The organism is Nonomuraea sp. NPDC049480, assembly GCF_044465905.1.
In the GTDB taxonomy this organism is placed as follows: domain Bacteria; phylum Actinomycetota; class Actinomycetes; order Streptosporangiales; family Streptosporangiaceae; genus Nonomuraea.
In genome coordinates this window covers 1-53,471 of sequence record NZ_JBITMD010000032.1, presented here as the reverse complement: position 1 = coordinate 53,471, position 53,471 = coordinate 1, and the positions used below count along the sequence as shown (strand labels likewise).

Below are 53,471 nucleotides of genomic sequence, written 5' to 3'. Positions count from 1 at the left end.
CATGATCCGGCAGCTGCAGGACCGGCACGACGAGGCCCGCGCGCTGCTGCGAACGGCACTCGGCGGCCTCCGCCACCGCCATCGGGGCATCGCGTCGACCACGCTGGCGTTCCTGTCGAGCAGTGCACTGGCGTGCGGCCGCTTGGCCGAGTCCCGTCGCCTCGCCGAGCAGTCGCTCGAACTCGCCGAGCCGCTCGGCGACTACCTGCGCGTCGGCATGGCACGCAGCGCCCTGGTGGCCGCGCACACCGTGTCCGGGGACGTGGACTCCGCGCTCGAGGCCATGCGGCCACTTCTGCCGCTCATGGAGAACGCCGAAACAGCGGTCTTCGTACCGGGCATGGCGTTGGCACTCGCTCAACTGGAGGCGGCGCGTGGCGATCTGGACGGGGCGCTGCGCTGGTTCGAACGCGAGGTGCGGCAAGCCCATCACGCTGCGCCGACCTACCTCGCGGCGCAGGCGTACGCCGGCTATGGAGAGGCGCTGCGGCGCGCCGGCCGGTACGACGACGCCCGCCGTGAGCTCGACCGGGCGGCGGCCGTGGCACGCGAGCTGGGCATGCCACGGGTCCTGGCCGACACGCTGCAGCAACGGGCCCACCTCACCGGCGACCCCGACCTCCACCACGAGGCGCTGGCCATGCGCGTCGCCCACGGGCTACGCACGTTCTGGGTGGACAGCCTGGACGCCATCGCCGCGTCGCTGGCCCCGCCGAACGCGGTGCGGACGCTCGCCGCGAGCACCACGGCACGCGCCGCCATGGGATGTCCCCGGCGCGCCACTGAGCGACGCGAGTACGACGAGCTGGTTGCCCAACTCAGGCAGACGCTCGGTGACGAGTTCGCGACGGCATGGGCAGCGGGGACCGAGCTGTCCCTCGACGACGCGGTCGCGTACGTCCGCCGCAGCCGGGGCGCCCGCGGCCGGCCTGCCGCCGGCTGGGACAGCCTCACGCCGACCGAGCTGAGTGTGGTCCAGCTGGCCTCGGCGGGCCTCAACAACCCGCAGATCGGGGCCCGGCTCTTCATGAGCCGAAGCACCGTCAAGACCCATCTCGCCCATGTCTACGCCAAGCTCGGCGTCGCCAACCGCGCCGAGCTCGCCGCGCTCGCCACGGCCTTGTCCGCTGACAGCGCGAACCGGGCGCCGCGGTGACCGGCCCCATCATGGGGTGCCCACCGTGTCCGGAGTTCGGATGGTCCAATCCATACACGCCGTCCTGCGGAACGCTCCGGAGAACACCGTCCGGGAAGAGGTCATCACACGCGACGTCGCGAGCCCGTCAAGATCTCGCCACCCAAGGACAAGGTCAACCGAGGCCTCACCGTCGCGGAGCGAAAGCGATCATCAAGGCGCCCGAGGATCGCCGCCTCAGCACGCTGCCGACCTTCGCTTTTCAGGCCGAGCTGTCACCCTGCTCAGTTGATTGAGACCGTGGTCAGGAATGTGTGGAGGGTGGCCGCGGTGAGCCCGCGTGTCGATCGCCCAGACCATCTACGGTGAGCACCGAAGTCAGGGATCGTCACGGCATCGGCCCATGCCGTGATCTTTCACAGGCGGCACCCACTTAGGACAGCGGGACGGTTCGGCTTGCCTGTGGGCGGACCGGCGCTCAGATGCCTGCTTACGGGCATTCCTTTTTGATGGGACATGCCCGCACCTCTGCGACCCAAACAGCCCGAATATTCCCTCTTTTTAGACGCTGCCTCAGTCCATAGGGCGAGACGTCCACAATGATTCCATAGATCAGTCCATCCGCTGCGGCCCGTTGGAGATCGGCCAAATTCAATGCGAATCTACCCAGTATGCGACCATCCGCCGCCGTTAATTGTGACACCCAGCTACGAAACTGACTGACCGACGAATAGTCAATGCATGGATCAGGTAAGCCGTTGCTTGAACATCCTGCTTGACTCGACCAATATATCGGCCTGGCTCCTGGCCGCTGACGTGACAAGAACACGTCTTCCGACGGCCCGTCCTCAAGGCCGAGGCTCTTCTCTGTCTCGGGCTTATCGAATTCGATCAAGGCCGTTGCCATCGTCCCCCGTTCAAATTCGCGCGGGAGGTTCTCCGGGCGAACATTCCGTACGCCCGATCCGAACTCGGCGATAGCAGGGGACAGGCTGGTCGAGCGAAGTTTGGAGACATTCCGCACATCACCGGACATGGTAATCAGCGCTGTGAATGGTGATTCAAAAGAGACAGGCTGTCCATCGTTGGGCTTCGGCGCTGTCCCAACGAACCGGAACTCGTAGCCCCCGGGGGCAGGCTCAAGCTCATCACCCATAAGGAATCGATACTCCGGATTCGCTACCATGGCCGAGTTGCCGACCACCGTCCAAAGATGTTTTGGAGACACCACTACCGTCTCGTCAGGATGGCGCGGCTTCACCTCGGCCACACAGGACACCAGAGGCAGTAAGCAGACCACAATTCCTGCAATGAAAGATCGCTTCATGAGTCCCCTCATACTGTTATCGATCAGACAGTCTGAACGACGTTCAGGGCGCGGTCCATACCCTAGCCATCAAGGCTGGGCGAATGTCATGATTCTGTGATCTGAATTTATCAGCCGAACGAAAGACCGTGCCCGTATCCGCACCAGCATTGATGGCGAACCAGGAAGGACGGCAGCGATCGATGAGCCGTGCAGTTGATTCGCTGGGCAATATAGGGGAAGGCCATGGCTACTCTTCATTCGCTTTCACTATCCACCTGGCGCCCGCGCGTGGGCGGCGCCGACTGCGACCGGCCGAAGAGCCGCAGCACGGTCAGCGACCGCCCGACGCGCGCAGGCCGCCGATGCCGATCCGTCAAGCATCAACTGAAGGTTGACGCTCCGAGGCCTTGGAGTCGCCAGCCGGGCATGCAGCCCTGCCGCCCGGCGGCAGTTCCGCCGCCCCGTCATACCGAGCCCCCGTCTGATCTCATCAAAGCCAGCTGCGGCAGCCATGGCGTTCGACAGACCTGCCATGAACACGTCAAGGAGCCGTACGTTGCCTGGCCGCCGATCTCTACGACGACGCGCACGACCTCCCAAACGTTCATCCTGACAGCTGATTGTTTGCATGAACCAGGTCTTCACAAGATCTTTCGGACAGCCGCGGCCCTTCTTCTACGCACCTGTCGTCAGCGCTGTCGTCAGAACAACGAAAACGCCCCGGAGCGGACTTCGCTTCGGGGCATCTTGGCTGTTCAAAGCTGGTGGTCAGGGGCAGGGTCGAACTGCCGACCTTCCGCTTTCCAGGTGTAGCAATCAGCCTGTTGGCAGGCCGCGACCAGGAGGTGGGGGCCGCCTGTGGTGCCTTCCGTGTAGGACTGGTGGCTGACGTTGCCGTCAGCGTTGCCGTCGACATTCAGCGGGGGACCACCTGAGCACGGACGCCTGGAAGATCATCGAATGCGGCCGAGGCGTCCATCGTGATCACTGTTCTCGCGGTGGCCGCGGCCGTCGCCGCAATCAGGAGATCGTACGCGCCACGAGACTTACCTTCTCGTCGAACATGCGCCATAAGACGAGCATGGACTCTGGCGACGTCTGTCGTGTATTCCTCGACTGGAATCAACGCCAGGACTTCATCGACGAAGGCCTGCCGATTGGGCCGGCGAGCCGCATCGGCCATTTCCACACCGACGAGCAGCTCCGCCACAGTGATCGCCGCGATCGCCACATCATCGGGGTCTTCGATCACCGCGTCCACGGACGCCTTGCCCCGCTCGGCCGCGATGAGCACACCCGTGTCCAGGATCAGGCGTCGGGCCACGTGCCCCTCATCTCGTCGTCGATTGCCTCACGGGCCGCCGCGACATCAGCCTCGAAATCCGCGTCCAGCGTCCCCGCCCTTCTGGCCAGAAACGCCTTGACCATACGCCCTGGCGCAGTGGGCGCAGGGCCGATCACGGCGATTTGCTTCCCGCCACGAGTCACCACAATGGTCTCCCCGCGCTCCGCCTCGTCCAGGACGGTGGCGAAGCTCCGAGACGCTTCAGTGGCAGTCATCACCTTCATAGAATCAGATTATCTGATGATGTCGGCTCCTGTTCAGCGAGTCGAAGCGTGCCCTTGCTCTCGTGAAGTCACTGACCTCAGCCAAGAAGGGATCAAGCCGTCACATGGCGATGCATAGGCGCGACAGCCGTAGCGATCTGCCAGCCGTTCATCCGGTGCTCACACCCCGACTGCAGATGACCGTCCGCTTCGTTTGTTGCCTTCAGCGGACACAAAAACGCCCCGGAGCGATCTTCGCTTCGGGGCATCTTAGCTGTTCAAAGCTGGTGGTCAGGGGCAGGGCCGAACTGCCGACCTTTCGCTTTTCAGGCGGGACAACCGCCCTGCTCAGCTGACCGAGGCCATGGTCAGGCGCATGTGGACGGTGACGCAGATGTGCTGGCGTGTGGACACGTTGCTGTCAGGGTTGCTGTCCCCTCAGCGCAGGTCACCCGACGCCGGGCCCTCCGTCGGGCCCCGGCGTCGACCGCCCTGGCCACAGCCGATGAGTAGCACGCGTCTCCCGCAAGAGGGGCGCCACAGGCGGCGCCAAGCCCCGCTTCCCTCTCTGAACCGAGGCGGGATGCTGGGGTTCGTCGGCCGGACGGGCGCTACTTCTCATAGTGATAGCGACAGGCGGCGATCATGATGGTGTCGTCGTTGACGCGGTAGACAAGACGGTGTTCTGAGGTAATGCGCCGGGACCAGTAGCCGGACCATTCGTACTTCAGCGGCTCTGGTTTGCCGATGCCTTCGTTCTCGTTTCGGGCTATGTCGGCGATCAGCTGGTTGATCCTTTTGAGGATGCGTCGATCTTCCCGCTGCCAGTAGCAGTAGTCCTCCCAGGCAAGTTCGTCGAAGAGAATCTTCACGAGGTGGTGTCCTCATCGGCCAGTTCGCGGACGGTGCCGCCTCCAGCCTCCAGACGGGCGACCGCCTCCGACAGCCGTCTGCGGTTGGCGGGCGAGGCCATGAGGTAAAGCATCTCGCGCATCGATTCGTATTCGCGTTGCGACACCATGACGACGCCTTCCCCGCCGGGGCGGGTGATGAGGACTTCTTCCTGGTCATCAATGACAGCGTCGAGAGTGGCGGCGTAGTTGGCCCGCGATTCGGACATGGTCATCACCTTCATATCGCCAGTGTACATGATGATGTACATCAAGAGTACCGGCGGTGATCCGTACACGGGTACGCGCAGAGATCAAGCCGCCACATAAATGCGAACGGCTGCAGACGTTAGCTGCCCTGGGTTGATCTACCGAGGTGCGGGCCAGTGCTCCCGCCTTCAGAGTCCTGGGACTGGGCCCCCTTCTACGGCCTCTCCATCGGAATCGAGGTGCTACTCCTGGCCTTCATCCTGCGCTCCGCCTGGACATGGCCTCGAACCCCCGCCGTCCCAGCCGGTCCCGCGACGACCGACCTTCGACAGGACCTTCGACAGTAGGTGTCCGTGTAAAGCCCTACGGCGTGAAGCCCGCCGCCGCGGACACCGGGCCGACCGTGACCAGCTCAGTCGCGGTATACGCAGAGAACCTGCTCACGAGCGGTCCGGTGTCCGCGCCAGCCGCGCCCGTAGGCCGAACGGCGGCTGACCGACCAGCAGACCTCATCCAACCAACCGCAACGACGAATGGGGCATTAGCTCGCTTAACGCACTCTGAGACCTCTCCCTTCGACCGTCACACGATGGCTCACTTTATGCCAGAGATCCGTCACCGATCGTCACGATTTACACCACTCCATGGGACGCCATCTCACGGCGTTGATCACTTCGATGCGAACTGTGGGCGGGCCCACGACGACAGCCCTGCCGTGCAGATCGAACGTGCGCCGCCGTGCGACGAAGGTTGGCGCTGTATGACGCTGTTGCTGTACGAACTGCTGTACAGCACCTGACCCCGGAGGCGCCGGAAGCGGTGCGGCAGCGACCTTCCGCTTGCAGCGGTACCAACCTCGCTGTCAACACAGCCATCTGCTGATGGCTGGAGAATCACCGAGGTGCGCTACCTGCTCCGCCGCCAGGTCATCGCCCACGCTTTCTGGCCCTCCGTGCCCAGCCGCCCGATCCTATGAAAATCACAGACTACGAGCTGGCCTGGGCTTATGCGATAACGGCCAACCTCCAGCCAGTACACCAGAGTCGGGGCCACCCCCCGTCACCTTGAGGTCAGTCCAATGCGAGAGTGCACCGCCTCAAGCCAGTCAGCGGCCATGTCTGTTTCCGTTATGCGGCCGATCAACGCCAGGGCCGAGCTGATGCTCTCGTCCTCTTCCACGGGGTTGTCATCGCCACTGACCTGAAAGCGCAGCCCATCCATCAGGTGATCGAGCGCGTGCGGGTCGCTGCCTTGCTTGGAGTCGGGCCAGGTGGGCCGGAAAGAGACGATGGTGTCCCCGTCTCGGATGTACTTGAACCTGTCATGGCCGTTGATGTCCATGCTGAAGCTGAGGGCCTGACGGCCTCCTTCGGTCAGCGGCAGCAGGAAAGCGTCGTCTGAACGTGCCGGCAGGATGCCCGTCCAACCTCCGGCCTCGGCTACCCAGAGAGAACCGTCGTCGCCGTTGTGGTCGAGGATTTCGCTCGAGTGGCTCGGGACGCGGGTGGAAAGGTCCAAGGAGAAGGCTTGGGCGAGGGTGTCGAGGTCCGCTCCCTTGATCCAAAGGGCGCTGAATCCCAGCGTCCAAAGGTCCATGTCGTGATCAAGTTCATCGTTGAAGAGAGTCGAGACCAGAAGGTCGTGGAGGTACGTCGGCGACCGCATGATCACCACTCGATTGTAGGTGCGCCAGGAGGGGGCATCCCGGAGACGCCCCCTCCTGACTGTGGAGTTATGACTGTGGCGCGCCCGCGCGGATTCTGACCCAGAAGGCATTGGACGGCCAGTTGCCCGCGCCGCCTTCACGGGAGCTCGAAGTCAAGACGCGATAGCGGGAGTAGAAAGCCCCCAGATCGCGACCGGCGGCTCCGTTGTGCGCCGCGCTCACCATGCGAAGTGAGGCGTTGAACGTAGGCGTCCAGACATTGTTGACCATTTTGCCCTCGACGCCGAGCGCTTGGAAGGTGGAGCGGAACGGATATTCATCGCACTGCTTGCCCGGGCCGTTCCCGCTGAGGTTCGGACAGTACCAGGTCATCTGGGTGCGGTTCTTCCCGTTTCACTCTCATCCCGATCGCCAGGGCTTGACGCGTCGCGGCCCAGGCATCGCGCACCCGTTTCCCGAATTCAGGACCCTCGTCGGGCTACACGTACTCAGACACGTTCGGATCTTAGAAGTCGCAGACTACGGAAAGACCCGAACGTCGACGTTGCCGTCAGGGTTGCCGTCAACACAACGAAAAGCGCCCCGGAGCGATGATCGCTTCGGGGCGTTCTTACTGTTCAAAGCTGGTGGTCAGGGGCAGGGTCGAACTGCCGACCTTCCGCTTTTCAGGCGGACGCTCGTACCAACTGAGCTACCTGACCCAGAGCGGTCCTGACGGGACTTGAACCCGCGACCTCCACCTTGACAGGGTGGCGAGCACTCCAAACTGCTCTACAGGACCTTGCGTGCCGTTCTGTTTGCGCTCGCTTAGCTTACCAGCTCTTCGGTGGTCTTCGACCAGCCGTTTTCCGGTGCGCCAAACGCTCGCAGTGCCCCCAACGGGATTCGAACCCGTGCCGCCGCCTTGAAAGGGCGGTGTCCTAGGCCGCTAGACGATGGGGGCTCAGGATTCCCTGTCGCCTTCCGTCGGAGACCTCTGAAGCATAGGGGACGATTGCCCTTGATGCCAAAGTGGCGGACCGGCGGCCGGCGTTGCAGTGCCAGTGACCGATCCCGTTGGCGACGGGGCGTTCGTTGGCTCTGGGGAAATCATACGTTGTGGGTCGGGCTCCACGTGACGCTGGATGTACACCGATTGCTCCCCCAGGCCGCCCAGCGTGATGTCGTCCCACGCCTGAAGGCGTTTGGTCTCCTTGTCGAAGTACAGAACCGAGGCCTGAACCGGGGTGGGCTGGGCGTGTTCGAGGGCGCGCAGACCGGCGCCGCCCGTGGAGCCCTGGACGAGCATGCGGGTGCCCGTCGGGAACATGGTCGTCTTGCGGTCGTGGGTGTGGCCGGTGAGGATCATGGGGGCCGCGCCGGAGAAGCCGCGGGCGATGTGCGGGTCGTGTACGGCCACCACGTCGGCCTTGCCCACGTTGCCGAGGTGGGAGCGGGCGAATCGCTCAAGAGTGGCTGGGTTCGAGTCGACACGCACCGACAGGTCCGGGGTGAAGCGGGGGTCGCCCAGGCCGTAGATGTTCAGGCCGGCCACCGTCCGGGTCTTGTTGTCCAGGACGACGGCGTTCTTCTGCCCCTCGATGGCCTTCTGAGTGGCCATGGAGTCGTGATTGCCGCGTACGTAGACGTACGGGACGCCGAGCCGGCCGATCTCGTCGACGAACTTGTTCTCTGCCTTGGTGCCATGGTCGGAAATGTCGCCCGTGTCGACGATCAGGTCCACGGCGAACTGGTCCTTGAGCGAGCGGATGACGTTCCAGGCGATCGGGTTGATGTGGATGTCGGAGACGTGGAGGACCCGGATGGACTTCGGGTCGGCGTCGTACAGAGGCAGGGTGGAGACCGTGTCGTACAGCTTCGAGACGTTCGTGACGAGCTTGGTGAGCTGTGACCGGTACGACTCGAACTTGGTCACGATCGACTCCGCGCTGCCCACCAGGGACGGTGCCGCGGCGATCAGGCCCGAGTAGCGCGGCTCGACGAGCGAGTCCGGGCGGAAGGTGAGCGCGGCGAACGCGCCCGTCCCCGCGAGGGCCACAGAGGCCGCCAGGAAGCCCAGCAGGGCCACGCGCGGGCGCCTGTAGACGATCAGGACCGCGATCAGCGCCCCGGCCCCGGCACAGAGGAGCGAGCGGATCACGAGGTCCCGTACGCCGTCGAGCAGATCGTTCTCGATGACCTCGGGGAGCCGGTCGGCCAGGCGCGGGTCCTCGAGGAAGGCTCTTGCGCGTTCCTGGTCGATGTTCTCCAGCGTGATGCGCAGCCGGAGCGGGGCGTCATGCGTGCGGAACGTGAGCGTGCCCAGCGGGCTGGCGTCCACGATCGTCTCGCCGTTCCAGGCAGGCCGGAGCGACATGCCGGTCTCGACGGGACCGACCTGGGTGCGTACGGTGCCGCTGAGGAAGATCCCCAGCCAGGCACCCATGGCGGCCACCAGCAGCACAGCCGCCACCCTTGCCGCTCGTGATCGGATGATTGCCTTTGACCTGTGGACGAACTTCATACGGTTTCTTGCTTACCTGTCCGTCGGGGCAGAATGGCAAGTGTGATCGAGGTATCGCGGGAGAAGTTCGAGGAACTCGTGGCCGAGGCATTGGACACGATTCCCGCCGACCTCACGGCCGCCATGAGTAATGTCGTCGTCGTTGTCGTCGATGACCCGCCAGAGCCCCACCTGCTCGGCTTGTACACCGGTGTCCCCCTCACGGAACGCGGCGACTGGTACTCGGGAGTCCTGCCCGACCACATCGAGATCTACCGCAATCCCATATGCCAAATTTGCGATACGGAGGACGACGTGATCGACGAGGTACGGATCACGGTCGTCCACGAGATCGCCCACCACTTCGGCATCGACGACGCGAGGCTCCACGAGCTGGGCTGGTAACCCTTTGCTTTTGATTGACTTCTTTGGGTTGCGGCTTGCCATGGTGATCAGGCACCTTAGGTGACATAGCGAGCACCCTGAGTCAGGCATATCGGAGTCCAATGGGGGCCATGCGGGCGCGACGGCCGCCGGGACGGCATCGACGTGCGGAAGCACAGCAAGTCACATATCGGGAAGTCATCGCCATCAGGGAGTTCCGGGCCCTCTGGTACGGCCAGGGCCTGTCGCTTCTCGGCGACCAGCTCGCGCAGGTGGCGCTCGCGGTGCTGGTCTACAACCGCACGCACTCGCCGCTGGCCACGGCCGGGGTGTACGCGCTGACATACCTCCCGTCGATCGTCGGCGGGCCGCTGCTGGCGGGCCTGGCGGACCGGTTCGCGCGCCGCGGCGTCATGCTGACCTGCGACCTGATCAGAGCCGTGCTGGTGGCCGCGATGGCGGTGCCCGGCCTGCCGTTCTGGGCGCTGTGCTCGCTGGTCTTCCTCGTGGTGCTGCTCAGCGCGCCGTTCTCGGCCGCCCGGGCGGCGCTGCTGCCCGAAATCCTGGAAGGCGACCGGTACGTCATCGGCTCGGCACTCCAGAACATGACGAACCAAGCCGTCCAGATGCTGGGTTTCGCGGCCGGCGGAGCGGCGATCGCCACGATGGGCCCGTACCGCGCGCTCGCCCTCGACGCGGCCACCTTCCTCGGCTCCGCGCTGATCCTGGTCTCCGGCGTGCGCCGCCGCCCGGCCACCCACCGCGATGACGGCTCCAAGCCGTCCATGTGGACCATGACCAGGGCCGGGGCCCGGCTGGTCTTCGGATCTCGAAAGCTCCGGACGCTCGTCCTCTTCGCCTGGTTGTGCGGCTTCTACGTGCTTCCCGAGGGCATCGCCGCACCGTACGCGGCCAAGCTCTACACGGGCACGCTGCCGGTTCCCGTGATCACCGGCCTGCTGATGGCCGCGATGCCGACCGGGACGGTCGTGGGGGCGTTCCTTTTCAGCAGGTTCGTGTCACCGGCCCGGCGGCTGCGGCTCATGGGCTGGATGGCCATGCTGAGCTGCGCGCCCCTGGTCGTGACCGCCATGCGGCCGCCGCTGGCCGTGGTGCTGGCGGCGTGGGTCCTTTCGGGGATCGGCGGGGCTTACCAGCTCGCGGCCAATGCCGCCTTCGTCCAGACCGTACCGGCCGAACGTCGCGCCCAGGCGTTCGGCCTCGTGCAGTCGGGGCTGATGGCCGTACAGGGGTTGGGGATCCTGGCGGGCGGCTTCGCGGCGGAGAGACTCGGTCCTGAGCCTGTGGTCGCGCTGGCCGGCATCACCGGGGTCTCCTGCGCGGCCGTGCTCGCCATGATCTGGACCGAGTCTCGGGGTGACAAGACGGCCGAGGTGTGTGCCCAGCCCGCGGCCTGATCACGGCTGGGGCTTGTGCTCGCCGCTCCAGTCCGTCGGCGTGCTGCGGTTCTGCTGCTTGCTGATCAGGTCCTGGACGATCGAGGTGTCGCTGTGCTCGTCCGGCATGAGAAGCCAGCCGATCGCGTACACGCCGACGCCCAGACCGCCGAACAGCGTCGCGATCGCCAGCGCGATCCGGATCATGTTCGCGTCGATCCCGACGTACTGGCCGATGCCGGAGCAGACGCCCGCGACGATCCTGCCCTTCTCCGTCCGGCGCAGCTTCTTGACGTTGTGCTCTTGGTATTCGCTCATGTCTCAAGACTGCCCCCGCGGCCGGTGTTAGCACATCAGGATTCCCCCTGGTAGAACCCTGGTAGCCCCCTATGCGACGAGAGGACCCGCGATGGACGATCTGATGCGCCTGGACGAGCGGCTCAACGCCGACCAGCGGATGATTCGCGACACGGTCAGATCCTTCGTCTCCGACCGCATCCTCCCGCACGTCGGCGACTGGTTCGAAGAGGGCGTCTTCCCGGCGCGCGACCTCGCGCCGGCGCTCGGCTCGCTCGGGCTGCTCGGCATGCATCTGGAGGGGTACGGCTGCGCCGGGACGGACGCGACCTCGTACGGCGTGGCGTGCCGGGAACTGGAGGCGGGCGACTCGGGGCTGCGTTCGTTCGTGTCTGTCCAGGGTTCGCTGGCCATGTTCCCCATCTGGCGGTACGGCTCGGACGAGCAGAAAGAGGAGTGGCTGCCCCGGATGTCCGCCGGCGAGGCGATCGGCTGCTTCGGCCTGACGGAGCCGGACCACGGGTCGGATCCCGCCGGCATGCGGACATACGCCAAGAAAGACGGATCCGACTGGATCCTGAACGGCTCCAAGATGTGGATCACGAACGGCTCGATCGCCGACGTGGCCGTGGTCTGGGCGCAGACCGACGAGGGCATCCGCGGCTTCGTCGTCCCCACCTCCACCTCCGGCTTCTCCGCCCCTGAGATCCACAAGAAGATGTCCCTTAGGGCCTCGGTGACCTCGTCCCTGTACTTCGACGACGTACGCCTGCCCGCGTCCGCCGTGCTTCCGGGCGTCGTGGGCCTGAAGGGGCCGCTCTCGTGCCTCTCGGAGGCGCGTTTCGGCATCGTCTGGGGCGTCGTCGGCGCCGCCCGCGCCTGCCTGGAGGCCGCCGTGGAGTACTCCAAGACGCGGGTGCAGTTCGACAAGCCGATCGGGGCGTTCCAGCTGACTCAGGAGAAGCTGGCCTGGATGTACGTCGGCGTCGCCCAGGCCGGCCTCACCGCCCTGCACCTCGGGGAGCTGAAGGACGCCGGGCGGCTGGAGCCGCGGCAGATCAGCTTCGGCAAGCTGGCCAACGTACGGGCCGCGCTCGACATCGCCCGCCAGGCCCGCTCGATCCTGGGCGGGAACGGGATCACGCTGGAATATCCGGTCATCAGGCACATGAACAACCTGGAGTCCGTGCTGACGTACGAAGGAACTCAGGAAATCCACACGCTCGTGCTCGGCGAGGCGCTCACCGGGATCGCCGCCTATCGTTGATCTGGTCGAAGTCGTTGGACTTCCAGCTTGTCGTCCGTGGACATCTAGCGCGACGGACTTGCCGGTGTTCTCGATCGCGGTCTCGATGAGGTTGTCGAGCACCTCGACGATGTCGCCGGCGAAGATCTCCTCGCGCTCCGGCGCGTCGCCGCCCGGCATCCGCTCGATGTTGACCTTGGCTGCCTGCAGCGGCGTCATGTCCACGTTGCTTGGGCGTCCGCGCGGAAAGGTCACCATCAGCACCGCACCAGGCGGCCTCCGCGGCCAGATCGTGGTCGTCGAGCACCTGGGCGCCGAAACCGTCGTAGCCTTCACCCTGGGTGAATCCCGCGACCTGCACTACGCCCGCATGCCCGGGGACGTCTATCTGGATCCAGGGGCTGACTGCCGGGTAGACCTGGAACTGAGCGCCGTGTCCTGGTTCGACCCGGAAACCGGGGGCGCGTCGATCCGTTAGTGTGAGGGGCGCGAGAACCGCGTCGCGTACTGGACGGTAATCTCTGTACGCTTGCTGTACATGGGGGCGTTAGCTCAATTGGCAGAGCTGCGGACTTTTAATCCGTAGGTTCCGGGTTCGAGCCCCGGGCGCCCTACCAACCTTAGGCCCTTCTGACCAGGGGTTTTACGACTCCGCTGGAATCCGCAGTGTCGCCCGAATCCCCATGGGAGACCGTAGGGAGACCGGGAGTTTCGGACCCCGCGACCTTCAGGGCCCGTGGAACCAACGCGGCGGACGCCTCGGCCGCGCTGTGAGCGAGCTCCGGCAACACCGTCGTGTAGGTGTTCTCCGTCAGGTTCGTCGAGGAGTGCCGCAGCATCGTCGACACCATCTTTGTGTCCGCGCCGGCGGCGTACGCGAGCGTGGCCGCGCAGTGCCGGAGGTCGTGCAGGCGGATCGGCGGCAGCCCGGCCTTGAACGCAAGCTGTGAGAACAACTCGCTGACCCAGGCCGGGTGCAGCTCGGTGCCGTCCTCGTGGGTGAAGATGCGGCCGGTGTCGGTCCAGGCCTCGCCCCACGCGAGTTTCTCCTCAAGCTGCTGCTTGCGGTGTTCGCGCAGCACGGCCACGGTGCCGGTGTCGAGCGCGATCACGCCGTCGCTGGCCTCCGTCTTGGGGTCGCCCTCCTCGAAGTCCCATCCGACCTGTACGAGCTGCTTGGCCACGGCCAGCGTGCGCTCGTCGAGGTCGAGGAACTCCCAGCGGGCGCCGCACCCCTCGCCGCGGCGCAGCCCTCGGAACGCGATCAGGTGGAAGAGTGCGTACAGTCGGTGCTGGGCGGCCACGTCGAGGAACGCGCCGAGTTGGACCGGCGTCCACACCATGACTGGTGACGGGCGCAGCTCCGAGGCTTCCCAGACCCGCACCGCGCTGACCTTCTTGCCACCCTTCTCCGCGCGCACGGCCTCGAGCCTGGCCGCGAACTTGGCGTTGAACGCCTCCACTCGCGCCTTCGACCACACGAGCGCTTTGGGCCGCTTCACCGCGTCGAGCTTCACGGCCTTGGCGTTGTTCACGCTGATGATCTCCTGGCGTACGGCGTCGCTCAACACCGTGGACAGCGTGGCGCGGATGCGCTGCTTCGTCGCCGGGCCAGTCAGCCGCTTGCCCCTGGCGGCCGCGCGCACCTCCGGATCGTCCGACGCCTGCGCGGCCAGGATCCCCTCGTTCTTCTCGTCGATACGGGTGAACACCTTCTGCAGGGTCGACACCCACAGTCGATCCATGCGGACGCCGGCGAGCACCTCCTTGAGGTGCTGCTCGTAGTGGGACCGGTATGAGCGCAGTGTCGTCTTTCGGATGTCGCCGGTCCGCTCGTGGGCTGCCATCGTCTCGGTAAAGAAGTCTCCGAACAGCATCGACCCGAGCGGCTGGCCACTGTCGTACTTGCGGCGCAGCTCGTCATGGTTCGGCAGCGGCGCCTGCTTCTTGTGCGCGGCCCGGATCATCTCCAGGATCTCCATGCGCGCGTCGTGCCCGTCCGGCCCTGCCTCGGGGATTTCGAGCAGGCGGCCAGCCTGCTGATAGAAGGCGACAAGGTCCGTCTCGGTGGTGAACCCGCCGCACCGCAGATAGATGCGCTTCCCGTCCGGGCCGGCGGGCACCTCCTCTTTGCCGTACCAGGTGCCGTGTTTCGGGTTCCATGACCCGTCCTTGCGGCGCAGCTTCGGACACTTGGCGCCCAGCTCGCGGCTGGCCTCGTCTCGGCACTTGCAGCGTTTGAAGCCGTTCCCGGTCATCGCGACCTACCTGTAACTAACGCCGTAGTTGTCCCGGTATATGCGTCCAACTGACATGGCTTTCCGGAAATCATCCATGTCTACGCCCAGATCATCGGCCATCTCCTGAGTTTCCTCAGTTGTCTCTCCGCCCCTCCATGCGAGCCCGATCCGGGCCGCAAGCGATTCGAGGCGGTCGAGGTCGTCGGCCGGGTCGCGGTCGATAATCTCCTGCAGGCGCTTTTCGATTTCCGCGACCACATCGTCGGCCGGGCTGCGGTGGCCGGCGCTGAGGTAGGCGTCGAGTACCGGCGCAGCGACCTCCAGCAGGTCAGCCCGCACCAGCGCGCCAGCGTAGGCGTCGATCCGCTCGGCGACATCCTTCGACGGCAGTGTGGCTAGCGTCACCTTGAAGAACCCGCGCAGCGAAAGCAGGTCTCCGACGACGCTGTGCCGCTCGCGGTGGTCTTTCATCGGCGGGAAAATATCCCGGCCGGTGCCGAAATCCCAATTCGTTCGAGTGAGCGTCTTGTAAGCCTCGACGGCGCTCTGCCACTTGTCATCGTCGAGCCAGATCTGAATCGCATTCTCGAACTCCGCCTCGGACCATGGAATAGGCGGGCGCCCGCCGGGCCGCATCCGCCCCGCAGTGCCGGGCTGTCTCGCCCTGAGAAACTCCTCGTACGGCACCCGAGTCTCCTCTTGGGAGAGCCGATACCGCATGCGGGCCCACAGCAGTAGGAACCGCGCCTGCGCCTGCATCGTGTCCCGGGCACCTTGCTTCACCGCCCGGCCGAGGTCGTGCATCATGCGCCCCTCGGCGGCCTCGATGGGCTGGGCGAGTTCTTCGAGCGGGACCCTGAACACCTTGGCCAAGGCGATGCTCTCCTCCATGGTGATGGAGCGGCGGCTGCCGTCGGGCTTCGGGTTCACGATCTTTGAGATGGCGGACTGATGGGTCGGGCAGCCTGCCTCCGTCATCTCCTGCGCCATCCGCTCCTGGGACCAGCCGCGCCGGCGCATCTCCCACGCGATACGGAGGGCTACGTTCTCTTCGCTCAACGTGCGAGACTGCTGTGTTTCCTGGGCCGCTGCATCTGCGGCCACTTCGGCGTTTCCGTTCCCGGACACTTCGTCATCTACTGACACTGCGGGCCTCCATCCGTTTCGGATTGAAGCCTAGCCGCATCCGAGTTGCGCGTCCACGGACGACCATGCCATGATTGACATACGCGATGCGAGCTAGATCCAATCCCTCGGGGATGACACCATCTGACACAGACTGACACGTCGCCCCCTCGGCGGAAGGCAGCCCACCAATGGCCAAGGCCATGACCACCAAGGAAGTAATCGCCCTACCCGCGTCCGTCGACATCCCGACCGCTGGTCTCGCGGTCGGCGGCATCGGCCGGACCACAGCCCACGCGCTGGCACGCCGGGGCGAGTTCCCCGTTCCCGTGCACCGCATCGGCAACGCCTACCGAGTCAACCGCGCCGACATCCTCCGGTTCCTCGGCATCGACGACCCCACTCTGGCCGCGCACCGCGAGCCGGCCGAGATGGCTTCCTGAACTGCTCGACCACGTCGACCCGACAGTGGGCAATAGGGCCGACCTTCTCAAACTGAACCCACGACGGGCGGAGCGCTGACCAGCGCAAACCCCGGGCACGCACCAAGCATCCCCACGACGCCTAAGTCCCGGGCAAGACCAGCGTCGATCTGCAGCAGCCCGGCATCCCTGCCCGCCTCCCAGAACCACCAGGGAAGGCGTCACAATGCACGTCGAGCAGGACGAAACACCAACCCGCTACCCGCGGCCCATCGAAACGGAGACCGGACTCCCGCTGATGCTCCGCCGCCTCTACGAGGTGACCGGCTACGCCCCTCGCGGGTACGGCGCCAACCGCAGCGCACGCTGTCCCGTCCACGACGACGGCAAGGCCAGCGTCTCCGTCGGCACCGGCCACGACGGGCGCGTGGTCTTCAACTGCAAGGCCGGATGCGACAACCAAGCCATCGTCGACGCGCTCGGCATCCCGTGGCCCGCCCTCTACCCGCCCGAGACGCGCGGACGACAGCAACGCGACCCCGACGGCTGGGTGCCATGCCTCGACAAAGGGCACCGCAAGGTCGCCGAGTACCTCTACACGGACGAGCACGGTGCCACCTTGTACGGCGTCACCCGGTGCAACCAGAAATGCTTCGCCCAATGGCGGCCCGACCGCACCAAGAAGTACGGCCGCCGATGGAGCCTCCGCGACGCCAACGGCGACAAGGTCCGAGCCGTGCCCTACCGACTGCCCGAAGTCCTTGCCGCCATCGCCGACGAGCGCGTCGTCATGATCTGCGAGGGCGAGAAAGACGTCGACAACCTACGCGCCCGGCCCGGCATCACCGCCACCTGCAACCAAGGCGGCGCCGGAATGGGCTGGCCGGACGAGTTCGCCCAGTACTTCCACCGCGCCGACGTCTCCATCGTCGCCGACCGCGACGAGGGCGGCCGCAAGCATGCGCGAGCCATCGTCGCCAACCTGATGCCCGTGGCGCGCTCCATCTACGTCGTCCAAGCCCGCCACGGCAAAGACGCCTCCGACCACCTGGCCGCAGGCGGGACCATCGGCAACCTCGTCGAGGTGTGGGCGCCCAAGCCGTACGAGATGGGAGGCGCTGCGTGAGCGTCCCCGTCGCCAGCGTGCCCGACTGGGTGCCCGACATCGACAAGGACGGCGTCGAGAAGGAAGTCGCGCCCGAAGAGGAGGAGGTGCCCAGCGGCCGCAGTTGGCGGCCCGTCGATCTGACGCCTGTTCTCAACGGCACCTACAAGTCGCCCAAACCCACTGTGGGGGCACGCAGCGATGGCGTCGGGCTGTACTACCCCGGCCGCTCACACGTCCTGGCCGCCGAGTCGGAATCTGGGAAGACATGGTTTCAGCTCGCAGTCCACGCCCACGAGATGCGCGCAGGCAACGGCACCATCTACGTCGACTTCGAGGACGACGAGGGCGGCGTCGTCGGCCGGCTCATGGACATGGGTGTCCCACTCGATCTGATCAGCAAGTACTTCGGCTACATCAGGCCAGAAGAGCCGTTCAACGTCCCCGGCGGCAAGGTGGAGCTCGCGGAGGCGATGGGCGACCTCAAGCCCACCCTCGTCACGCTCGACGGCGTCACCGAGGCCATGACCCTGCACGGGCTCGACCCGCTCAACAACAGGGACGCCGCCGCGTTCGGCCAGATGCTCGTTAAGCCGATCACAGCGCGCGGCCCTGCGGTGACCAGCCTCGACCACGTCACGAAGGACAAGGACGGGCGCGGCCGCTACGCCATCGGCGCGGTCCACAAGCTGAACGGCCTGAACGGCGCCATGTACGCGCTGGAGAACAAGGAGCCATTCGGCGTCGGCATCACCGGCCGATCCGCCATCTTCATCAGCAAGGATCGGCCCGGCCAACTGCGCCGATGGTCACTACCGCAGGGCGATCGCAAATGGTTCGGCGATCTCGTTGTCGCATCTGATCAGTACGTCGAAGTGTCAATCCAAGCGGTGCAGGTGCAAGCGAAGGTGAACGCTGCGCGGGCGCGAAGAGACCTCATGGTCAAGGTCTGCGATCTCCTCGCCACCGCCAAGGACGCGGGGTTCTCGAAAGCAGCCATCGAGGCAGGAGTGGGAGGCAACCACCAAGCAACGCGGTACGCCCTCGAAGTACTCATCAACGAGGGCTACGTCCGAGTCGAGCAAAAGGGTCAGGCGATCCGGCACCACCTCAATCGACCGTTCGAGGGTGACTGACATGAGCCGTGTTTCCGCAGGTCAACCTCGCCCAACCTCGCCCACCAAAAAGCACGCCCCGAAAACCTCGCCCAACCTCGCCCTTGATCATGCGTTTTCGCAGGTCAACCTCGCCCACCACCTCGCCCCGGCCCAACCTCGCCCACTCGCCCCGCCCCTTATAAGGGGCGGGCGAGGTCGGTGGGCGAGGTCTCGGCCCACGCCAATATCGAACGGAGACCAAGCATGACCACCCGCACGAACAACACCCGGGAAGGCGTCGCCGACGCGTTCGCCGGCTGGATGATGGCGCACCCCGTCACCACCACCGACTGCATCCAGGCCGCCATCGAGAAGGCGTTCTATAGCTGGCTGGTCGTCTACCGCGACGACGTCACCGAAGCCATCGCCGCGGCCGTCGTCAAGCACAACCACCACGCCATCGACTTCACCGCCCAGGACCTCGCCGAGGCCATTGCCACCCACGTTGCCGAGCAGCAGTCCGAAGGGAACCCGTCTTGATCCCCGCCCAGCCTGGAACCATCGCCAGCTACTCCGAAGGCGACCATGACTTCGACCGCCCCGTCATCGCATGGGACGACGCCGGCGAACCGCTCGTCTACAGCCCATACAAGAACAAACTCGTCCCCGCCAACGAGTACCCCGAGTTTTGCCGCGTCGAGGTACCCGGCCGGGCCGACGGCGCCTCGACGGACACCACGGAAGTGCAGGTCATCACCTGCGCCATCTACCAGCACATCACCATGCTCGAAGGCGACCTCGTCCGAGCCCACCAAGCCGGGAAGCAGATCCCCGCCATCGTCGCCGGTCTGGCCGCCGCCGAGCTCCGCAAGGTCCTCGCCCAAACCATCGGCCCGTCCTGGCTGGGGCTGGCCGTAAGCGGGGACGAGGTGCCCCAATGACCGCCACCGCCACGGCGCCGGCCGAGACGCCCGCCCGCATCCGCCGCTGCCGGATGCGCAAGCGCCTCGGCGACCCGTGCCCCAACCCGGCCCTGTCCGACGACCCCAAGGACATCGCCATCTGCGGCCACCACGCCGCCAAAGTCATGCAGCTCATCCACGCCCAGACCCGAAAGGCCACGTCATGACCCGCGAACTCGCCAACATCCTCAGCCTCGGCGCCGCCAACCTCGCCGCCATGGCGCTCATGTTCGCCTTCCTGTGGAGCCGCATCCGCTACCTCACCCGCGCCCTCGTCGAAGCACACGCCGACCGCGACGCCGCCAACAAGCGCGCCGCCGAACTCCTCCAGCAGCGCATCAACGACACCCACACCGCCACCGACCGCCTCAACACCATGGTCAACCGGCTGCGCGACAACAACGCCACCGCCGACACCAGCCTGGACGGAGACGCAGCATGACCATCCACTTCACGCTCCTGCCGTTCCTCATCGACGGCGAATGCCCCCGATGCGGCGAATACTTCACATACAAGGCCGTCGCCCTCTCCGACGACGGCACCGAGGTCTGCGCCACCTGCGCCGACAAGCTGCTGCCCGGCGCCTCCCAGATCGTCAAAGGGCTCGACCTCATCCAGGAAGCCATGCTGTTCGACGTGTTCACCCGGCCAGCCGCCGGCCGCCAGACCCTCCCCATCAGCAAGGTCCTGCGGGCCATGGCCGACCGCATCGACGACGTCATGCTCGACAAGGTCAAGCTGCAGATATGCGTCGAGGTCGTCGACGGGATATGGCCCCACGAAACGGGCCAGCACATAGGCGTCGGCATCGACTGGCGCATCGACGACAACCAGCCGTCATGACCAGCTAAAGGCCGCCCCTGTCCGAACCAGGGGCGGCCACACCGCCACCCTCCCACACCACCCACCCGAACAGCACTCCCGAGGGGGGAACCCGTTGGCCCGCATCTCTTGCCCCGTCACCTGGTGCGACAGGCAAATGCCCGCCGCCCGGCGCGTCTGCCCGGCATGCCACAGCGAACTCGAGCGCGACCTCGGCGACGTGCCCAGCATCGCCCACGACCTGCAGCTCGCGCTCGCCCGCCAAGTCCGCATCAGTGACAGCAGCGGTAGGCGTGGCCACGAACGGCCCCTGCCGTACGACCAGCGGGCAGGAGACGCCGCCATCCTGCTGCACCGCACGATCGTCGCCTGGGTGCAGGAGTTGCAGGCCGGCGTCGCCATCATGCACGGCCCCACCTGCGAAACCGCCTGCGGACACCCCACATGTACGTACATCACCCTGTCCACCGACGCTGGGCACAGCACCGCGGACCATGCCCGATGGCTACTGCGCCACCTGCGCGTGATGGTCGGCCGCGACGGCAGCGAGAACACCCGGCCACACCACGCCGTCGAGCAACTCACCAACGCCATCCGCAAAGCCCGGCACATCATCGACCGCCCCCTCGACCAGGTGTACGCCGGACCCTGCGACCTGTGCGGCCGCGACATGTACGCCCGCCCCGAAGCATCCCGAGTCACATGCCCCACCTGCGTCGACGAGCAAGGCCACCGCATCGGCTACGGCGTCCAGCAACGCCGCGAATGGATGCTCGCCGAAGTCGAGGAGATGCGGCTACCAGCCGTCGACGTCGCCCGCGCGGTGACCAGCCTGGCCCGCCCCATCAAGCCCGCCCTGCTGCGCACGTGGGTAGCCCGCCGACGTCTCGTGCCCGTCGGCACCAACGCGCACGGCAAGCCACTGTTCCGCGTGGGCGACGTACTCGACCTGATGGAGACCTCATCTATGCCGAAGAGCACAGAGTTGCGGATCGAACCAGCGAGGTGACATGCTCTCAGCATCTACCTTGCAAGACGTATCGGAAGGGCCCGGCACACGCCGGGCCCTTCCGCTGTTCACAGAGGGAGGATCGACATGCTGGACGCCATCATCGTGATCCTGCTCATCCTCGGGTTCGTAGCCTTCGCGCTCGCCGCGTTCAACGTCACCGCCCGCGTCAACCTCACCGCCCTCGGCCTGGCGTTGTGGATCCTCACCGTGCTCATCCCCGCACTCGCCAGCCTGTAGCACGGGAACAGCGGGGCACGATGACCCGTAGCAGACACCGCGCTGGCCGCCCGTACCGCAGAGCACGAGCCCAGATGTTCGCCATCTACGGGCGCACCTGCCACATCTGCCTGCACCACGAGGCAGGCGAAGCCGACCACCTGATACCCATCAGCATCGACGCAGACCAGCCCATCGACCCCCATGCGATGCGGCCAGCACACGGCGCCAACGCCCCGTGCCCAGTGTGCGGCAGGAAGTGCAACACCGAGCGCGGCAACAAGCCGCTGACGTCGCGGCCACTCCGCACTTCACGCGCTTGGTGATCGATGACGTTTCCGCAGGTCACAGCCTTTTGATCAACAGGGTGGTCGACCCCGCGCCTAGCCTCCCGTTTTTCTCTCCCCGCGAATCCATGGCGGTGATCATGAGCGAGCTGGTTTCGGCCGTCGAGGGCGGCGACAGGCGCAAGTCTCTGGAGGCGATCCGAGACAAGCTCGCCGTCGAGCTCTCCGCGGCGGAGGGACGTGACGCGGCGGCCGTCGCCAAGGAGCTGCGGGCGACTATCGCTGAGCTGGAGGGCCTGCCAGACGGGAAGGAGCGCAGCGCCGTTGACGAGCTTGCTTCCCGACGTGCGGATCGGCTCGCAGACGCCGCGGGTCGGTAAGTGGCCCGACTACGTCACCAGCGCCGGCCCTGAGTTCGTCGACCTCGCCGCCTCGGCCGGCCTGATCCTGGACCCGTGGCAGTGCTACGTGCTCACGCACGGCCTCGGCGAGCTGCCCGGCGGCCGGTGGGCGGCCACGAAATGCTCGTGCTGGGTGCCGCGCCAGAACGGCAAGGGCGGCATCATCGAGGCCTTGGAGCTCGGGTGGCTGTTCCTCACCCACGAGCGGCTGATCCTGCACTCGGCGCACGAGTACAAGACCGCGCAAGAGGCTTACCTGCGGGTCAAGGGGCTGATCGAGTCGACGCCGGACCTCGACCGGCGGGTGAATCGCTACTGGCAGGCGAACGGCGAGCAGGGCGTGGAGTTGACCCGCTCGGCCGGCGGTGCCCGGCTGCGGTTCGTCGCCCGGTCCCGTACGTCCGGCCGCGGCTTCTCCGGCGATAAGAACGTGCTCGACGAGGCGCAGGAACTCACCGGCCAGCAGCGCGCCGCCATGCTGCCGACGCTGTCGGCCCGCCCGAACCCGCAGGAGTGGTTCTTCGGCACCCCGCCGGACGACCCGGAGGCGTGGGCGTACGGCCTGCGTATCGACGGCGAAGCCGGGGCCGCCCGCATGGCGCACTTCGACTGGGGCGCCGACCTGGACGTGACCGACGCCGCGGACCGGCGGCGCGCGGCCCGGGACCGTGACCTCTGGTACGCATGCAACCCGTCGCTGGGCATCCGCATCACCGAGGATTTCGTCGAGGACGAGGCCAAGCCGTCGGGGCTGGGCGACAAGTTCGCGATCGAACGGCTCGGCGCCTGGCTGCCCCGCCTGGTGGACGGCTCGGACGTGCTGTCGCTGGACGACTGGCTGGAACTCGCCGACGAGGAATCCCAGCTCGGCGCCGACATCGCGCTCGCCCTCGACATCACCCCGTCACGCGACGCCGCGTGCATCTCCGCGTACGGGCCGCGAGAGGACGGGCTCGGCCACCTGGAGGTCGTCGACCACCGGCCGGGAACCGACTGGGTGGTGGACCGGCTCGTGCAGTTGGTGGAGCGGTGGGATCCGGTGGCGGTCGGCCTGGACGTGAAAGGCCCGGCCGGGTCGCTACTGGACCCGCTGAAGAAAGCAGGGATCACCCCGCCGGAGGACCCTGAGAAGCCCCAGCGCGGCGACCTGGCCATCCCGGCCGTGCAGGACGTGGCCGCCAGCTGTGGCCAGATGGCCGACGCGGTCCGGCAGGGCACGCTGCGGCACATCGGCCAGGAACTACTGGAGACCGCGGTGCGCGGGGTGAAGACGCGGCCGCTTGGTGAGGCGTGGGCGTGGGGGCGGCGCGTCTCGACCGTCGACATCTCGCCCCTGGTCTCCGGCACGGTGGCGCGGTGGGCGTACGAGACGCGGGCGCACCTGCTGGAAGACGACTACGACGTTGCGGACTCGTTCGGGTGAAGGGAGGGGCATGAGCATCTGGTCAAAGCTCCGGGGCGCGTTGACACGCGATGCGCAGGTCACCACCCCCGAGGACCTGCTGGCGATGAGCCGCGATCGACGTCTCGGCAAAGGTGGGGTGCTGGTCACCAACGAGACGGCGCTGCGCCAGTCTGCGGTGTGGGCGTGCCTGCGGCTGCGCGCCGACCTGGTGTCCACGATGCCGGTGGACGTGTACCGGCGGGTGTCTGGCGTGCAGGTCGAGGTGCCCAAGCCGCCGGTGCTCGTGAACCCTGGCGGCCAGCAGGTCGGCATCAAGGAGTGGCTCTACAGCACGCAGGTGGACCTGGACAGGGGCGGGAACTGCTTCGGCCTCATCACCGAACGGGCCGGCGTCGCCGGCCCGGACGGGCGTGGCCTGCCCGCCAGGATCGACCTGCTCGCCCTCTCTGACGTGACGGTGCGCGGCAAGGGCGCCGAGATCACCAAGTTTTTGGTGGCGGGAGCCGAGTACGACCCGTGGGAGATCTGGCACGAGAAGCAGTTCACCGTGGCCGGCCTGCCGCTCGGCCTGTCCCCGGTGGCGTACGCGGCGTGGACGATCGAGGAGTCGTTGAACGCGCAGGAGTTCGCCCGCGACTGGTTCGCCGGCGGCGCTATCCCGATCGCTGAGCTGAAGAACAACGCCAAAAAGATCAACAAGGATGAGGCGAAGATAGCCAAGGAGCACTTCAAGGCTGCCGTGGCCAACGGCGACCTGTTTGTGCACGGCATGGACTGGGAGTACAAGCCGATCCAGACGGTTGCCCAGCAGTCCGCGTTCATCGAAGCCCGGCAGTTCGGGTTGACGGACATCGCCCGGTTCTTCGGCTGCCCGTCCGACCTCATCGACGCTGCCGTGTCGACCGGGCACATCACCTACGCGACGATCACGGAGCGGAACCTGCAGTTCCTCATCATGAACCTGGGCCCGGCCGTGTCCCGCCGCGAGGACGCTCTCACCCGCAACCTGGTGCCCGGTCCGCGGTACGTGAAGCTCAACCGGGACGCGCTGCTCGCGATGGACCCGGAGGCCCGCGCCCGCACGATCGCGGCCCGGATTGACTCGCGCACGCTGACGCCGTCCGAGGCCCGCGCGCTGGAGGACCTGCCGCCGTACACCGAGGTGCAGCTCGCCGAGTTCGACCGGCTGTTCGGCAGCCCACGCACGCAACCCACCACAGCCACGTCGGGAGCGACAGGATGACCGCCACCTCTCGCGCGGCCGCCGCGGCGGCCCGCGCCCAGCATGTACGGCAGCGCGCCGACCGTCCGTCGCAGCGGCGCTGCGCCGAGCATGCCGCCTCCCGGGCGGTGGCCCGGGTGCCCGCCTCGATCGAGCTGCGGGAGAAGGGCGACGGCGGCCTGCTGGAGTTCGCCGGGTACGCCACCGTGTACGAGCGCGGTTATGAGATGTGGGACATGTGGGGCCCGTACACCGAGATCGTGTCCGCCGAGGCCGGCGCCGAGTCGCTCGCCCGCGGGGACCTCGACGTGCCGCTGGTGCTCGGACATGACCAGCTCCGCAGGCTGGCGCGTACGACGACGGGCACGCTCGAGCTGGTGGAGGACGACAGCGGTCTGTCCGTCCGCGCGCCGAGCCTCGACCCTGCCGACCATGACGTGGCGTACATCGTGCCCAAGCTGCGGGCCGGGCTGATCGACGAGATGTCGTTCGCGTTCCGCATCACCGCTGGTCAGTGGAGCCCGGACTACACCGAGTACCGGATCAGCAAGTACGACATCCACCGCGGCGACGTCGCGATCGTCGGCTACGGCGCGAACCCTGCCACCGAGGCGGCGCTGCGTGCGCCGGCCGCGCCGTCGAGCCGGGCGCGTGCGCTGTTGGAGATCGCGCTCGCCCGCTGACCCTCTTCGACTTCCCGCCTCTTGGGGCGGGTGCTTTGCCCTGCGCTTCGCGCGCACGAGCCCATCCGGCGCACTGCCTCGGGTGGCCGTCTGACCTGGACCGGGGCGTCATGAATCCCATCACGAGCAAGGAGATCGAGCCATGACGCTCGCAGATCTGATCGCGCAGGCGCGGGATGCGCTGAACACCGCGATCGCAACCCGCCAGCAGGAGCAGGAGGCGCTGCTCGCGCTGCGCTCCGACCCGAACCTCACCGAGGATGCCGTGGCTGAGCGGGTGCGTACCCGTGACGCCGCCGACGGCGAGGTCACCCGCCGCCAGGCTGCCCTCGACGAGCTGCTCGCCGAGCAGGCCCGCGAGGAGGAGATCGCCGCACTGCAGGCCCGGACCGCCCCGACCGGCAACCGGCCGCCCGCCTACGACCGGGTGGCCAGGGTCGGCAGCGAGGAGCGCACCTACCGGCCCGACCTGGACCGGCGCGGCGCCGCGTTCGAACGGGACGTCGCCGCGGCGTTCCTCGGCGACTACGAGGCGCGCGACCGGCTGTCGCGGCACATGCAGGAGGAGCGCGTTGAGCGTGGCGACCAGCTCGTGCGCGCGGTCGGCACTGGCGCCTTCACCGGCCTGGTCGTGCCGCAGTACCTGACCGAGCTGTACGCGCCCGCCGCGGCGGCCCGGCGTCCGTTCGCCGACGCGATCCGCGGTCATTCGCTGCCGGCCGAGGGCATGACGGTCAACATCTCGCGGATCACCACGGCGACCAGCACGGCGATCCAGGCGTCGGAGAACACGGCCGTGTCCGAGACGAACATCGACGACACGCTGATGACCATCAACGTGCAGACGAACGCCGGCCAGCAGACGCTGTCCCGGCAGTCGATCGAGCGCGGCGCCGGCGTCGAGCCGGTGGTGCTGGACGACCTGTTCCGTCGATACGCGACCACGCTGGACTCCACACTGATCAACCAGGCCACGAACGGCCTGACCAACGTGGCCACCGCCGTCGCCTACACCGACGCCAGCCCCACGGCCGCCGAACTGTACCCGAAGGTGATCCAGGGCCTTTCCGAGGTCGAGGCGGCGCTGCTCGACCAGGCCACCGGCGACAACCTGGCGGTCATGCACTCTCGGCGCTGGTACTGGATGCAGAACGCCATGGGCAGCACGTGGCCGATGATCAGCCAGCCCGGCATCGTCCAGCAGACCCTTGGCACCAACTATGCCGAGGCGTACGGCCGCGGTGTCCGCGGTGTGCTGCCGAACGGCACGCCGGTGATCGTCGACAACAACATCGGGACGACCCTCGGCGCCGGTACCGAGGATGAGATCTACCTGGTGGACCGTAACGAGTGCCACCTGTGGGAGGACGCGTCAGCCCCGATGTACATCAGGGCTGAGCAGCCGGCCGCCGCCACGTTGGGTGTGCTCATGGTCGTGTACGGCTACTTCGCGTACACGCACGCCCGCTACGCCCACGCCCGCAAGGTCGCCGGTACGGGTCTGATCGCCCCGACCTTCACCGGCGTCTGATCCGCACGTGCTGGGGCCCGCATCGCTGCGGGCCCCAGCGCCCCCTACGCAACGGAGGCGGGCCGCCTTGTCCTGCGAGCAGTGCGGCGCTGTGGAGCTGTCCGGTTGCGACTGGTGCGATGACGGCGACAAGGCCGGGAGTGGCCTGTGCCGGTGCGTCTGTCAGGCCCCCTGCTGGAACCCGGATTGCTGGGCGAACCGGCCGTCAGTGAGAGAGGAACCCATGGCTGAACCGCAGACCGAAGACCCGATGATCGCAGCCCTCCTGCGCGAGCGTGACGGCTACGTCCAGCGTGGCATGGACGACCGCGTTGCCCAGGTCGACGAGCAGCTCGCCCTGCGCGGCTACGAGGCGTCTGAGGACGATTCAGAGACGTCCAAGGAGGACGGAGAGGCCGACGCGCGTTCGCAGCCTCCCAAGGGCCGTAGAACCGCGCGCAAGTCCACCACGTAAGGGCGGGACGGCGTGGCCAACGAATACGCGACCCTGGCCGACTTCAAGACCCAGGTGGGCATCACGGACAACGACCGTGACGCGCTGCTCAACAACGCGCTCGCCGCGGCGTCCAGGGCGATCGACAAGAAGACCGGCCGCCGGTTCTGGCTGGACCCGTCCGCCGTGCAACGCACGTTCAGCCCGCGCGGCCGCGTCGTCCGCGACGAGCGCGGCGAGCTGCTGCTCATCGACGACATCGGCAGCGCGACCGGCCTAGTCGTGGAGACGGGGTCGGGCAGTTCGTGGACGGCCGTCACCGGCTACGAGACCCAGCCCGACAACGCGCTGCTCGACTCGCAGGCCATCACCGGCCTGCTACTCGCCGCCGGCACGTGGGGCACCATCACCACCCGGGTACGGATCACCGCCCGCTGGGGCTGGCCGTCCGTCCCCGACGAGATCGAGCAAGCCACCCTGCTGCAGGCGGGGCGGCTGTTCAAACGCAAGGACAGCCCAGAGGGCGTCGCCGGATCCGCGGAATGGGGGCTGGTACGGGTGCCCAACCTCGACCCCGACGTGCGAGCGCTCATCGAGCCGTACATGCTGCCCGGGTTCGGCTGATGGCCAGCCTCGACGCCCTCCGCGAGGGCCTGGCCGTACGGCTGCGGACCATCCCCGTCCTGGCCGTGCATCCACAGGTGCCCGACAGCATCACCCCGCCGGCCGCCGTCATCGCGCCCGGGTTCGAGGGTGAGCCGGCCATCCGGTTCGACTCGACGATGGCGCGCGGCGCCGACGACTTCCTGTTCACGGTGACGCTACTGGTGTCGCTGGCCGACGACCGGTCCGGACAGGAAGCACTGGACGCCTACCTGGAAGGCGCCGGCGCCCGGTCCATCAAGGCCGTCATCGAAGCGGATCCGAGCCTCGGCGGCGCAGCGCATTTCGCCCGAGTCCGAGAGGCCCGCAACTACGGCCCCATGACGTGGGGCGACGGCCGATATGTGGGCGTCGACTTCGGCATCGAGATCACGGCATAGGAGGACGCGGTGGCCAAGCAGTACAAGGTGCTCGCCGGCCTGAACTACACCCCGAAGGGCCGCGGCGAGGAACGCCGGGCCGACGCGGGCGACGTGGTCGACGACCTTCCCACGAAGAGCGTCGGGTGGCTGGTCGAGCAGGGAGCGATCGAGGAGGTGAGCGGCGATGGCGTTCGTGCACAGCAAGAACGGCCGGGTGATGGTGAATAACCGGCATCTGTCCGGGCGGATCACCGGCTGGACCGTGGCCGGCGAACGAAACATGGGTGAGACGACCACGCTGCTGGACGACGGCGCCCGGTTCATCCCCGGCCTGCGCGCGGGCAGCGTCACCGTCAACGGCCTGTTCGACGGCGCCGACGACGACATCGACGAGACGATCCAGGCCGCTGACGGCGCCCTCGACGGACTGCTAACGACCGTGCTGCCGGACGGGTTCACGATCGGCAAACCGGCGTTCATCGCCACCTCCAACCTGTCGTCGTACGTGATCGAGTCGTCGGTGTCCGACACGGTCAGCCTGACCGTGGAGACCACCCCGAACGACGGCGTCGACCACGGCCGCGTCGTGCACGCACATACGGCGGAGACCGCGACCGGCAACAGCACGTCCGTGGACAACGGCGCGTCCTCGGCCAACGGCGGAGTCGCGTCTCTGCACGTGACCGCCGCCTCGGGCACCACGCCGTCGCTCACGGCCAAGGTTCAGCACTCCGTCGACAACTCCGTGTGGGTGGACCTGATCACCTTCACGGCCGCCACGGCGGCAGGCTCCCAACGGCGGACGGTGACCGGCACGGTCAACCGGTACGTGCGCGAGACACACACCATCTCCGGCACCACGCCGAGCTTCACCTACGCGGCGGCGTTCGCCCGCCGCTGATCATCCCGTTCGCAGACCCGCCCCGGCCACGGCCGGTTTTTTGATGCCTGGAGGGCGTCGTGGCTTTCACTCACGGTAAGGACAGCGTTTTCGCGGTCGACGACACCGCCGGCACGCTGCGCACCCTGTCCCAGTACGTCGACAACGTGTCTGGCCTGCCCGGGTCGAGGGACCTGTCGGAGGTGACGGCGTTCGGTGACGAGGGTGTGAGGAACATCCCCGGCCTGGTCAACACCTCGTTCAGCGTCTCGGGTCACTTCGACTCGACGGCGACGACCGGCCCAGACGTGGTGCTCGGCGGGCTGATGACCGGCCAGACCGCCACGGCGACGTTCGAGTACGGGCCCGAGGGCTCTACCACCGGCAAGGTCAAGTACTCGGGCGAGGCGTGGATCACGTCGTACACCGCCGAGTCGAGCGTCTCCGACAAGGTGTCGTTCTCCGCCGAGTTCCAGGTCGACGGCGTCGTCACCCGCGGCAACTACGCCTGATGGCCTCCCAGTGGGAGGTGGCGTTCGAGTACGGCCGGGAGTGGCGCGAGCTCAACCGCCGCCTCCGGCACGCCGCCGAGAAAGGCCTCGCCCGGGAACTGCGCAAGGCGGTACGGGAGGCGGCCAAGCCCGGCCGTGACGCCGCCAAGCTCGCCGCCCGATCCATCCCCGCCAAGGGGCCACGCTCGACGGGCCTGCGCCGGAGGATGGCGCGCGGCGTCGGCATTCAGGCCACCGGCACGCGGGTACGGATCGTCACCCGCATGCCCGCCGGCCTGGAGATGCTGCCGCGCGGCTTCGACACGCCGAAGGGCTGGCGGAAGCCGGTGTTCGGCAACCGCGAGGTGTGGGCGCAGCAGCCCGGACATCCGTGGTTCCGGCAGACGGTAGCCAAGACCGCGCCCCAGGCGCGCGAGGAGATGAAGGCCGCGATGGACCGCGTCGCGGACCAGATCACCCGCTGATCGCGGGGCGGCCGGGGATGCGGGTCTACCGGCCGTCCTGCCTGCAAGCCAGACCCGCGAGCACGAAGGAGACCCGCATGGCAACCAGCCGAGCAGTAGCCGAAGCCGAAGAGTTCACGCCGGAGCCCAAGCGCACGTTCGAGTGGACCGGCCCGAACGGGCAAAAGCTCATCCTGGCGATTCCCCAGCGCATCAAGCGCGGCAAGGTGGCCCGCCGACTGTCGCAGAACGACATGATCGGCGCGTTGGACGTCATCTTCACGCCGGAGGAGGTCGAGGCGTTCGAGGACCTCGACCTGTCGCCGGAGGAGTGGGACGACATCCAAAACCAGCTGTGGGAGGCCGTCGCCGGCACGGGCCCAAAAAACTCATAGCCCTGTCCTGGCTGCTAGTCGAGCACGAGGACGACATCGAGGCGGACCTGGCCCGCTTCTACCCGCGCGACGCCGACCAGCTCGAAGAGTTCTGGGCAGGCCGCATGTCATGGCGCCGGCTGTGGGTGCTGGTCTCCCGGCTCCCGCGCGACGCCGCCACCGTCATCGCCGAAGTAGGCCCGGACCGGGCCGCCTGGTCCACCGAGGTCGAACTGCTGGCGAAGGCCGTCGACGAGCTCGCCGCCGCCAACTGGCAGTTCGCCTCGGCGCATCGCGGCCGCGGGCCTGCCCCGGCGCCGCCCCAACCTATCCCGCGACCGTTCGACGACTAGGCACCTGGGGGTGAGTCATGGCCAACCAGACCGCCCTCGGGTTCACCATCTTCGCCCGCGAACACGCAGCCAAGGCGTTCAAGCAGGTCGGCACCGAAATCGACCGGCTCGAAGCACGCATGAAGCGTGTCCGCGCGGTCGCAGGCAAGGGCGTCGGACTTGCCGCGCTGGCCGGGGGCGCGACCGCCCTCGGCGCAGCCGTGATCCCGGCCGCCGCTGCGGTGGCCGCCATGCCGGCGGCTCTGGTCGCTACCAAGGTCGCCTCCGCCACGCTGAAGGTCGGCCTGCTCGGCGTGGGCGACGCCATGTCCGCCGTGGCGGAGGGCGACGCGAAGAAGCTGGACGAGGCGCTGGAGAAGCTGTCGCCGAACGCCCGCCAGTTCGTCCGCGCGACGGCCGCACTCAAGACGGAGTGGGACGGCGTCCAGCGGGCCGTCCAGGACAAGCTGTTCGAGGGCCTGGCCGCCGAGATGATGCCGGTGGCCAAGAACCTGCTGCCGTCCGTCCGCACCGGCATGGTCGGCGTGGCCGCCGGGTTCAATGCCGGGGCGAAGGAAGCCGCCCGCTTCGCGAACACGCCGATGGCCAGGGGTGCCGTCAACGCGACGTTCGCGTCGACGGGCCGCATCATGGGCATGCTGGCCGGGGCGACCCGTCCCGCGCTGCAGGTCATCACACAGCTCACGGTCAAGTCGCTGCCACTCGCTGAGCGGATGGCGGCGTGGGCGACGAACGGCGTCAAGGCCGCCGCGGCGTTCCTCACCTCCGAACGTGGCGCAGCCATGCTCGAGCGGGGCGTGACCAAGGCCGGCGACACGCTGGCGCAGCTTGGCAGGATCGGCGGCAACGTCCTCAAGGGTCTGCTCGGCGTGTTCTCGCAGGCGAAGGGCGCCGGTGACGGGCTGCTCGACACCCTGGAGGCGGGGACCGCGAAGTTCGCGGCCTGGTCCCGCTCGATCGGTGGGCAGCAGCAGGCGGCGGCCACGTTCAAGCTGCTGCACGACACCGCCGTCGCCGTGGCCGGCGTGCTGCCGCTGGTGCTGGGGCCGCTCGGCGCGGTGGTCAAGCTCATCAACGGCCTGCCCGAGCCGCTGCGCGAAGGCGCGGTGCAGTCGCTCGCCCTGGCGGTCGTATTCGGCGCGCTGGCCAGCAAGCTTTCCCCGCTCGTGACCGGCGTAGGCAACGTGATCAGCGCGTTCACCAGCGCTGACGGCCCTGTCCAGCGCTTCCGTGACCGGATCGGCGGCATGGACGGCGCGACGGGGAAGATGCGCGGCGCCCTGTCCGGCATGGTCGGGTTCCTGTCCGGGCCGTGGGGGATCGCCCTCGGCGCCGGCGCGGCCCTGCTCGGCATCTTCGCCACCCGCAACGACTCTGCCGAGCGGCAGGTCAAGGAACTGACGGACGCCCTGATCCGCAATAAGGGCGCCCTCGACGACACCGCGATCTCCAGCGTGAAGAACGAGCTGCAAATGTCCGGCGCCTTTCGGGCCGCCGAGCAGCTCGGGCTCGCCCTGACGGACGTCACCGACGCCGCCCTCGGCAACAAGGCGGCGATGGACCGGGTGAACGCCGCGATCCAGCGCAACATCCTCGACACCAACACGGCCGGCGACGCCGCCATGGCCATGTCGGTCATCTCGGACAAGAACAGCAACGCGGCCCGCACCCTGCAGAACGCGGTGGGCGGCCAGAACACCGCCCTGAACGAGGCGCGGGAAGCCTACCGGCAGGTGCACACTGCTTCCGGCGGCGTGGTGGAGAGCTCGGCGAAGGTCACGAACAGCGTGAACGGCGTTGGCGCGGCAGCCGACAAGGCGACCGTCAAGGTGAACGGCCTGAATACGTCGCTGGCCAAGTTCAAGACCTTGAACGGCGACGCCGACATGGCCGCCATCGCGTTCCGCGACAGCCTGGACGACCTGACGAAGGCGTTCTCCAGGAACAACTTCCAGATCGACCAGCGCACCGGCAAAATCAACATCAACAGCAAGGCCGGGCGCGAGGCCACCCGCGTGCTGATCTCCTCGATTCAGGCAGCGATCCAGCACTCCGAGAAGGTGCGCGCCCAGACGGGCAGCGTGGACAAGGCGAACAAGGTGTTCGCCACCGAGATCGAGCGCCTCCGCGGGGTGCTCAAGCACTCGGGCCTGTCCCGCGCGGAGATCGACAAGCTGGTGGCCCGGTACGCGAAACTGCCCAGCCAGATCAACAGCGCCACAGACAAGATCCGGAACAAGACCGTCAAGATTCGCGTGAACGCGGACGGGACGGTCAACCTGCCCGGCGGCACCAAGGCCTCGCTGTGGGCGTCCGGCGGCGTCCTGCCCGGGTACACGCCCGGCCGCGACCCGCACATGTTCTACAGCCCCACCGGCGGCACGCTGGGCCTGTCCGGCGGCGAGGCCGTCATGCGCCCGGAGTGGACGAAGGCGGTCGGTCCGGCCGCGGTCGAGCGGATGAACGCCGCGGCCCGCAGCGGCGGCGTGTCCGGCGTCCGGCGGGTGCTCGCCGCCGGGGTCGGCCCGCAGCAGCTGCGCGGTGAGGGCGCGTTCTTCGCCTCCGGCGGCATCCTGGCCCGCCACTCGTTCCACAACTTCGAGAAGATCCCCGGCGCGATGACCCGCTACGACCGCAAGGTGGGCGAGGCCGCCTGGACGTCCGCGCAGAAGATCCAGAAGAAGTTGAAGGACGTTGCCGGCGTCGGTGGGCCCGGCGTGCAGAACGCGCTCAAGTGGGCGCGGCGCCAGCACGGCAAACCCTACATCTGGGCTGGCGTGGGTCCGCGCGGATGGGACTGCAGCGGCTTCATGGGCAGCATCATGAACGTCATCAAGGGCAAGAACCCTCACCGGCGGATGTTCACCACCTGGAGCTTCGGCTCCAAGGGCGGCCCTGGCGGGTTCGTCCGCAACGCCAACTCGGGATTCCGAGTCGGAGTCACCGACGCCGGTGTCGGGCACATGGCGGGCACGCTCGGCGGCGTCAACGTCGAGTCGAGGGGCTCGCGCGGCGTGGTCGTCGGCTCGGCGGCCCGGGGCGCCAACAACGGGTTGTTCTCCCGCCGGTATGGGCTCCGGCTCGCCTCTGGCGGCGTCATGCCGTGGTCGTTCGACAACGGCGGTTACCTGCCCGAAGGCACGTCGCTGGTCCACAACGGCACCGGCGCCCCCGAGCCGCTCGCCAACGTCGACAAGATGCGCGGCGGCGACCTGGTCATTAGGGAAGCCCACTTCCACGGCGTCCAGGACATCGCCGGCCTCATCAAGCAGGTCCAGAAGTACGCCAAGGACAACGGCGGCATCACCCTGAGGATCCGCTGACGTGGCGTTCCCCATCATCAACGTCGCCGTCGACTTCGAGAACAACGACACGTTCGTCGACGTCAGCGCCTACCTGATGAGCCTGACCATCAAGCGCGGGTCCAGCCGGGTCGAGGGCCCGCTGATCCGGTACGAGGCCGGCACGTGCGAACTCACCCTGAACAACTCGGACAGACGGTTTGATTCGACGTATCTGGAAGGCCCCTACACGCTGCCGTCCGGCTCGGCAGCCTCGGGCATCCAGCAGGCCGTCTCCAACAAGGTTCAGACGTACGGCCACGGTTTCACGGTGGCGTGCGCCAGCACCGACCCGGAGACCATCGAGGCGAGCCTGCGCGACTCCACCGTCGCCACCTCAACCTCGACGAGCTACACGTGCGCCAAGCCGTCCGGCGTCGTCAGCGGCGACATCCTCATCGCCTTCCAGGCCGCCGACTGGGGCACCGAGGCGGCCATGGCTACGCCCACCGGCGGCACCACCTGGCAGCTCCTCACCTCGCGGGACGTGGGTACCGACTCCCTGCACTCGAAGGTGTGGTGGAAGGTGGCGGGAGGCGCCGAGCCGGGCACGTACGGCTTCACGCAGGCCACCTTCTCCGATGGTGGTGTGGTGGTGGCCGCTGTGCGGGACGCCACCGGCACGCCCACGTTCGCCTCGACCGACAACCATGGCGCGGCGTTCTTCGACACCCCGTCCGTCGAGCCCGCGGGTACTGCCGACTACGAGCTGCGGTTCGTCTCCGCGACCGCCGGCGGCGCCGGGTCGACGTGGGACTGGTCGGCCACGGATGGCCCGTACACCGAGGCGGAGGACGCCCAGAGCGGCGCCTTCACCACGGTGTCGATGGCGCACAAGAGCCTGTCCGGCCTGTCCAGCGGGTCGGGCGGCACCCTGGTCAAACCCCGGCGGCCGGTCCGCGTGAGGGCGATCTGGAACTCCGTCACCTACGACCTGTTCCGGGGCTACGTCGACGCCTGGAACATCGAGTGGAACGGCCCCAACCAGTCGACCGCCACCGTGCCGTGCACCGACGCGTTCAAGGTCTTCTCCAACTTCGACCGGCGCAACGCCGACTCGGTGGCCGCGCCGTCGGAGCTGACCAGCGCCCGGATCAACCGGATCCTCGACAACGCGGGCTGGCCGGCGTCGCTGCGGCAGATCGCCACCGGCGACGTCACCCTGCAGGCGTCCACGCTCAACAGCAACCTCATGGAGGAGTTGCTGCTCACCAACGAGACCGAAGTCGGCGAACTCTACGTGACCGGCGACGGCAAGATGTTCTTCCGCAACCGCAACGCGATCAACAACGACGCCCGGTCCACGACGTCGCAGGCCACGTTCGGCGACGGCGGCGGCAGCGAACTGCCGTACAGCGACCTGGCGTTGAGCGATGACGACACGCAGTTCGTCAACCGGGTCATCATCACCCGAGTCGGTGGCGCCGAGCAGGTCGCCGAGGATGCCGCTTCCCAGGAGGAGTTCCTGGTCAGCACCTACACGCGAGATGACCTGCTGTTCAACAACGACGCGAGCGCCTTGAACATGGCGCAGTGGGTGCTGTCGCTGTCAGCGCAGCCCGAACGCCGCTTCGAGTCCATCACGATCAAGCCGGAGCGAGACGAGGACGACCTGTTCCCGCAGACGTTCAACCGGCTCATCGGCGACCGGATCACCATCCGCCGCCGGCCACCGGGGGGAGGATCGATGATCGAGCAGGACTATTTCATTCGCGGCATCGAGCACCAGGCCACGCCCGGCACGGCATGGGTCACCCGGTGGACGCTGCAGTCAACGGCGGCCGGCGGATCGTTCTTCATCATCGGCAACGCCACCCGCGGCCGCCTCGACCTCAACCCGCTGGGGTTCTGATGGCGTTCGGGACGTGGACGGACGGCAACCAGCTCGGCGCGACCGACCTCAACACGAAGGTCGTGCAGGTGATGTTCGTGGACAAGCCGTCGGATGAGTCGGTGACCTCCAGCGAGACGATGCAGAACGACAACCACCTGCTGTTCTCCGCGACCGCGAACACCAACTATTGGATCAAGGCGTACATCATGGTCGACGGCCACGACGGCGCCACCGGCGGCGCGGGCACGGACGGCGCCGGCGGCATCGAATACGGCTGGTACGGCCCCAGCGGCGCCACGTTCGACTGGTGTTCGGACGCGCTCGGCGACGACACCAACGGCGTGGGCGAGGTGAGCCGCACCCGGCAGACCATCGGCTCGCTACCCGACATGCGCACCATCGGCACCGGCAACTATCTGATCATCCCGGCTGTTGGCGTGCTCAAGGTCGGGGCGACGGCTGGCACGTTCGGGTTCCGGTGGACGCAGGCCACCTCCAACGCCACCCCGACGAAGGTCAAGGCGCTGTCCGGCCTGATCGTGACGAAGCTGGTGTAAGCGATGGGCTTCAAGACCTTCAGCGTCAACGAATACCTGACCAGCGCAGACGCCAACGCCTACCTTGCCCAGCAGCAGGTCGCCCGCAAGACCGCCACCGAGTCCGTCACGTCCTCGACGTCGCCCCAGGTCGACGACCACCTGTCGATGACGCTCAACGCCAACACCAACTACTGGCTAGACGGGCTGCTGCTCACCGACGGGGCCGCGGCCGGCGACTTCCGGCTGCAGTGGATCGTCCCCTCAGGCACGATCCGGTGGCTGGCCAACGGCCTGCAGTCCGCCACGGCCGCCACGGTGGACATCGTCGACCGGAACTGGAAGGTCGGCGCGACCACCACCATCATGGGCACCGTCGCGTCCGGCACCACAACGGCCGTCCACGTCGCCGGCATCATCCGGGTGAGCTCGACCGGCGGCACGTTCCGCCTGGAGTGGGCGCAAGGCACCTCCAGCGCCACCGCCACCCGGCTGTTCGCCAACTCGTTCATCCGCTGCGTGAGGATGATGCCCTGATGCCCGGATTCAAGACCTTCTCCACAAACGAGGTCATGGACGCCGCGGAGATGACGCAGTACTTCGTCCAGCAGAACGCGATCGTCAAACCGTCAGACGAGTCGGTCACGAGCACCACCGTGCTGCAGCCGGACAACGACTTCTCCGTGTCGGTCAGCGCCAACACCGACTACTACCTGGAGATGTTCCTCATCTACAGCGCAGACCCGGCCGGCGACCTGAAGGTGGACTGGGACGGCCCGTCCGGCGCGACGCTCGACTGGGTCAGCGACGGGTTCGGTTCCAGCCCCGCCGACACGGTGGACCCGGTCAGCCGCACCGTGCAGAGCATCGGCTCCACGCCCTCGCACGGCGGGATCACCAACAACTCCACGATCCTGTGCGGCCTCCACAAGGGGATTCTGCGGGTCGCGGCCACCAGCGGCACGTTTGTGCTGACGTGGGCTCAGCTCGCCTCCAGCGCCAACGCGACGTTCGTACGGGCCAACTCGATGATGCTGCTGACGAGGATCTCATGACGAAAACTCAGGCACTCGCCGCCGACCTGCCCGCCGACCTGGTGTCAGTGATCTACTTCTGCGAGGCGTGCGGCTGCAAGCACACCTTCGGCCGCGACTACATGGCCGAAACCGGCGTCTACCCCGACACCTGCCCCAACCCGGACTGCGCCGCGCCGCTGGACCAGGACGACCGCGTCACCCGGGACGACAAGGACACCCACGAGACGCTCGAGGCCAAGAAGCGCGACCTGTTCGCCAAGCGCGGCCGCGCCCTGCCAGCCGCGCGGAAGCCAGACGATCCGAAGGACGTCCGGGACCGGCGCATCCGCAACCTGGAGTCGGAACTGCGCAAGCTCCGCCAGGCACCGGAATCGCCGGCGGACGGCATGCAGGCCGGCGATGGCCGATGAGCCGACGCTGGGCGAACTGTCCCGCCGCCTGGATGGAATGACCGCGATGCTCGCCCAACTGGTGCAGCGCGCCGAATACCTCGCCGACCAGCGGCTCGCCGAGCGGCGCTTCATTGAGATCGAGCGCGACCTTGAGGACTTCCGGCGCACACTGGCTGACGACATCAAGGCCGTCCGGGCGTTGCTCGACGCCGCGGCGGAAAAGCGCACGTCCAACGTCAGGCAGGCGTTCTACGCCGGGATCCTCCCTGCGTTGCTGGTGCTGGCAGGCATCGTTGTGCAGATCTGGCTAGCGGCCAGGGGCGGCGGCTGATGGGCGCGCACGTCCGCAGTCTGCGCCGGAACTGGCTGGTGCTGGCTGGTGCTGGCCTGGTGGCAGTGCTCGTCGCCGTGATCTCGGTTCAGATCCACTCGTTCGGCGCCCAGCTCCGCCAGGCCGAGGACGACCGGCAGATCCTCTCTGACCAGGTTGAGCGGCTCGGCGGCACGCCGCTGGTCTCCCCTTCAGCGGGGCCCCAGGGCGAGCGCGGCATCCCGGGGCCCGCCGGACCAGCGGGCCCAAGTGGACGACCAGGCCGGGACGGAAGAGACGGCAAGGACGGCGTCGATGGCAAGGACGGCGTGCCAGGTCAGAAGGGCGAGCCGGGCGCGGCCATCACCGGCCCGCCCGGACCCAAGGGCGAACCGGGCGAGGACTCGACCGTGCCCGGCCCCAAGGGGGAACGCGGCGAGACCGGCCCGCCGCCAGCCGGGTGGACCTTTACGCACGAGGGCGTCACCTACACGTGCCGGCCCATCGAGCCCGACTCGACCGCCTATCAGTGCGAAGGAGCGCCACCGTGACCGCGTACGTGTGCAGCCTGCTGGCCAACACGCAGACCATCCCCATCACCACGGACTACTACCTGGTGCGGTTCCCGTACGGGACCGAGTCCTACGACGCCCACGGCATGCACGACCCGGCCCAGCCGGACGGCGCTACCTCCGTCTACCCGGACGAGCGTTCAGGCCTGATCTGGCCGCAGCATGACGCTTGGGCCGACCTGTACGCCCTCATGTACTGGGAGGCCGACGACTACACCGAGCTGCGTGACCGGTTCGTCCGTGACCCGCTCAACCTGTCCACCGGCTACGACTCGACGTGCACGGAGGACCGGGCCATCACGCCGGGCGGCCAGTACATCGCCAAGACCTGGGGCATGTTCGTCCACCCGGGAACCCCGATCGGGCTGATGGTCAAGCACAACGCCTCTACGTCGGTGAAGCTCACGCTCGCCGAGTTCAAGCTCGCGTACCACCTGTAGAAAGGCCCATCTCATGCCGTGGTTGACCAAGCTCGCCGCCGTCGCCTACCGCACCGGCTATCCGGTGACCGAAGTGTCGGGCTGGCGCACGCGCGGCCACGGCCCGCAACCCGAGGTGCAAGGCATCGTCTGCCACCACACCGCAGGCCCCGCCGCCGGCGGCGACTACCCGTCCTTGAACGTGGTGCGGTCCGGCAGGCCAGGCCTCGACGGGCCGCTGTCGCAGTTCGGCCTCGGCCGGTCCGGCCGGATCTATGTGATCGCAGCCGGGCGGTGCTGGCACAACGCACCGTCAACGTCGCCATGGCACGACAACTCCAGCTCGATCGGCATCGAGGCGGAGAACTCGGGGTCGCAGCCGTGGCCGGCCGTCCAGGTGGACGCGTACATCGCCTTGTGCGCCGAGATCTGCCGCGAGTTTGGACTGAGTGCCGCCCGGGTGAAGGCGCATCGCGAGGTCAACACCTCCAAGCCGGATCCGCGCGGCATCGACATGGACAAGTTCCGCGCTGGGGTGGCCGTGCTGCTCGCAGGAGGCCCCTCCGCGCCCGCCCCCTCGTGGACGGAGGAGATCGTGAAGGATCTGCCGCTGATTGGGCCGAACGCCGACAACTACGACGTGAAGACCGTTCGGGGCTGCCTGTTCGCCCGGGGTCGCGTGCCCGCGCCCATCTATGCCACGTCGGGCCTGGAGGCGTGGCTCAACAGGACCAAGGCCGACCCCGAGCTCGTCGAGCTCGTGAAGGCGTTCCAGAGCGTCGAGGGCCTTGACGCCGATGGCTGGGTTGGCCCGCAGACCTGGCCGCACTTGCTGCGCGTCGCGTAGCCGTGGACGGTCTGTTCGCCCGCTGGTGGCCGCTGCTCGAGGCTGCGGACCCGCCCAGAGAGGCGAAGGAAGACCCGGACCGGATCGGCCGGCCGGGCGATACCGAGTAGGAGCACCCTCATGCTCAAGCGCATCGTCGCGGCCCTCGCGGTCGTGCTCATCGCGGTCGGGCTGGCCGGCCCCAGCGTCGCGTCCGCTGCGGCGGACGTTCCCGGGCTCGTCGTCGGCACCATCAGCTACAACGCGCCCGGCGCCGACGTCCCCGGCAACCGGAACAAGGAGTACGTCGACGTCGTCAACGTCGGCCGCGAGCCCGTCGACGTGAAGGGCCTGCGCGTTGAAGACTCCTGGGCGCACGCCAACGCCGACCGGGCTGCGACGACCGGCTGCAACGCCTACACCGTCACCGCGCTGCCCGGCGTCGCCCCGGGCGCTGACGGCGCGGTCATGCTGCCGCCCCGCCACGCCATCCGGGTGTACGTGGGCGCAGGCACCGACGTGCTCGACGGCCGCACGTACAAGCTGTTCAAGGACTCCGACCCGCGGTGCGGCTACAACGGCCACGTCCTGAACAACAACGCGCCCGCGTCCGGCACCGGCCCGTGGGAGACGGTGTGGATCGTCAAGGGCGCTGCCGCCGAGTCCAAGTCGTACGAGTTCTGGAACGGCTACTACGTGCGCTGACGTCCCCGCTCGTCTGCCGCCCCGGCGCCACCGTGGCCCGGGGCTTCGTCATGTCCAAGCCTCCAGGAGGGGCGTATGCGAATCCTCGGCCGTGAGCCCGCCCTGTGGCTCACCCTCATCCAGACCGTGCTCGCGCTCGCCGTCGGCATCGGCCTGCCGGTCAGCGGCGAGCAGGTCGGCCTCATCAACGGCGCTGCCGCCGCGGTGCTCGCCCTGGTGGCGGCGTTCGCGGTGCAGCCGTTCCCGGTGCCGCTGCTGATGGGCGCTATCCAAGCCCTGATTGCGCTCGCTGTCGGCTTCGGCCTCGGGCTGGGCGCCGAGCAGGTGTCGCTGCTGAACGCCGCGGCGGCCGCGCTGGTCGGATTCATCATGCGGATGCACGTGTCGCCGTCGGTGACGCCGAACGGGCACCCGGGCGTGCACTCCGACAAGAACGTCACGTCGATGTGAGAGCGTCCCGCGCCGGTTGCCCACCCGGCGCGGGTCGATCGCCGCCATGCCCACGGCGGCGCGCGGGCGGCCGGGACTGACCATCCCGGCCGCCCTGCAGACACGAGTGAGCCCCCGTCCACCATCGCGGTGGCCGGGGGCTCTTTGTTCGTGCGCGATCACGTCGCGCGCACGGCTGCGCGTGGGAGAGGCGCGCACCCTTATTGATCTTGCTGCCACCGGTGCCACGACCGGTGCCACGGGGGTGCCACGAGGGGGGTGCCACGGTTCGTGGCACCCCCTCCGACCTGTAACCCTCCCCCCAGCCCCCCGCCCGTGGCAGGGAGAGGGGGTGCCACGGGTAGCCCTCATGCGCTGTAGGGCTCGGCGTATGCGCGGCCAGTCGAGGTGAGCGACAGCAGCAACGCCTCGTTCTCGTCACACTCACGGCGCAGATACCCGCGCCGAAACAGTCGCTCGAGCATGTCATCGCTCACCGCGGCGTCGTGCCGCACGTCCTCGACGGTCATCGGGCCGTAGACGAGCAGCATTTCCAGAGCGCGCAAGGCGGGCGTGATCTCGCGTGCCGCTTTCTTACCCGCATTGGTGAGGTGAATGCGCAGCTTCGCATTGGCGCGGGCGGTGATGACGATGCTCGGCAGCGGGGATTCGGTGCTGCCATGCAGACGGCCGGCGACGTGCCCGAGATCGGCCAGGCCGCCGAGCTCGTCGTCAGTGACGCCGGTGCGCTCGCGAAGCTGGGAAGCCCGGAAGCCGACCCGGGCCGCGCTGGCGGTGTAGGTGACCAGGTAGCGCAGGGTGCGCCACTGGCCGGGGGTGAGCCTCAGCGGGTCCATGGCGCGCACATCCTTCCGCTGGCGCAGTAGATGAGCCCCTCCGCGCTGCACCGTCCGCACCGGCGGAACCACATCCGCGGGTCGACGATGCGCGGCCACCAGGGACCCCAGGCGTGGCCGTCAGGCTCACACCGGGGGTCCTTGTTGGCGTTGCTCCTGTAGGACAGCAGGGCGGTGCACATCAGGCCGCCGCCTCTCCCAGTTCTGGCCGCTGCGGCATCAGGTAGCGCTGCGCCTCCTCGTCGTAGCCGCCGAGCACGCCCGCCTGCAGGAGCCGTTTGAGCTGCTTCTGCACCCACGAGCGGGACATGTCCGTGCTCTCCCACAGCGGCTTGAGGTCGCCGGAGGAGAAGTCGCGGGCGCCGTCGTCGTAGAGGTCCTGCAGCCGCTCCATCAGCGCCGCTCCGCGCTGCTCGGCCGTCATGGTCTGCGCGGGCGGGGCGAACGTCAGCGGCGGCTCGCCCTCGTCCAGATCGCCGATCTCATCGTCGAGGCCCGCCTCAACCTCGGGGTCGGGGTCGTCGACCGTCTGATACTCGCTGGTCACGCCGCTCACGTCGTCATCCTCCTCGCTCTCCTCCAGCTCGGCCGGGAACGTGGGCGCCACCCGCCCACCGTCGGAGAGCCGGGACAGTTCAGCCGTCGTCGGATCCACCCGCTTGCCCGCGGCCGGCCAGCGGGCAGCGTGCTCACGCATCGCCGTGTTGGCCCGCTCGTCGTCGAACTGGCCGCCGCGCATGCCCCACGCGAACGTGCGCAGTGGCATAGCGATCCGGCCGTCGTCGATGCCGGGGGCGTCCAGGTATGCCATGCCGGGCTGCGCGTTCGTCCACAGCTCCGGCCGGGCGCCGGCGTCCTGCTGCCGCTCCGACAGCCCGAACGAGGCGTCGCCGGGCGAGTCCACGCCAAAGCACATCTTGGCGAGCTGGCCGCGGGCGATGGTGGGCATCTGGCTGTAGTCCGAGCGCTGCAAGCTCATCACGATCGTGCCTCCCGCTGACCTGATCGCCTTCAGCATGGACAGGAACTCTTCCTGCTCCTTGTCGGTCAGGCAGTCGAAGATGTCCGGGAACTCCTCCAGCCACACGATCCAGTACGTCAGGCCGCAGCCCTTGACCCACTTCTGCAGGCCCTTGCTGGCCAGGTAGTTGGTACGCGGCTTGATCTGCGCCTGCAACTCGGCGAACATCTTCTTGACGCCGGCCTTGGTCGTCTCGAACCGGTGCAGCGACTCCTCCAGCGGGCCGAGCGTCTGCTTGCCCTTGGTGATGTCCGCGGCGAACACGGCGACGTCATAGCGGGTGACGACTTCGGCGAGGAAGTTCCAGGCGCCGCCGATGCTCTTACCGGAACCGGTCTGCCCCATCACCTGTAGGTGGTGACCGACGATCACATATTCGATCTCGTCGAGGTCCTGCCACAGCCCGAGACGGATCGGGTCTGCGATCGACAGGCCCGGCCGGGACGGGCCAGGCCAGATGATCGGGTGCTTCATCACGCGCGGGTCGCTGATGGTGACCTTGGCCTTGGAAGCGTCGTCCGGGTCGATCGCGGTGGTGATGCTGCCCGGCGGCAGCGGAATCCCGGACTCGATGTAGGCGACCTTCTTCTGCAGGTCGTCCGCGGTGTGGCGGCCCTGCTCGAGCTGCACCTCGCCCTCGACCTTGTGCGCGGTGGCCTTGACGGTGCGGGCCTCCACCGCCTTCATGCCGGCCCGGTCGGCGCCGCGCCCGAACAGGAACGACAGCGGATCGGACACGGTGCCGGGCTCGTCCCAGCCCTTCATGCGGATGACGCTGCGAATGTTCCACGTCAACGCCATGGTGATGCCGCCGAGCACGCCGAGCCGCCACAGCACGGGATGGCCGGGGCCGAGGTTGACCACGGCGACCGTCCACATGCCGGCCAGGAACGTCGATGCGGTGGTGTGCGTCCGACCCCACGGGCCGCGGGCATGCGACTGGCCGTAGGTGACGCCGGTCAGAATCAGCACGCAGATGGTGACCACGCTCGACCAGGCGCCGATCGCCTCGGGGCTGTACAGGATGAAGTGCAGCGCGGTGGCGAGGCCGAACCCGAAGACGCCCACGATCCACGGGGTGACGAGCGTCATCAGCTTGGACACACCCTTGGCGGCGACCTTGGCCATGGTCGATTCTTCGACGGTCGCGACCTCGCTGCTGGTGGTGCGGGTGGCCATCAGTCGTCCTCCCACTTGAAGGTGGACGGCCGCTGCTCAGGCTTGGCCTGCGGCAGGATGTCCACGAACTCCTTGCGGAACTGGGCATGGAACTTCACCAGCTCCACCCCCGCCCCGCGCTGCAGCTCGGCGGCGCGCTTGAGCCGCTTGATGACGCGCTTGGCGCGCCGGCGCACGTCGGGGGCGCCGACCATGGCCAGCAGCGGGTGACCCTTGAACGAGCGGATGAGCACCGCGTACAGCTCGTCGGAACCCATCGCGAACTCTTCGCCCAGGTCGCGGCACAGGCTCCGGCCGACGCGGGCGTAGTCGGTGATGGAGCGCGGCCCTGACCACGGGATGGTGGCCAGTTCGGGGATGCGGTTCTTGCCGTTCGGGGCGTTCACAGCCCCTCCTCTCGTGCGGTTTCCCGCACCACCTCTACGATGCGGCGGACGGCGTAGGCGAGCCGGGGCAAGCCCACGTAGGCGGTGACGAGCGCGTCGATGGCGCCCGCCACCAGGACGACCAGGTGACCGAGCATGGTCAGCGCGGCCAGCAGGTAGGCGACGGCGAGCATCGCCGCGACACGGACTGAGGCCGGGACATCGACGCGGATCATCGGCGGCCCCCTCGCCTGCGGCCCGCCCGGAACAGCGCCCGCTCGAGACCGGACAGGACGACGACGGTTCCGACCAGCGTCAGCCCGAACTGCACGGGCGGCCAGCCGAACAGCGCCCACGCCAGCGCCACGGCGGTGACCATCACGGCCACGCTCGCCATAGCGGACGACATGAGGCTGTTCAGCCCTCTCACGGGACGGTTCAGGCGCGTCACGCGGCACCCCCCGAGCCGTTGACGGACGTCAGTGCGGGCCGGTCAGTGCTCGCCACGGCCAGGCGATCGCCCCATCGGGGGGCGGGGATCTCCTCAGCGTCGACGGTCTCCTCGACCGGCTCGACGGGCCGCTCGGCGAGGATCTCTTGCGCCTCCTCGGTCAGCCGCGCGCCGATGATTTCGGCCGCGCGCCGCTCAGTGACGCCGAACCGGTCGGCGATGTGGTCGGCCTGCGGCAGCGAACCCTGCACGCGCTGCAGCTCGGCGACCACCGCAGCGACCGCCTCGCCGATGATGGTCCGGGCCTGGCCGCGGGTCAGCTTGAACCGGTCGGCCAGCTTCCGCTCCGACAGCGGCTCGTGCACGCGCACGCTCGCCTCGTACGCGGCTCTGGCCGCCTCCTCGGCCGACGTCGGCACCGGCGGCGAGGCCTCGACCACCACGGCGGGCACGTCCTCGGTACGCTCCTCAATCGGCTCAGGCGCGGACTCTGCGGCCGGGCGCGGGGTGCGGCGCAGCATGCCCATCAGCAGTTCGTACGCGACCACGAGCACGATGGGCGCGACCGCGCTGATCAGGCTTGACGCCAGTCCGCCGGACCAGCCGTGCGCGACATTCGCGGCCAGGGTGGCGACAGCGCCGGCGATCAGCGCGAGGCGGGCCAGCCACGGCGCCTTGTCGCCGCGGCGGGACGCGTCGAGCATGACGAGCGACCCCATGATGATGACGCCGTCGATCAGGACGGGCAGCGTCCACGCGGTGGTGGTCGGCTCGCCTGCCGTGATGGCCAGGCCGTGCTGGTGGCGGAAGCTGACGTACGCGGCCACGGCGGCGATCACCGACACGACGGCGATGGCGACCCGGCGCGTGGCCAGCCCGGCGACCGGGCGGCCAGAGACCGGTTCGACCGGTCGCCCGGTCGGCTCGGTAGGGTTCCGATTCACAGTCTGGATCTCCTCTTGATCGGGGACAGATTGAGGTCCCCGGCCGGTGGTTGGGTCACCTGCCGGGGACCGGCTTTCAGCGGTTGCGGCGGTAGTCGCTCCAGTCGAGCGGCCGCCACCACACCGGCGGCAGGTGCCACCAACCCGGCCGGCAGCGCCGCGCCTTGCCGTTCATGGCCCGGTGGGCGGTTCGGTGGGCGCGGGTGAGCAGGCGTTCGCCGGTGGCCACGCAGCACAGCGCGGTGCGCCAGTCCAGGCGGGCAGCGCGGCGACCACTGGCGATCACGTTGATGCGGTCGGCTTCGCTCGGGTGGCTGCTGAACATCCACCCGACCCAGGTGTGCCGAGCGTCGTACGGCCTGGCGGTGTCGGTGAGCATGGCCGTGACGATCTCTCGGCCGGGCAGGTCGTTGGCGTCGAGGATCTCAACGGCGCGGGCGTCGGCGTCGTACTCCTCCGTCTGCATCACCCTCGCCCGCAGCGCGGCCAGCGCCACCATGGCGGCGAACAGTAGGGCCGCCGCCCAAGACCAGCCGGTCCAGCCCGGGGTGAGGACCGCGGTGAGTGCGGCGTAGGTGCCGCCGACGCCGATCAGGTCACGTGCGACGGCCAGCCAGTCCGGCAACTGCCGCTTGTGGTGGGCGAGGTCCCGGTGCGCCAACTCGTGCGCGAGCGTGCCGGTCAGCGCGTCGAAGCGGTCATCGTCCAGCAGGTCCCGGCCGACGGCGATCAGCGGGGCGTGTCCGCAGCGGTGGCCTTCGACCGTGTAGGCGTTGTCGTCGAGGTCGGGGTCGATCACGACGCTGATGGCGGCCATGCGGCCGACGTGCTGGACGCGCCAGACCAGGCCGGCCAAGCGGGACTCGATGCGGTCGGTGTTCATCGGTGCATGCCCTTCTGCTGGGCGAGGTGGGCGGGGGTGACCCAGTGAGTGCGGTCGGGGTCGTCGCGCCAGCGCACGGCGACCATGCCGGTGCCGAAGTCATGGCCGACGACCTTGAACGGCTTGCGGCTCCAGCGGAGCGCCGCGCAGATCGCGTCGAAAGTGAGCTCCATGGCGAGATAGAGCATCCCGCCGCCAACTCCGCATGCGGCGAGGACGAGAAGAGTGCGGATGGTGTCGTTCATGCGGTCACCCCCGCCAGCCAGCGGTCCAGTTCGGCGGTCACCCGGGGCCGTTCGCGACCGGACGGCACCAGCGCGCACGTCTCGGTGACGAAGTCCAGCAGCGGAGCTCTCTCGGTGAAGAACTCCTTGCCGTCGCGGGTCAGAGGCAGGGTGAGCGTGGTGTAGTCGCGGTCCACGATGTGCGGCTCAACCCGCACCGCGCCGTCACCGGCCGGCCCGTCGACGCCGTCGATGAGCAGGCCGCGAGCGAACACGACCTCGGCGACCTTGCCGGTGGCGTGGCTGGGGACGAGGAGTTTGACCGCGAACGGGTCGCTCTTTTGGTAAACGAGCATGCAGAAGTACGGCTGCTCGTCGTGCGCCGCGGCGTCCCACAGGATGATCGGCTTGCGGATGGTGCGGGTGAACAGCTTGTGGACAGTGCGAGCGATCATGCCGACCTCCTCTGCCGGTAGGCGGCCAGGTCGACCACCTGCGCGGACGGGTCGGCGGAGTGGGTGGGCGGGGCGATGTCGACCCCGGCCGCCATGAGCAGCCGGTTGGCCTTCGTGAAGACGCGCATGGCGTCGTCGGCGAGCTGCTGCACCTGCTCGACGGACAGCGTGACGGTGGTGGGCTGGCTCATGCGGCACCGCCAAGGGTGTCGGCGGCCGCGCGGAGGGCGTCGCAGAACGCTTCCACCCACTCCGGGCCGACCGCTGCCAGCATGTCGGCCAGGTCGCGGGCGAGCTGCGGCGACAGGTCAAGCTCGCGCGGCTGCCCGTCGACCGGGAAGGCGGTGCGGATGAGCGGCGACCAGAACGCGCCGTCGACGAACCCCTGCGCCGGGGTGACGGTTACCCCGGCGACAGTGGTGCTGTGCCCGTAGTGGCCGCGGTCGGCCTTGTGCGTCGAGATGCACCACGGGATGCGGCATCGGCTCGTCGGCGTCACCGGGCCACCGCCGCGAGCGTTCCGGGGGCGGGGGTGAGGCCGCGGCCGCGGGCGACCTGGCACAGGATGGCGTACGCGAACCGCTCCGCGTCGTCGACGGCGAGCGGCTCGTCGCCGCAGTAGACGAGGATGCGGGCGCCATCGTCGGGGGTGCTCATCAGTCCGACGTACGGGTCGGCCGTGAGGCCGTACGGTGCCGGGCCAGGGATGGCGATGTCGGCTGCGGTGCACGCGTCCATGCCCTCGTCGTGGTTGGTGCAGAAGGGCGCGTGGGCGGACTCCGGGCGCCGCTGGGCGGGCACAAGGTGCTTCTGCTGTGCCATGATGGGGACGTTCCTTTCGTCTCCGGTGTTGTCGGGGACATGCGACGGGCGGCCCAAAGCTTGGTAGGCGGGGGCCGTCTTTCGCATGTCAGGGGAGGTTCCGGCCATCTCAGGCCACCTCGACGGGGGCGTCGAGCAGAGCGTCGACATCGGTGGGGCGAAACCGGTAGTGCCCGGTGGGCGTTGGCACGTAGGGCAGGCGCCCCGACTTTGCCCAACGGACCACCGTGCGGGTGTTGACGTTGAACACGCTCGCCACGTCTTCGGGCTTCATGAGGGATTCCCGCCGTTGACGGCGCTGAGCGAGGTCACTGCGCACGGGGGCGCTTCCCTTCTGATCATCGAGTCCGTGCGCCTCGGAAAACGGACATCCCGTCCCATCGCCGCCTGACTCGTTCTGGTTCAACTGCCCTTGACTGTGACTCATTCTGGTTCACACGTCAAGGCGCAGTTCGCGCGAACCGTGGTGGACAGCGCGGATGTCCGCATCTACCAGCAACGTTCGTCAGACTTGACACCAAAAGGGTGGGCCTCACCATGGGACTGAGGGCTGGATGCCCTAGACTCACAGACTCAGGAGGGTCGATCATGGAGCACATGAGCATTCCGAGCGGCGACGACGCCAGCATCGTTGACTGCCGAGACGGACAGTGCCCCACCGTTCACGACACGGACCCCAGCAGCCCCGACATCCGGATCCAGGGCTACACCGAGCCGGCCGAGGGACTGCCCGACGGCGAGGCCATGGTCCGCGTCCCTCGCGATCTGATCCTCAAGTACGCCGAGCAGCTTCGCGTTGGGGCGCCTCAGTGACACCCGAAGAGTTCAATGCCTGCTTCGACCGGTTCACGACGTCCGTGTTCCGGCTCGAAGCTCGGCAGCACTACACCGTCCCGGACGAAGACGCCGACATGCATCTCTGGCAACAGGGGCATCCACTTCCGGATCGGTCAGTCCGCACCTCACCGTGGCTTCGGCGCATCGCCGTCACCACGGCGGCAGGCAAGTACTGGTCACGCGTCCACCTCGTGGATCTCCCTCTGTCTCCCTACCTCGAGTTCGAGTTCGCGGGATACCTGGAGAATGCCGCCGCTGGCGAAGAGATCCGTGTGGCGATCCGCCGCGATCACCCTGAGATGGCTGAGTTGCAAGAGGACTTCTGGCTGTTCGACGGCGGGACCCCGGACGCGTACGGCCTGACCATGCAGTACGACGACGATGGACGTTACGTCGGCAGTGACCTCGTCACTGACCCTGACCGGCTGGCCGAGTACCAGAAGGCTCGCGAGATGGCTTGGACGGCGGCTATGCCTCTCAACGCCTTCATGGCCCGCAGCGCCAGCCACTGGCACGCCAGCTAACGACGGAAGGAGCGGGATGGCGACCGGCGAGCCCGAACCGCGCGGCCAGCGCGAATACCTCGGAGCTGAACTACGGAAGCTTCGGGAACTGGCCGGCCTCAGCGGTCGGGACGTCGCCGCCATCCTGGGAGTTGCCCAGTCGTCCGTCTCCCGAGTCGAGCGCGGCGTCAGAGTTCCCACCACGGAAGAGATCAACACTTGGGCGGAGGCAAGCAACGCCTCCACCGAAGTGCGTGACCGGCTCGTTCAGCTCGCAGAAGCGGCCTACACCGAGGTCGTCACGTGGCGGGCAGCGCACCGCGACAGCGACCACCTGCAGGACCGTATCGGCAAACTCGAGGAGCAGGCCCGCCGCCTACGAAGCTTCGAACCCATCCTCGTGCCCGGCCTGCTGCAAACCCCCGAGTACGCCCGCCGAGTGATCCAAGTTGCCGATATAACTGGCGTGCAAGACCACACAGCGGCCGTAGCGCGACGGATCCAACGCCAAGAGATCCTCTACGACACAAGCCGGCAGTTCGAGTTCCTCATCACCGAAGGCGCCCTACGTGCTCGACCGCCGGGGCCCGTCGGGATCCTGGTCGAGCAGATGGGGCGCATCGCGTCTCTCGCCACCCTCGACAACGTCACCATCGGGCTCCTCCCCTTCGACCGGGTTATCCAGACCGCGATCGGGTGGAGCGAGTTCGCTATCTACGACGACGCCGAGGACGGCGACCGGTGCGCGTTTGCCGAAGTGACCCATGCCGAGCTCACCATCAGTAACCCGAAGGATGTGGAGATCTACACCACGGTCATGGATCGCCTCGCAGCGAATGCCCTCTACGGAGACGAGGCTCGGGAACTCCTGGACCGCGTCGCCAGGGACGTCCGACACGTCTCATAGCGAGAAGCGGAAGAGCCCCGGCGCCAGCCGCGCCGGGGCTCTCTCGTTGCCAGGGGGAGACCGTAGGGAGACCGGCAGTTCCGTACACCCCTGATCGGAGGCGGTCTTTCTGACATCATCCGGTGTGGCCGCAATTCGCCTACCAGCACAAACGCTGGCGAATGACATCATCCGATATGGGCCGACATGGTTCGCTGGGGACTTTTAATCCGTAGGTTCCGGGTTCGAGCCCCGGGCGCCCTACCAGCCCAAACACCTCTGCTCGATCTTGTTTGGCGAGGTCGTACAGCCAGCTTTTACAGCCAAGAGGGCCGGATTCCCGCTGATGGGAGCCCGGCCCTTTGGTCGTGTTGAGGGTCATCCGAAGAGCTGCTTGGCGACCGCGTCGACCGCCGCCCGTTCGATGTCGGGGAGCACGTGCGCGTAGGTGTTCATGGTCAGTGCGATCTGGCTGTGGCCCAGCGTCTTCATGACCGTTCGCGGAGAGGCACCGCAGGCCAGGAGGTACGACGCGCAGGCGTGACGCAGATCGTGGAGGCGCAGCCAGTCGAGGCCGGCCTTCCCCCTTGCCCTGCGCCACCGGGTACTGAGGTTTCCCGGCTCCAGCGGGGTGCCGATGGACGTGGAGAACACGAGTCCGTGGTCCTTCCACCGCTCCCCCGCCGCCAGTTGCTCGGCGGCCTGTGCGCGCCGGTGCTTGCGGAGCGCGGCCAGGGTCGGCTCCGGAACGGGAACGGTACGGCGGGAGCGATCGGTCTTCGGATCGACGAGTTGGAGGCTTCCGTCAGCCCGCTGGAGGGTCTGCCGTACGGTGAGGTGCCCGTTGCCGAAATCGATGTCGGCCCAGCGGAGGCCGAGCAGTTCGCCGCGCCGCAGACCGAGCGTGAGAGCGCAGATCCAGAACGCTTCGAGCCGGTCGTCCTTGATCGCGTTCAGCAACTTCTTGGCCTCCTCGATCGTCAGGACCCGTGCCTCCTCTCGTCGGATGGACGGAGGCTTGACGAGCTTGGCCACGTTGCGATGCACCAGCTCTTCCCGTTCCGCATCGGCGAGCGCGTTCCTGATCAGCCCGTGGATCTGCTTGACCGTGGCCGCCTTCAAGCCCGAGTCCGCCTTGGCCTCGACGAGCCGACGCACGTCGGTCGGTGAGAGCTTGTCGAGCTTCTTCTTGCCGAGGGCGGGCTTGATGTGGTCGGCGATGAGTTGCCGGTAGCCGCGGAGCGTCAGAGGCCGGGTGCCCTGGCGGGTCTTCATCTCGATCCACTCGTCCAGCCATTCGGCGAAACTCCGAGGCCGAGCCGCGAGGTTCTGCCCCTTCCGCTGAGCGTCCCGCAACTCCGCGAGCTTTTCGAGAACCTCACGCTCTGTCTTGCCGTAGACCGTCTTACGGTTCCGCTTACCATCAAGCGGCGGCGCGGCGCGCCGCCGTACCCCCGGCCCTCCGCCCGCCCTCCGTCCGGGCGTGCGGCCTGGGGGCCGGTCCCGGACGGCGGCGGGACACCGGGCCGGGCACCGCACGCCAGCCCCGCCGTACGGACCGGACGCTCCGACCGGGGTCGCCGCGCCGCCGCACAGATACAGCCCTTACGATCGCCACGATGTGGCTGGCCACCGTGCATGGCTGGGGGCGATCGACGATCCAGGGTTCGTTCCTCACCCTGGCTCACCGAAAACGTGGCTGATCGCCGTGCTGGTGGGAGTATGACCGTGGCCACTAGGAGTCTTCGGCTGGGGCGTCGTCCACGGGAGGGGCGCACACGGGTGTGCTCGCCGCACGAGAGAACAACCGCCTGAGCGCTGTGCCATGAACAGGCATTGGTGGGTGTCTTCTAAGTCGGACCCCAAAGGCCAGGTGAGTCCCGCTCAGCGGCACATCGAGTCGATGAGATCCGAAAAATGCGGTAACTCTGCTCGTGCGGCAGTCACGATCTGGGTTGGGGAACGGCGGCCGCCGGGTGCGTATCGCTCAGCGATGGTACGGAATGCCTCGTTCGGCTGTGCCGTGGAGTCGGGGTCCGAGAAGACCTCGGCGGGGCCCAGGCCGGCGGCGAACAGCCAGAGGAGGTCGCCGAGATTGCGGGCGATCAGACCGTGCTCCCCCTCGGAGCCGATGTAGACGACGGGCTGGTCAGTGATCGCCACATCTGGCCGTACCAGCCAGAAGCCGGTGTAGTCACCCGCCCCGGTCGTGCCGAAGAAGCGGAACTCGCTGCCGTCGGCCTCTTGGTTGCCGGTCCACAGGCGGAACCACCACGCCGTCCGGTCGGGCTCCTCGAACTGGTCGTATAGCTCGAAGTCACAGCCACGGGCCTCGTCGGTTTCCTCGTCCCATTCCCACTCGAAGCCGACCTCGGCCACCTCGGCCAGGGCAGTGGGCAATGCGAAACTTTCAGACATGTTCGCCATCCCCGGAGGGTCTGTCCAGTGATCGGTGTATCTCAATCTTGACTGGGTCTATCGGGTGGCCGGGGTCAGGCGGCCTTCGAAGGTGATGGCGAAGGCGTTCAG

70 protein-coding genes and 5 tRNA genes (1 of these 75 running past the window's edge) are annotated in these 53,471 nt (G+C 67.9%); 45 read left to right on the top strand and 30 right to left on the bottom strand.

From position 1 onward, the window contains the following. Positions 1-1,156, top strand: partial view of a LuxR C-terminal-related transcriptional regulator gene (locus ACIBX3_RS52090; RefSeq protein ID WP_397128213.1) — the final stretch only. Its footprint begins 1,553 nt before the window's first position; the window shows 1,156 of its 2,709 coding nt (coding positions 1,554-2,709); its start codon lies off the left edge, out of view; the stop codon is at positions 1,154-1,156. A 469-nt stretch (positions 1,157-1,625) separates the two neighbouring features. Here the strand turns inward: ACIBX3_RS52090 and ACIBX3_RS52085 are convergent, their stop codons facing one another. From ACIBX3_RS52085 to ACIBX3_RS52030, 12 genes are all read right to left on the bottom strand, one after another. Further along, complete coding sequence (locus tag ACIBX3_RS52085; protein ID WP_397128212.1) at positions 1,626-2,462, bottom strand: hypothetical protein; 837 nt, start codon at positions 2,460-2,462, stop codon at positions 1,626-1,628. A gap of 898 nt (positions 2,463-3,360) precedes the next feature. Then, a complete protein-coding gene (locus ACIBX3_RS52080; protein WP_375117958.1) occupies positions 3,361-3,768 on the bottom strand; it encodes a PIN domain-containing protein in 408 nt (135 codons plus the stop codon). Then, a complete protein-coding gene (locus ACIBX3_RS52075; protein WP_397128211.1) occupies positions 3,753-4,013 on the bottom strand; it encodes a type II toxin-antitoxin system Phd/YefM family antitoxin in 261 nt (86 codons plus the stop codon). Before ACIBX3_RS52075 ends, ACIBX3_RS52080 begins: the two co-directional genes overlap by 16 nt. Positions 4,014-4,277: 264 nt before the next feature. Next, a tRNA-Phe gene (locus tag ACIBX3_RS52070) sits at positions 4,278-4,350 on the bottom strand. A 253-nt stretch (positions 4,351-4,603) separates the two neighbouring features. Continuing rightward, positions 4,604-4,864: a Txe/YoeB family addiction module toxin gene (locus tag ACIBX3_RS52065; protein WP_305923223.1), complete on the bottom strand. Its 261-nt coding sequence runs from the start codon at positions 4,862-4,864 to the stop codon at positions 4,604-4,606. Continuing rightward, positions 4,861-5,127: a type II toxin-antitoxin system Phd/YefM family antitoxin gene (locus ACIBX3_RS52060; protein WP_397128210.1), complete on the bottom strand. Its 267-nt coding sequence runs from the start codon at positions 5,125-5,127 to the stop codon at positions 4,861-4,863. The genes ACIBX3_RS52065 and ACIBX3_RS52060 overlap by 4 nt, the downstream gene beginning before the upstream one ends. A 1,024-nt stretch (positions 5,128-6,151) precedes the next feature. Further along, on the bottom strand, positions 6,152-6,757 hold the full coding sequence (locus ACIBX3_RS52055) for a DUF6461 domain-containing protein (RefSeq protein WP_397128283.1): 606 nt from the start codon (positions 6,755-6,757) through the stop codon (positions 6,152-6,154). 67 nt (positions 6,758-6,824) lie between these two features. Continuing rightward, positions 6,825-7,130 carry a hypothetical protein gene (locus tag ACIBX3_RS52050; RefSeq protein WP_397128209.1) on the bottom strand — a complete coding sequence of 102 codons (306 nt, stop codon included), beginning with the start codon at positions 7,128-7,130 and terminating at the stop codon, positions 6,825-6,827. 252 nt (positions 7,131-7,382) lie between these two features. Further along, a tRNA-Phe gene (locus tag ACIBX3_RS52045) sits at positions 7,383-7,459 on the bottom strand. Between the two features lie 5 nt (positions 7,460-7,464). Beyond that, positions 7,465-7,539 (bottom strand) — tRNA-Asp (locus ACIBX3_RS52040). An 89-nt stretch (positions 7,540-7,628) separates the two neighbouring features. Beyond that, positions 7,629-7,701: transfer RNA gene (locus ACIBX3_RS52035), tRNA-Glu, on the bottom strand. Then, positions 7,702-9,210 carry a metallophosphoesterase gene (locus tag ACIBX3_RS52030; RefSeq protein ID WP_397128208.1) on the bottom strand — a complete coding sequence of 503 codons (1,509 nt, stop codon included), beginning with the start codon at positions 9,208-9,210 and terminating at the stop codon, positions 7,702-7,704. Between the two features lie 84 nt (positions 9,211-9,294). Between ACIBX3_RS52030 and ACIBX3_RS52025 the strand changes: the two genes are divergently transcribed. Further along, positions 9,295-9,645 (top strand): metallopeptidase family protein, encoded by a 351-nt coding sequence (locus tag ACIBX3_RS52025; protein ID WP_397128207.1) that lies wholly within the window; start codon positions 9,295-9,297, stop codon positions 9,643-9,645. Between the two features lie 110 nt (positions 9,646-9,755). After that, positions 9,756-11,042, top strand: coding sequence for an MFS transporter (locus tag ACIBX3_RS52020; RefSeq protein WP_397128205.1), 1,287 nt, complete (start codon positions 9,756-9,758; stop codon positions 11,040-11,042). Here ACIBX3_RS52020 and ACIBX3_RS52015 read toward each other — a convergent pair whose 3' ends face one another. Beyond that, complete coding sequence (locus ACIBX3_RS52015) at positions 11,043-11,339, bottom strand: PspC domain-containing protein (protein WP_397128204.1); 297 nt, start codon at positions 11,337-11,339, stop codon at positions 11,043-11,045. It lies immediately after the preceding gene. A gap of 91 nt (positions 11,340-11,430) precedes the next feature. Between ACIBX3_RS52015 and ACIBX3_RS52010 the strand changes: the two genes are divergently transcribed. From ACIBX3_RS52010 to ACIBX3_RS52000, 3 genes are all read left to right on the top strand, one after another. Continuing rightward, entirely contained in the window at positions 11,431-12,585 is a 1,155-nt protein-coding gene (locus ACIBX3_RS52010) for an acyl-CoA dehydrogenase family protein (RefSeq protein ID WP_397128203.1), read from the top strand. Positions 12,586-12,649: 64 nt separating this feature from the next. Further along, positions 12,650-13,042, top strand: a complete 393-nt coding sequence (locus ACIBX3_RS52005; protein WP_397128202.1) for a hypothetical protein — start codon at positions 12,650-12,652, stop codon at positions 13,040-13,042. Between the two features lie 63 nt (positions 13,043-13,105). After that, a tRNA-Lys gene (locus ACIBX3_RS52000) sits at positions 13,106-13,181 on the top strand. Between the two features lie 3 nt (positions 13,182-13,184). Here the strand turns inward: ACIBX3_RS52000 and ACIBX3_RS51995 are convergent. Both ACIBX3_RS51995 and ACIBX3_RS51990 read right to left on the bottom strand, forming a co-directional pair. Then, positions 13,185-14,822 (bottom strand): tyrosine-type recombinase/integrase, encoded by a 1,638-nt coding sequence (locus tag ACIBX3_RS51995; RefSeq protein ID WP_397128201.1) that lies wholly within the window; start codon positions 14,820-14,822, stop codon positions 13,185-13,187. A 6-nt stretch (positions 14,823-14,828) separates the two neighbouring features. Then, positions 14,829-15,863, bottom strand: coding sequence for a helix-turn-helix domain-containing protein (locus ACIBX3_RS51990; RefSeq protein ID WP_397128200.1), 1,035 nt, complete (start codon positions 15,861-15,863; stop codon positions 14,829-14,831). Positions 15,864-16,120: 257 nt separating this feature from the next. On the opposite strand from ACIBX3_RS51990, the gene ACIBX3_RS51985 reads away from it, so the two are divergent. The 36 genes from ACIBX3_RS51985 to ACIBX3_RS51810 all read left to right on the top strand — a co-directional run bounded on the left by ACIBX3_RS51985 (position 16,121) and on the right by ACIBX3_RS51810 (position 41,536). Further along, positions 16,121-16,372, top strand: coding sequence for a helix-turn-helix domain-containing protein (locus tag ACIBX3_RS51985; protein WP_397128199.1), 252 nt, complete (start codon positions 16,121-16,123; stop codon positions 16,370-16,372). A gap of 205 nt (positions 16,373-16,577) precedes the next feature. After that, positions 16,578-17,477, top strand: coding sequence for a toprim domain-containing protein (locus ACIBX3_RS51980; RefSeq protein WP_397128198.1), 900 nt, complete (start codon positions 16,578-16,580; stop codon positions 17,475-17,477). Continuing rightward, positions 17,474-18,592 (top strand): AAA family ATPase, encoded by a 1,119-nt coding sequence (locus ACIBX3_RS51975; protein ID WP_397128197.1) that lies wholly within the window; start codon positions 17,474-17,476, stop codon positions 18,590-18,592. Before ACIBX3_RS51980 ends, ACIBX3_RS51975 begins: the two co-directional genes overlap by 4 nt. 225 nt (positions 18,593-18,817) lie before the next feature. Then, a complete protein-coding gene (locus ACIBX3_RS51970; protein WP_397128196.1) occupies positions 18,818-19,093 on the top strand; it encodes a hypothetical protein in 276 nt (91 codons plus the stop codon). Further along, positions 19,090-19,494: a hypothetical protein gene (locus tag ACIBX3_RS51965; protein WP_397128195.1), complete on the top strand. Its 405-nt coding sequence runs from the start codon at positions 19,090-19,092 to the stop codon at positions 19,492-19,494. The genes ACIBX3_RS51970 and ACIBX3_RS51965 overlap by 4 nt, the downstream gene beginning before the upstream one ends. After that, positions 19,491-19,682 (top strand): hypothetical protein, encoded by a 192-nt coding sequence (locus tag ACIBX3_RS51960; protein WP_397128194.1) that lies wholly within the window; start codon positions 19,491-19,493, stop codon positions 19,680-19,682. The genes ACIBX3_RS51965 and ACIBX3_RS51960 overlap by 4 nt, the downstream gene beginning before the upstream one ends. Then, positions 19,679-19,957 (top strand): hypothetical protein, encoded by a 279-nt coding sequence (locus ACIBX3_RS51955; RefSeq protein WP_397128193.1) that lies wholly within the window; start codon positions 19,679-19,681, stop codon positions 19,955-19,957. Before ACIBX3_RS51960 ends, ACIBX3_RS51955 begins: the two co-directional genes overlap by 4 nt. Next, a complete protein-coding gene (locus ACIBX3_RS51950) occupies positions 19,954-20,358 on the top strand; it encodes a hypothetical protein (RefSeq protein ID WP_397128192.1) in 405 nt (134 codons plus the stop codon). The genes ACIBX3_RS51955 and ACIBX3_RS51950 overlap by 4 nt, the downstream gene beginning before the upstream one ends. Positions 20,359-20,494: 136 nt before the next feature. After that, positions 20,495-21,346: a hypothetical protein gene (locus ACIBX3_RS51945; protein WP_397128191.1), complete on the top strand. Its 852-nt coding sequence runs from the start codon at positions 20,495-20,497 to the stop codon at positions 21,344-21,346. Between the two features lie 87 nt (positions 21,347-21,433). Then, positions 21,434-21,586, top strand: a complete 153-nt coding sequence (locus tag ACIBX3_RS51940) for a hypothetical protein (RefSeq protein ID WP_397128190.1) — start codon at positions 21,434-21,436, stop codon at positions 21,584-21,586. Between the two features lie 298 nt (positions 21,587-21,884). Next, positions 21,885-22,232, top strand: coding sequence for a hypothetical protein (locus ACIBX3_RS51935; RefSeq protein ID WP_397128189.1), 348 nt, complete (start codon positions 21,885-21,887; stop codon positions 22,230-22,232). Further along, positions 22,177-23,676, top strand: coding sequence for a hypothetical protein (locus ACIBX3_RS51930; protein ID WP_397128188.1), 1,500 nt, complete (start codon positions 22,177-22,179; stop codon positions 23,674-23,676). Before ACIBX3_RS51935 ends, ACIBX3_RS51930 begins: the two co-directional genes overlap by 56 nt. Positions 23,677-23,686: 10 nt before the next feature. After that, positions 23,687-24,901: a phage portal protein gene (locus tag ACIBX3_RS51925; protein ID WP_397128187.1), complete on the top strand. Its 1,215-nt coding sequence runs from the start codon at positions 23,687-23,689 to the stop codon at positions 24,899-24,901. Then, positions 24,898-25,563 carry an HK97 family phage prohead protease gene (locus tag ACIBX3_RS51920; RefSeq protein WP_397128186.1) on the top strand — a complete coding sequence of 222 codons (666 nt, stop codon included), beginning with the start codon at positions 24,898-24,900 and terminating at the stop codon, positions 25,561-25,563. The genes ACIBX3_RS51925 and ACIBX3_RS51920 overlap by 4 nt, the downstream gene beginning before the upstream one ends. Positions 25,564-25,705: 142 nt before the next feature. Beyond that, complete coding sequence (locus ACIBX3_RS51915; RefSeq protein ID WP_397128185.1) at positions 25,706-27,094, top strand: hypothetical protein; 1,389 nt, start codon at positions 25,706-25,708, stop codon at positions 27,092-27,094. Between the two features lie 223 nt (positions 27,095-27,317). After that, a complete protein-coding gene (locus ACIBX3_RS51910) occupies positions 27,318-27,548 on the top strand; it encodes a hypothetical protein (RefSeq protein WP_397128184.1) in 231 nt (76 codons plus the stop codon). A 12-nt stretch (positions 27,549-27,560) separates the two neighbouring features. After that, entirely contained in the window at positions 27,561-28,151 is a 591-nt protein-coding gene (locus ACIBX3_RS51905; RefSeq protein ID WP_397128183.1) for a phage head-tail connector protein, read from the top strand. Then, positions 28,151-28,570 (top strand): hypothetical protein, encoded by a 420-nt coding sequence (locus ACIBX3_RS51900; RefSeq protein ID WP_397128182.1) that lies wholly within the window; start codon positions 28,151-28,153, stop codon positions 28,568-28,570. The genes ACIBX3_RS51905 and ACIBX3_RS51900 overlap by 1 nt, the downstream gene beginning before the upstream one ends. 9 nt (positions 28,571-28,579) lie before the next feature. Then, positions 28,580-28,780, top strand: coding sequence for a hypothetical protein (locus ACIBX3_RS51895; protein WP_397128181.1), 201 nt, complete (start codon positions 28,580-28,582; stop codon positions 28,778-28,780). Then, positions 28,737-29,453, top strand: a complete 717-nt coding sequence (locus ACIBX3_RS51890; RefSeq protein WP_397128180.1) for a hypothetical protein — start codon at positions 28,737-28,739, stop codon at positions 29,451-29,453. The genes ACIBX3_RS51895 and ACIBX3_RS51890 overlap by 44 nt, the downstream gene beginning before the upstream one ends. 59 nt (positions 29,454-29,512) lie before the next feature. Continuing rightward, positions 29,513-29,944 carry a hypothetical protein gene (locus tag ACIBX3_RS51885; RefSeq protein WP_397128179.1) on the top strand — a complete coding sequence of 144 codons (432 nt, stop codon included), beginning with the start codon at positions 29,513-29,515 and terminating at the stop codon, positions 29,942-29,944. Beyond that, complete coding sequence (locus ACIBX3_RS51880) at positions 29,944-30,408, top strand: hypothetical protein (protein ID WP_397128178.1); 465 nt, start codon at positions 29,944-29,946, stop codon at positions 30,406-30,408. Before ACIBX3_RS51885 ends, ACIBX3_RS51880 begins: the two co-directional genes overlap by 1 nt. A 77-nt stretch (positions 30,409-30,485) precedes the next feature. After that, a complete protein-coding gene (locus ACIBX3_RS51875) occupies positions 30,486-30,782 on the top strand; it encodes a hypothetical protein (protein WP_397128177.1) in 297 nt (98 codons plus the stop codon). Further along, positions 30,743-31,114 carry a hypothetical protein gene (locus ACIBX3_RS51870; RefSeq protein ID WP_397128176.1) on the top strand — a complete coding sequence of 124 codons (372 nt, stop codon included), beginning with the start codon at positions 30,743-30,745 and terminating at the stop codon, positions 31,112-31,114. The genes ACIBX3_RS51875 and ACIBX3_RS51870 overlap by 40 nt, the downstream gene beginning before the upstream one ends. A 17-nt stretch (positions 31,115-31,131) precedes the next feature. Next, a complete protein-coding gene (locus tag ACIBX3_RS51865; protein ID WP_397128175.1) occupies positions 31,132-34,437 on the top strand; it encodes a hypothetical protein in 3,306 nt (1,101 codons plus the stop codon). A 1-nt stretch (position 34,438) separates the two neighbouring features. Further along, the gene (locus ACIBX3_RS51860; protein WP_397128174.1) at positions 34,439-36,307 is read left to right on the top strand and encodes a hypothetical protein; all 1,869 of its coding nucleotides are present in this window, start codon (positions 34,439-34,441) and stop codon (positions 36,305-36,307) included. Next, complete coding sequence (locus ACIBX3_RS51855) at positions 36,307-36,846, top strand: hypothetical protein (protein ID WP_397128173.1); 540 nt, start codon at positions 36,307-36,309, stop codon at positions 36,844-36,846. The genes ACIBX3_RS51860 and ACIBX3_RS51855 overlap by 1 nt, the downstream gene beginning before the upstream one ends. A gap of 3 nt (positions 36,847-36,849) precedes the next feature. Continuing rightward, positions 36,850-37,362, top strand: coding sequence for a hypothetical protein (locus ACIBX3_RS51850; RefSeq protein ID WP_397128172.1), 513 nt, complete (start codon positions 36,850-36,852; stop codon positions 37,360-37,362). Further along, positions 37,362-37,880, top strand: a complete 519-nt coding sequence (locus ACIBX3_RS51845) for a hypothetical protein (protein ID WP_397128171.1) — start codon at positions 37,362-37,364, stop codon at positions 37,878-37,880. Before ACIBX3_RS51850 ends, ACIBX3_RS51845 begins: the two co-directional genes overlap by 1 nt. After that, the gene (locus tag ACIBX3_RS51840; protein WP_397128170.1) at positions 37,877-38,272 is read left to right on the top strand and encodes a hypothetical protein; all 396 of its coding nucleotides are present in this window, start codon (positions 37,877-37,879) and stop codon (positions 38,270-38,272) included. The genes ACIBX3_RS51845 and ACIBX3_RS51840 overlap by 4 nt, the downstream gene beginning before the upstream one ends. Further along, complete coding sequence (locus ACIBX3_RS51835) at positions 38,262-38,585, top strand: hypothetical protein (RefSeq protein ID WP_397128169.1); 324 nt, start codon at positions 38,262-38,264, stop codon at positions 38,583-38,585. The genes ACIBX3_RS51840 and ACIBX3_RS51835 overlap by 11 nt, the downstream gene beginning before the upstream one ends. Further along, a complete protein-coding gene (locus ACIBX3_RS51830) occupies positions 38,585-39,115 on the top strand; it encodes a hypothetical protein (protein ID WP_397128168.1) in 531 nt (176 codons plus the stop codon). The genes ACIBX3_RS51835 and ACIBX3_RS51830 overlap by 1 nt, the downstream gene beginning before the upstream one ends. Continuing rightward, a complete protein-coding gene (locus ACIBX3_RS51825; RefSeq protein WP_397128167.1) occupies positions 39,112-39,576 on the top strand; it encodes a hypothetical protein in 465 nt (154 codons plus the stop codon). Before ACIBX3_RS51830 ends, ACIBX3_RS51825 begins: the two co-directional genes overlap by 4 nt. A gap of 22 nt (positions 39,577-39,598) precedes the next feature. Further along, positions 39,599-40,402, top strand: a complete 804-nt coding sequence (locus ACIBX3_RS51820) for an N-acetylmuramoyl-L-alanine amidase (protein ID WP_397128166.1) — start codon at positions 39,599-39,601, stop codon at positions 40,400-40,402. Between the two features lie 120 nt (positions 40,403-40,522). Next, the gene (locus ACIBX3_RS51815; protein WP_397128165.1) at positions 40,523-41,086 is read left to right on the top strand and encodes a hypothetical protein; all 564 of its coding nucleotides are present in this window, start codon (positions 40,523-40,525) and stop codon (positions 41,084-41,086) included. 75 nt (positions 41,087-41,161) lie between these two features. Further along, positions 41,162-41,536 carry a hypothetical protein gene (locus ACIBX3_RS51810; protein WP_397128164.1) on the top strand — a complete coding sequence of 125 codons (375 nt, stop codon included), beginning with the start codon at positions 41,162-41,164 and terminating at the stop codon, positions 41,534-41,536. Between the two features lie 347 nt (positions 41,537-41,883). On the opposite strand, the gene ACIBX3_RS51805 is transcribed toward ACIBX3_RS51810, so the two are convergent. The 13 genes from ACIBX3_RS51805 to ACIBX3_RS51745 all read right to left on the bottom strand — a co-directional run bounded on the left by ACIBX3_RS51805 (position 41,884) and on the right by ACIBX3_RS51745 (position 48,990). Next, positions 41,884-42,372 (bottom strand): hypothetical protein, encoded by a 489-nt coding sequence (locus ACIBX3_RS51805; protein WP_397128163.1) that lies wholly within the window; start codon positions 42,370-42,372, stop codon positions 41,884-41,886. A 181-nt stretch (positions 42,373-42,553) separates the two neighbouring features. Beyond that, on the bottom strand, positions 42,554-44,572 hold the full coding sequence (locus ACIBX3_RS51800) for a hypothetical protein (RefSeq protein ID WP_397128162.1): 2,019 nt from the start codon (positions 44,570-44,572) through the stop codon (positions 42,554-42,556). Next, entirely contained in the window at positions 44,572-44,958 is a 387-nt protein-coding gene (locus ACIBX3_RS51795) for a hypothetical protein (protein ID WP_397128161.1), read from the bottom strand. Before ACIBX3_RS51795 ends, ACIBX3_RS51800 begins: the two co-directional genes overlap by 1 nt. Beyond that, positions 44,955-45,173, bottom strand: coding sequence for a hypothetical protein (locus ACIBX3_RS51790; protein WP_397128160.1), 219 nt, complete (start codon positions 45,171-45,173; stop codon positions 44,955-44,957). The genes ACIBX3_RS51795 and ACIBX3_RS51790 overlap by 4 nt, the downstream gene beginning before the upstream one ends. Next, complete coding sequence (locus tag ACIBX3_RS51785) at positions 45,170-45,388, bottom strand: hypothetical protein (RefSeq protein WP_397128159.1); 219 nt, start codon at positions 45,386-45,388, stop codon at positions 45,170-45,172. The genes ACIBX3_RS51790 and ACIBX3_RS51785 overlap by 4 nt, the downstream gene beginning before the upstream one ends. Then, complete coding sequence (locus ACIBX3_RS51780; RefSeq protein WP_397128158.1) at positions 45,385-46,332, bottom strand: DUF2637 domain-containing protein; 948 nt, start codon at positions 46,330-46,332, stop codon at positions 45,385-45,387. The genes ACIBX3_RS51785 and ACIBX3_RS51780 overlap by 4 nt, the downstream gene beginning before the upstream one ends. A 76-nt stretch (positions 46,333-46,408) precedes the next feature. Beyond that, positions 46,409-47,215, bottom strand: a complete 807-nt coding sequence (locus ACIBX3_RS51775; RefSeq protein WP_397128157.1) for a M48 family metalloprotease — start codon at positions 47,213-47,215, stop codon at positions 46,409-46,411. Further along, entirely contained in the window at positions 47,212-47,460 is a 249-nt protein-coding gene (locus ACIBX3_RS51770) for a hypothetical protein (RefSeq protein ID WP_397128156.1), read from the bottom strand. Before ACIBX3_RS51770 ends, ACIBX3_RS51775 begins: the two co-directional genes overlap by 4 nt. Continuing rightward, on the bottom strand, positions 47,457-47,894 hold the full coding sequence (locus tag ACIBX3_RS51765) for an SsgA family sporulation/cell division regulator (protein ID WP_397128155.1): 438 nt from the start codon (positions 47,892-47,894) through the stop codon (positions 47,457-47,459). Before ACIBX3_RS51765 ends, ACIBX3_RS51770 begins: the two co-directional genes overlap by 4 nt. Further along, positions 47,891-48,085 carry a hypothetical protein gene (locus ACIBX3_RS51760; RefSeq protein WP_397128154.1) on the bottom strand — a complete coding sequence of 65 codons (195 nt, stop codon included), beginning with the start codon at positions 48,083-48,085 and terminating at the stop codon, positions 47,891-47,893. The genes ACIBX3_RS51765 and ACIBX3_RS51760 overlap by 4 nt, the downstream gene beginning before the upstream one ends. Further along, positions 48,082-48,393 carry a hypothetical protein gene (locus ACIBX3_RS51755; protein ID WP_397128153.1) on the bottom strand — a complete coding sequence of 104 codons (312 nt, stop codon included), beginning with the start codon at positions 48,391-48,393 and terminating at the stop codon, positions 48,082-48,084. Before ACIBX3_RS51755 ends, ACIBX3_RS51760 begins: the two co-directional genes overlap by 4 nt. After that, positions 48,390-48,716, bottom strand: a complete 327-nt coding sequence (locus tag ACIBX3_RS51750) for a hypothetical protein (RefSeq protein ID WP_397128152.1) — start codon at positions 48,714-48,716, stop codon at positions 48,390-48,392. The genes ACIBX3_RS51755 and ACIBX3_RS51750 overlap by 4 nt, the downstream gene beginning before the upstream one ends. 109 nt (positions 48,717-48,825) lie before the next feature. Continuing rightward, a complete protein-coding gene (locus ACIBX3_RS51745) occupies positions 48,826-48,990 on the bottom strand; it encodes a helix-turn-helix domain-containing protein (RefSeq protein ID WP_397128151.1) in 165 nt (54 codons plus the stop codon). A gap of 323 nt (positions 48,991-49,313) precedes the next feature. Between ACIBX3_RS51745 and ACIBX3_RS51740 the strand changes: the two genes are divergently transcribed. From ACIBX3_RS51740 to ACIBX3_RS51730, 3 genes are read left to right on the top strand one after another with little or no spacing between them, the layout of a single operon-like run. Then, positions 49,314-49,529 (top strand): hypothetical protein, encoded by a 216-nt coding sequence (locus ACIBX3_RS51740; protein WP_397128150.1) that lies wholly within the window; start codon positions 49,314-49,316, stop codon positions 49,527-49,529. Next, positions 49,526-50,077 carry a DUF6879 family protein gene (locus tag ACIBX3_RS51735; protein ID WP_397128149.1) on the top strand — a complete coding sequence of 184 codons (552 nt, stop codon included), beginning with the start codon at positions 49,526-49,528 and terminating at the stop codon, positions 50,075-50,077. The genes ACIBX3_RS51740 and ACIBX3_RS51735 overlap by 4 nt, the downstream gene beginning before the upstream one ends. A 16-nt stretch (positions 50,078-50,093) precedes the next feature. Then, positions 50,094-50,963 carry a helix-turn-helix domain-containing protein gene (locus ACIBX3_RS51730; RefSeq protein ID WP_397128148.1) on the top strand — a complete coding sequence of 290 codons (870 nt, stop codon included), beginning with the start codon at positions 50,094-50,096 and terminating at the stop codon, positions 50,961-50,963. A gap of 357 nt (positions 50,964-51,320) precedes the next feature. Here ACIBX3_RS51730 and ACIBX3_RS51725 read toward each other — a convergent pair whose 3' ends face one another. Continuing rightward, on the bottom strand, positions 51,321-52,298 hold the full coding sequence (locus tag ACIBX3_RS51725) for a tyrosine-type recombinase/integrase (RefSeq protein WP_397128147.1): 978 nt from the start codon (positions 52,296-52,298) through the stop codon (positions 51,321-51,323). A 528-nt stretch (positions 52,299-52,826) separates the two neighbouring features. Then, positions 52,827-53,321: an SMI1/KNR4 family protein gene (locus ACIBX3_RS51720; RefSeq protein ID WP_397128146.1), complete on the bottom strand. Its 495-nt coding sequence runs from the start codon at positions 53,319-53,321 to the stop codon at positions 52,827-52,829. Between the last annotated feature and the right edge of the window lie 150 nt (positions 53,322-53,471).

Bases quoted from the DNA above. Each gene is read 5' to 3' on its own strand.
- ACIBX3_RS51960 (WP_397128194.1), top strand. From the start codon at position 19,491: ATGACCGCCACCGCCACGGCGCCGGCCGAGACGCCCGCCCGCATCCGC.
- ACIBX3_RS51745 (WP_397128151.1), bottom strand. From the start codon at position 48,990: ATGAAGCCCGAAGACGTGGCGAGCGTGTTCAACGTCAACACCCGCACG.
- ACIBX3_RS51840 (WP_397128170.1), top strand. From the start codon at position 37,877: ATGACGAAAACTCAGGCACTCGCCGCCGACCTGCCCGCCGACCTGGTG.
- ACIBX3_RS51810 (WP_397128164.1), top strand. From the start codon at position 41,162: ATGCGAATCCTCGGCCGTGAGCCCGCCCTGTGGCTCACCCTCATCCAG.
- ACIBX3_RS51850 (WP_397128172.1), top strand. From the start codon at position 36,850: ATGGGCTTCAAGACCTTCAGCGTCAACGAATACCTGACCAGCGCAGAC.
- ACIBX3_RS52020 (WP_397128205.1), top strand. From the start codon at position 9,756: ATGCGGGCGCGACGGCCGCCGGGACGGCATCGACGTGCGGAAGCACAG.
- ACIBX3_RS52015 (WP_397128204.1), bottom strand. From the start codon at position 11,339: ATGAGCGAATACCAAGAGCACAACGTCAAGAAGCTGCGCCGGACGGAG.
- ACIBX3_RS51815 (WP_397128165.1), top strand. From the start codon at position 40,523: ATGCTCAAGCGCATCGTCGCGGCCCTCGCGGTCGTGCTCATCGCGGTC.
- ACIBX3_RS52050 (WP_397128209.1), bottom strand. From the start codon at position 7,130: ATGACCTGGTACTGTCCGAACCTCAGCGGGAACGGCCCGGGCAAGCAG.
- ACIBX3_RS51920 (WP_397128186.1), top strand. From the start codon at position 24,898: ATGACCGCCACCTCTCGCGCGGCCGCCGCGGCGGCCCGCGCCCAGCAT.
- ACIBX3_RS51830 (WP_397128168.1), top strand. From the start codon at position 38,585: ATGGGCGCGCACGTCCGCAGTCTGCGCCGGAACTGGCTGGTGCTGGCT.
- ACIBX3_RS51915 (WP_397128185.1), top strand. From the start codon at position 25,706: ATGACGCTCGCAGATCTGATCGCGCAGGCGCGGGATGCGCTGAACACC.
- ACIBX3_RS51925 (WP_397128187.1), top strand. From the start codon at position 23,687: ATGAGCATCTGGTCAAAGCTCCGGGGCGCGTTGACACGCGATGCGCAG.
- ACIBX3_RS51800 (WP_397128162.1), bottom strand. From the start codon at position 44,572: ATGGCCACCCGCACCACCAGCAGCGAGGTCGCGACCGTCGAAGAATCG.
- ACIBX3_RS51945 (WP_397128191.1), top strand. From the start codon at position 20,495: ATGCCCGCCGCCCGGCGCGTCTGCCCGGCATGCCACAGCGAACTCGAG.
- ACIBX3_RS52075 (WP_397128211.1), bottom strand. From the start codon at position 4,013: ATGAAGGTGATGACTGCCACTGAAGCGTCTCGGAGCTTCGCCACCGTC.
- ACIBX3_RS51740 (WP_397128150.1), top strand. From the start codon at position 49,314: ATGAGCATTCCGAGCGGCGACGACGCCAGCATCGTTGACTGCCGAGAC.
- ACIBX3_RS51845 (WP_397128171.1), top strand. From the start codon at position 37,362: ATGCCCGGATTCAAGACCTTCTCCACAAACGAGGTCATGGACGCCGCG.
- ACIBX3_RS52085 (WP_397128212.1), bottom strand. From the start codon at position 2,462: ATGAAGCGATCTTTCATTGCAGGAATTGTGGTCTGCTTACTGCCTCTG.
- ACIBX3_RS51980 (WP_397128198.1), top strand. From the start codon at position 16,578: ATGCACGTCGAGCAGGACGAAACACCAACCCGCTACCCGCGGCCCATC.
- ACIBX3_RS51760 (WP_397128154.1), bottom strand. From the start codon at position 48,085: ATGAGCCAGCCCACCACCGTCACGCTGTCCGTCGAGCAGGTGCAGCAG.
- ACIBX3_RS51910 (WP_397128184.1), top strand. From the start codon at position 27,318: ATGGCTGAACCGCAGACCGAAGACCCGATGATCGCAGCCCTCCTGCGC.
- ACIBX3_RS51805 (WP_397128163.1), bottom strand. From the start codon at position 42,372: ATGGACCCGCTGAGGCTCACCCCCGGCCAGTGGCGCACCCTGCGCTAC.
- ACIBX3_RS51940 (WP_397128190.1), top strand. From the start codon at position 21,434: ATGCTGGACGCCATCATCGTGATCCTGCTCATCCTCGGGTTCGTAGCC.
- ACIBX3_RS51900 (WP_397128182.1), top strand. From the start codon at position 28,151: ATGGCCAGCCTCGACGCCCTCCGCGAGGGCCTGGCCGTACGGCTGCGG.
- ACIBX3_RS51955 (WP_397128193.1), top strand. From the start codon at position 19,679: ATGACCCGCGAACTCGCCAACATCCTCAGCCTCGGCGCCGCCAACCTC.
- ACIBX3_RS51890 (WP_397128180.1), top strand. From the start codon at position 28,737: ATGGCGTTCGTGCACAGCAAGAACGGCCGGGTGATGGTGAATAACCGG.
- ACIBX3_RS51865 (WP_397128175.1), top strand. From the start codon at position 31,132: ATGGCCAACCAGACCGCCCTCGGGTTCACCATCTTCGCCCGCGAACAC.
- ACIBX3_RS51835 (WP_397128169.1), top strand. From the start codon at position 38,262: ATGGCCGATGAGCCGACGCTGGGCGAACTGTCCCGCCGCCTGGATGGA.
- ACIBX3_RS51950 (WP_397128192.1), top strand. From the start codon at position 19,954: ATGACCATCCACTTCACGCTCCTGCCGTTCCTCATCGACGGCGAATGC.
- ACIBX3_RS51995 (WP_397128201.1), bottom strand. From the start codon at position 14,822: ATGACCGGGAACGGCTTCAAACGCTGCAAGTGCCGAGACGAGGCCAGC.
- ACIBX3_RS52060 (WP_397128210.1), bottom strand. From the start codon at position 5,127: ATGAAGGTGATGACCATGTCCGAATCGCGGGCCAACTACGCCGCCACT.
- ACIBX3_RS51765 (WP_397128155.1), bottom strand. From the start codon at position 47,894: ATGATCGCTCGCACTGTCCACAAGCTGTTCACCCGCACCATCCGCAAG.
- ACIBX3_RS52055 (WP_397128283.1), bottom strand. From the start codon at position 6,757: ATGCGGTCGCCGACGTACCTCCACGACCTTCTGGTCTCGACTCTCTTC.
- ACIBX3_RS51855 (WP_397128173.1), top strand. From the start codon at position 36,307: ATGGCGTTCGGGACGTGGACGGACGGCAACCAGCTCGGCGCGACCGAC.
- ACIBX3_RS51875 (WP_397128177.1), top strand. From the start codon at position 30,486: ATGGCAACCAGCCGAGCAGTAGCCGAAGCCGAAGAGTTCACGCCGGAG.
- ACIBX3_RS51790 (WP_397128160.1), bottom strand. From the start codon at position 45,173: ATGATCCGCGTCGATGTCCCGGCCTCAGTCCGTGTCGCGGCGATGCTC.
- ACIBX3_RS52010 (WP_397128203.1), top strand. From the start codon at position 11,431: ATGGACGATCTGATGCGCCTGGACGAGCGGCTCAACGCCGACCAGCGG.
- ACIBX3_RS51770 (WP_397128156.1), bottom strand. From the start codon at position 47,460: ATGAACGACACCATCCGCACTCTTCTCGTCCTCGCCGCATGCGGAGTT.
- ACIBX3_RS51775 (WP_397128157.1), bottom strand. From the start codon at position 47,215: ATGAACACCGACCGCATCGAGTCCCGCTTGGCCGGCCTGGTCTGGCGC.
- ACIBX3_RS51985 (WP_397128199.1), top strand. From the start codon at position 16,121: ATGGCCAAGGCCATGACCACCAAGGAAGTAATCGCCCTACCCGCGTCC.
- ACIBX3_RS51750 (WP_397128152.1), bottom strand. From the start codon at position 48,716: ATGGCACAGCAGAAGCACCTTGTGCCCGCCCAGCGGCGCCCGGAGTCC.
- ACIBX3_RS51970 (WP_397128196.1), top strand. From the start codon at position 18,818: ATGACCACCCGCACGAACAACACCCGGGAAGGCGTCGCCGACGCGTTC.
- ACIBX3_RS51880 (WP_397128178.1), top strand. From the start codon at position 29,944: ATGGCCTCCCAGTGGGAGGTGGCGTTCGAGTACGGCCGGGAGTGGCGC.
- ACIBX3_RS52025 (WP_397128207.1), top strand. From the start codon at position 9,295: ATGGCAAGTGTGATCGAGGTATCGCGGGAGAAGTTCGAGGAACTCGTG.
- ACIBX3_RS51730 (WP_397128148.1), top strand. From the start codon at position 50,094: ATGGCGACCGGCGAGCCCGAACCGCGCGGCCAGCGCGAATACCTCGGA.